This is a genomic window from Mycobacterium sp. NPDC003323 (assembly GCF_053589535.1).
This window is the reverse complement of sequence record NZ_JBSFSB010000008.1, coordinates 1-55984: the sequence shown is the minus strand read 5'-3', so window position 1 is coordinate 55984 and position 55984 is coordinate 1. Positions and strand designations below refer to the sequence as shown.

Here is a 55984-nt window from a genome sequence, read left to right as displayed (position 1 = left end):
CGGCAGATATTGCGTGATTTGGCGCGTTGTGGATAGCTGGCGATCACGATGCGCCCCCGCTCGTCGACGCCACCGGTGACCGGCGAACTCTGCAGCGAGCCGTCGGCGCGGAAGGTGGTCAGCACCATGGCATGACGTGGCCGGACGAACTCCAGGAGCTGGTCGAGGGACACCTGCTCGGCGGTGGCATAGTTGCGAGCCATCCCCAGATCCTAGTGGAGCTGCGCCGGTTCGGCCGTTGAGATTCATGGCAGTTCGCTTCGGTTACGGTGACAGCCATGGCGAATGCCCGGATCGCACCGCTGGAGTACGCGCTGGCGTATCTGGCGCAGCAGACGGCGCCGCTGATGTTCCGCTCGCCCGGCATCCCCGAACCGTCGCGCCCGGTGGCGGCTCCGAAGACGGTGCAGGTGCCGACCCGGCACGGTCCGGTCCGCTGCCTGGTGTACCGACCGCATCCCGACTGTGTGCCGGCCGGTGCGGCCCCGCCGCTGCACATCGACATCCACGGTGGCGGTTTCGTGTTGCGCAACACGAACGAGGACGACCACATCTGTCGATTCCTGGCCGCCGATGTCGGGTGTGTCGTGCTGGGCATCGACTACCACGCCGCCCCGCAGGTGACTTTTCCTGTGGCCGAACAGGAATGCATCGATGTGCTGCAGTGGGCAGCAGACGATGCCGAGCAGCAGGGCTGGGACCGCACCCGGATCAGTGTCGGTGGGGCGAGTGCCGGCGGGAAGCTCAGCATGAACCTCGCGCAGTACGCACATGATGCCGAGATCGCGTTGCGCGCCGCCGTACTGTCCTATGCCGTCGCCGACTGCACCCGCACGGGCCGCACCTCACCCAAGGCCAATCCGATCATCTCGCCCAGGCTGCAGAAGTACTCGGCCAGAATGTATTTCGTGGACCCGGCCAGTCACGGGGATCCGATCGCCTCGCCGTACTACGACGAGGATCTGCCGTCGAAGATGCCGCCGACGTTGATCCAGACCGGTGAGCTGGACACCCTGGGCCCCGAGATGATCGAGATCGCCGAGCGGTTCCGCGCCGGCGGGGTCGACGTCGTGCACACCGCGTACCCGACCGATCACGCCTTCAACACGCAGGGTGATCGCAGCATCATGGACACCTCGATCCGTGAGATTGCCGCGTTCCTGGCACAGCATCTGGCGTGATCCCGCGGCGGTGCTCGCCCGGCTAGTCCCCGGTGGCCACCATACGGTTGTCCGAACTCCATTGCGACCACGAGCCCGGGAAAAGGGCGGCGTCGACACCCGCGGCGGCCAGTGCGGCAACCAGGACCGCGGCGGTGACGCCCGACCCGCAGTACACCCCGACCTGCTCGCTGCCACCGAACGACCAACCAAGCGCCGCCAGTTCCTCCTCGGACAGCACGGTGCCGTCCCCGGTCAGGACCGCGGTGCTCGGCAGGTTGCGCGCCCCCGGAATATGCCCGGCGACCGGGTCCATCGGTTCCACCTCGCCGCGGAACCGCTCCGGGGCCCGGGCGTCGAGCAGGTTGGGATGGTCGGCGGCCTGCTCGGCGGTCAGCGTCGGCATGGCACCGGCGTACAGATCGTCCCGGGTCACGACGACATCACCGGGTGTGGCCACGACGGAGCCGCTTTCCAGCGGGTGGCCGGCGGCGGTCCAGGCCGCCAGCCCGCCATCGAGGATGCGCACGTCGTCGATGCCTGCGGCACGCAGGACCCACCAGGCCCGCGCCGATCCGGCCCGGTTCCAATCGTCGTAGGCCACCACCGGCACATCGCGGCGCACACCCCAGCGTCGGGCCGCGGCCTGCAGGTTCGCGCCCGACGGCAGTGGGTGCCTGCCGCGTCCGGTGATGCCGTGATCGCTGAGCTCGTCCTCCAGCGACACGTACACCGCGCCCGGGAGGTGTCCGGCGGCGTGCTCGACGCTGCCGTCGGGCGCGCTCAGTTGCCAGCGCACGTCGAGCAGGGTCACCGGCTGACCGGCATCCAGCAGTTCGGCCAGCGAATCGGCGGTGATGAAGACATCGGCCATGCATGCAGCGTCTCAGATGGTGAGCCGATCGTCGAAGCCGGAAACAAATCGGCGGGTTGTGGTGTTCTAGACGCCATGTCGAACACTCCTGAGCTGAGCCCCACCGACTGGGTCCGCGACCAGACCGAACGCATCCTCGAGCAGGGCACCACCGACGGGGTGGAGGTACTCGACCGCCCCGTCGTGCTGTTCACCACGACCGGCGCCAAATCCGGCAAGAAACGCTATGTGCCGTTGATGCGTGTCGAGGAGAACGGCAAGTACGCGATGGTCGCCTCCAAGGGTGGCGACCCGCAGCATCCCTCCTGGTACCACAACGTCAAGGCGCATCCGCAGATCACGGCCCAGGACGGCGAGAAGGTCGTGGAGCTCACCGCGCGCGAGGTCGACGGCGATGAGCGCGAGCACTGGTGGAAGCTGGCCGTCGCGGCCTACCCGCCCTACGCCGAGTACCAGACCAAGACCGACCGCCTGATCCCGGTCTTCGTCCTGGAGTAGTTCGACTTCGTCGGCGCGAGCGACCGTGCCGGTGCGCCGACACACCGTGCCGGGTGACGTCTCACGGTCGCTCGCGCGGCGCCGCCGGTCACATCCGGCTGACGTCGAGCACCGCGGCGGCAAACTGCGCCGGCGCTTCCTGAGGCACGTTGTGCCCGATACCGTCGAGCACCCGGTGCTCGTATGCGCCGGTGTACTGCGTGCGGTAGCCGGCCCCGTCGCGGGCCGCGCCGTCGAAATCGCTGCCGATGGTGATGGTGGGCACCGTGATCGGCGGCCGACCGGCCAGCCGTTGCTCGTCGGCGTCATAGCGGGCCTGGCCCTGCGCCAGACTCTGCCGCCACCGGTAGTTGTGGATGACGATGTCGACATGATCCGGGTTGTCGAAGGACGCCGCGCTCAGGTCATAGGTGCTGTCGGCGAACCGCCACAGCGGGGACGCGTTCTGCCAGATGAGCCGGTTGAAATCCTTGGTGTTGCGGCGGTAGCCGAGTTCGCCGCGCGGTGTGGCGAAGTAGTACTGGTACCACCAGCCGTATTCGGCCTGCGGGGGCAGCGGTTCGCGGTTGGCGGCGAGGTTGACGATGATGTAGCCGCTGACCGCCACCAGCCCGGCCACCCGCTGCGGCCACAGGGCGGCAACCACATTGGCGGTGCGGCCGCCCCAGTCGTAGCCGCCGAGGATGGCCTTGTTGATGCCGAGGGCGTCCATCAGATCGATGACGTCATGAGCCAGGGCGGCCTGTTGCCCGTTGCGGACGGTGTCCGCCGACAGGAACCGGGTGGAGCCGAAACCCCGGGCGAACGGCACGATGACCCGAAACCCCTGGCCGGCAAGCTCGGCCGTCACGTCGGCGTAGCTGTGGATGTCGTACGGCCAGCCGTGCAGCAGGATGACCACGGTGCCGTCGGCCGGGCCGGACTCGACATAGCCGACGTCGAGCAGGCCGGCCTTGATCTGCCGGACCGGGCCGAACCGGTGTGCCGGGGCGGGCGGGGCGCTCGGCACGTCGGCGTGCGCGTCGGTACCCGAAGCGCACCCGGCGGCCAGGGTGAGGGCGCCCGCCGCGGCGGTGAAGAGGCCGAAGTTCCGTCTGCTGAGATCCACGGACATATTGTCGACGCACTCAACTCATCGCGTCCAACGTTTACTTTTGATGTGACCTATCGCTGCTGTCGATAACATCGACGGATGGAACTGCGCCAGATCGAACACTTCTTGGCCGTCGCCACCGAACTCAGCTTCACCCGCGCGGCCGCACGCGCCCATGTCGTGCAGTCGGCGCTGTCGGCGTCGGTGGCCAAGCTCGAGCGCGAACTCGACGTGCAGTTGTTCGACCGGTCTCGCCAGCAGATCACCCTGACCGCCGCCGGTGAACGGTTCCGCACACATGCCCACGAGGTGCTGCAGACGGCCCGCACCGCGGCCGAGTCGGTACACGAGTTCCGTGGCACCCTCTCGGGGACAATCGAATTCGGATCGTTGATCTCTTTCGGACCGCTCGACGTCGCGGCGGCTCTCGGACAGTTCCACCGCGCCCACCCCTTCGTGCGCCTGCGGTTGCACCTGAGCCAGACCGGTGCCTCGTCCTATTTGTCCGCCCTGGTGGACGGTTCCCTGGATCTGGCGCTGGTATCGGTCCCCGACCGGTTCCCACCCACGCTGGACATGCGACTGTTGTTCGAGGAACCCATGGTTCATGTGCGCGGCCCGGACGGCCAGGCACCGGCCCACGTCGATCTCGCCGAGGTGGCCGACGACGATCTGATCGGATTTCCACCGCAGTTCGGCCTGCGCCGACTGATGGACGACGCGATCCTGAGCGTCGGGCTGCGCCCACGGGTGTCCTATGAGGTGCCCGCCGGATTCGGCGCCATCGCCGAGTTGGTCCGCAACGGGTTGGGCACCACGTTCATGCCGATCTCGGAGGCCCGCCGATTTCCGGACCTGCGCTCGATCCCGCTGACCACTCCCGTGATCTGGCAGGTGTATCTGGCATCCCCGGCGGCCGACCGATTGACACCGGCCACCGCCCGGTTGGCGCAGACGCTGTGGGAGTCGGCGGCGAAACGCTGAAGCAGTTGGTGCCGCCGATCCCGAGCACATACACCGTCTGGTGAAATGGGCGGGTGGTGAGCATCCGGGAAGTCGCCGCCGCCGCCGCGGTATCGGTCGGCACGGTGTCGAATGTGCTGAACTCACCGGAGAAGGTGTCCCCGGCCACGGTGGCCCGTGTGCAGGCCGCCATCGACGAACTCGGATTCGTTCGCAATGACGCCGCGCGTCAACTGCGGGCCGGGCGCTCTCGCAGCATCGGCCTGGTGGTCCTCGACGTCGGCAACCCGTTCTTCACCGATATCGCGCGCGGCGCCGGCACGCGTGCCGCGGAGGCCAACCTGACGTTGCTGCTGGGCACCTCCGATGACGACTCCCATCGCGAACGGTCCTATGTGGACGCCTTCGACGAGCAGCGGGTCTTCGGCCTGCTGGTCTCCCCCGTCGGGGACGATTTCGAGCGGCTCGAAGCGCTGCGCCAGCGGGGCACCCCGGTGGTACTGGTGGACCGTGACGGTCGTGGCACGCCATTCGACTCGGTGGCCGTCGACGATGTCGCGGGCGCGACGCTGGCCGTCGAGCATCTGTGCGCCATCGGCCGGCGCCGCATCGCATTCGTCGGCGGACCCGCCGAGTTGCGTCAGGTGCAAGACCGCCTGCGCGGCGCCCGGGGCGCACTTCACCAGGTGCCCGGGGCCGAGCTGGAGGTCATCCACACGCCGGCGCTGACCGTGTTGGCCGGCCGCGCCGTGGGCGAGCAGATCCGCGATCGCCCGGCCGCGCAACGGCCCGACGGCATCTTCTGCGTGAACGACCTGGTGGCCATCGGCGTGCTCCAGGCGCTGGCCCTGATGGGCGAGACGATGGTGCCCGAACAGATCGCGCTGGTGGGCTACGACGATATCGAGTTCGCCCGATCCGCCGTCGTCCCACTGACCTCGATCCGTCAGCCCAGTATCGAAATCGGCAGCACTGCAGTCGAATTACTCATCAAGGCCACCGAATCCCCGACCCGCGAACCGCGACACGTGCTCTTCCAGCCCGAGCTGGTCACCCGCTCGAGCACCCGCGCCTGACATCCCGTGAACTCCGCGCGACCCACCCCCGAACAAGGCTCTTGACGTCCTCACGCCACGGTCCTATTGTTGCCCCCATCACAAATTGAAACGTTTCAAAACGGGAGTGGCGAATGGACGACATCCAGCGGGTGTGCTTCGTGATGCACCTCAAGCCCGACCGCGTCGAGGACTACCTGCAGGCGCACACCGAGGTCTGGCCGGAGATGCTCGACGCGTTGCGCGCCGCGGGGTGGCAGAACTATTCGTTGTTCCTGCGCCCGGAGGACGGCATGGTGGTGGGCTATCTGGAGACCGACGATTTCGTGCGGGCGTCCGCCGAGATGAGCCGCACCGCCGTCAACGAGAAGTGGCAGGAACAGATGTCGCAGTACTTCCGCACCGATGCCCACCCCGACAGCGACCTCGAACTGCTCACCGAGTACTTCCACCTGGCCTGATCCCACTCACCTGAAAGAACGCCCATGAAAATCGGAGCGCGCTCCACCACCGGCTGGCGGGCCACCATCGCGGTCGCCATGTCCAACTACATCGAGGCCGGGTCGATCATCGCGATCGCCACCAGCCTCGGCTTCTGGCAGGCCGAGTTCGGCACCAGCAACTTCGCCGTCGGTCTGCTGGCTGCCCTCAGCGCCAATGCCTTCGGCGCCGCCATCGGTGCGGCCATCGGCGGGCCACTGTGTGATCGGTTCGGCCGCAAGGCGATCTACACCTATGACCTGCTGGTGTACATGGCCGGCGTGTTACTGGCCGCCTTCGCGATGAACTTCACCATGCTGCTCGCGGCGTTCATCATCACCGGTATCGCCGTCGGCGCCGGTGTGCCCGCATCCTGGACCTACATCGCCGAGCAGGCGCCCTCGGTAGAGCGCGCCAAGCATGTCGGCACCGCGCAGTTGGCCTGGTCGGTCGGGCCCTTCATCGGGTTCGCACTGGCCGCCGCGCTGGCGCCACTGGAACTGCTGGGGTCACGGATCATCTTCGTGCACCTGTTCGTGGTCGCCGCCATCGTCTGGTGGATCCGCCAGGGCCTGGCCGAGTCGGCGATCTGGAAAGAGGAAGCCGTCGACGAAACTCGTGAGCTGCAGTCCTCGGTCGGTGCCCGCGGTGTGCGCGGCCTGTTCTCCCGCAAGGTGAACATCACCGCCCTGCTGTTCCTCGGCGGCATTTACCTGTTCTGGAACACCGTGGCCGGGCAGGCCGGCATCTTCATGCCACGTGTGTATGAGACCGCCGGTCTGCACAGCCCGGTCCAGCAGAACCTGCTGCAGGTGCTGGTGTGGGGCTGCACGGTCGCGGCCACGTACTTCGGCTTCATGCGCTACGCCGACCGGGTGTCCCAGCGCGCGCTCTACGTCTTCGGTGCCGCACTGGGCATCGTCGGGTGGGTGGTGCTGGTCGCCTTCACCGACGGCGGCATCACCACCATGCTGATCTTCGCCGTGCTGTGGGGCATCTCGGCCGGTATCGGCTGCCAGGCCTTCTACAGCCTGTGGGCCAGCGAGCTTTTCGCCACGCCCTACCGTGCATCCGCGCAGGGCGTCATGTTCTTCGTGGTGCGCACCGCCACCGGTCTGCTGAGCTACTTCTTCCCCACCATGCTCGCGGCCACCGGGCTGACAATCGTCGGCATCCTGCTCGTCGGCCTGCTCACCGTCGCCCTCATCATCGGTGCCGTCTGGGCGCCCAAGACGCAGGGCAAGACACTGCAGCAGATCGAGTCCGAACGTTACGGCGCACCGGTGTCCGCCCCGGCTCCCGTCCCCACCACCGCCATCTGAGGAACTGATGAACACCCCGCTGGACAATCTCGCCATCGAACTACCCTCGTGGGCCTTCGGAAACTCCGGCACTCGGTTCAAGGTGTTCGGCACGCCCGGCACCCCGCGGACCATCGAGGAAAAGCTCGCCGACGCCGCCACCGTGCACCGGTTCACCGGGCTGGCACCCGCGGTGGCCCTGCACATCCCGTGGGACACCGTGCCGGACTACACCGCGCTGGCCCGCCACGCCGGTGACCTCGGCGTGCGGCTGGGCACCATCAACTCCAACACCTTCCAGGACGACGACTACAAGTTCGGCAGCCTCACCCACACCGACAAGGCGGTGCGGCAGAAGGCCATCGACCATCACCTGGCCTGTATCGAGGTGATGAACCAAACGGGATCCCGTGACCTGAAGATCTGGCTGGCCGACGGCACCAACTATCCCGGGCAGGGTGATATCCGCGGCCGCCAGGACCGACTGGCCGAGTCACTGTCGGCGATCTATCAGCACATCGGCGCGCAGCAGCGACTCGTGTTGGAGTACAAGTTCTTCGAACCCGCGATGTACGCCACCGACGTTCCGGACTGGGGTACCTCGTACGCCCACGTGAGCGCGCTCGGCGAGCGGGCCAAGGTGTGCCTGGACACCGGACATCACGCGCCCGGCACCAATATCGAGTTCATCGTCGCCCAGTTGTTGCGACTCGGAAAGCTCGGTTCCTTCGACTTCAACTCCCGGTTCTACGCCGATGATGACCTGATCGTCGGGGCGGCCGATCCGTTCCAGTTGTTCCGCATCATGTTCGAGGTGATCCGCGGCGGCGGCCTCGATGCCGGATCCGAGGTGGCGCTGATGCTCGATCAATGCCACAACGTCGAAGAGAAGATCCCGGGCCAGATCCGCTCGGTGCTCAACGTCGCGGAGATGACGGCCCGCGCCTCGTTGGTCGACATCGATGCGCTGACCGCCGCCCAGGAAGCCGGAGATGTGCTGGGCGCCAACGAGATCTTCATGAACGCCTTCTACACCGATGTGCGGCCGATGCTGGCCGAGCGGCGCGTCGCCCAAGGCCTGCCGGCCGACCCGATGGCCGCCTTCCGCGCCAGCGGCTACCAGGACACCATCAACGCCGAACGCGTCGGCGGAACTCAATCCTCGTGGGGAGCATAAGATGCCATCACTGCCTGAAAATCCTGTCGCAGCACTGATCGCGCGATCCAACGCGCTGGGCGCCGATCCGAAGAACACGAACTATGCCGGCGGCAATACCTCCGCCAAGGGCGTCGACACCGATCCGGTCACCGGTGACGACGTGGAACTGTTGTGGGTCAAGGGATCCGGTGGCGATCTGGGCACCTTGACCGAGAGCGGGCTGGCCGTGCTGCGCCTGGACCGGATGCGCGCACTGGTCGACGTCTACCCCGGTGTCGAGCGTGAGGACGAGATGGTCGCCGCGTTCGACTACTGCCTGCACGGCAAGGGAGGCGCGGCACCGTCGATCGACACCGCCATGCACGGCCTGGTGGACGCCGCGCACGTCGACCACCTGCACCCGGATTCCGGCATCGCGATCGCGACCGCCGCCGACGGTGAGGCGCTCACCCGCAAGATCTACGGGGACCGCGTCGTCTGGGTACCGTGGCGCCGTCCGGGATTTCAGCTCGGGCTGGACATCGCGGAGATCAAGAAGGCCAACCCGCAGGCAACGGGCTGCATCCTCGGCGGCCACGGCATCACCGCCTGGGGTGACACCTCCGATGAGGCGCAGGCCAACTCGCTGGAGATCATCCGACTGGCCGAGGAGTACCTGGCCGCCAACGGCAAGGACCAGCCGTTCGGGGCGCCACTGGACGGTTACGGCGCACTGCCCGCGGCGCAGCGCCGTGCCAAGGCCGCCGCGCTGGCACCGTTCATCCGCGGGCTGGCCTCGGCCGACCGCCCGCAGGTGGGACATTTCACCGATGTCGCACCGGTGCTGGACTTCCTGGCCGCCACAGAACATCCGCGCCTCGCGGCGCTGGGCACCAGCTGCCCCGATCACTTCCTGCGCACCAAGGTCAAGCCGCTGGTGCTCGACCTGCCCGCCGATGCCGGCATCGACGAGTGCAAGGCCCGGCTGACCGAACTGCACGAGTGCTACCGCGCCGATTACCGCGCCTACTACGAGCGGTACGCCACCGCCGACAGCCCGGCGATGCGCGGCGCCGACCCGGCCATCGTGCTGATCCCCGGAGTCGGCATGTTCAGCTACGGCAAGGACAAGCAGACCGCACGGGTGGCCGGTGAGTTCTACCTCAACGCCATCAACGTCATGCGCGGCGCCGAAGCGGTGTCCAGCTACGCCCCCATCGACGAGTCGGAGAAGTTCCGCATCGAGTACTGGGCGCTGGAGGAAGCCAAGCTGGCGCGGATGCCGAAGCCCAAACCGCTGGCCACCCGGATCGCGCTGGTGACCGGCGCGGCCTCGGGAATCGGCAAGGCCATCGCCACCCGGCTGGCCGCCGAAGGTGCCTGCGTCGTCATCGCCGATCTCGACGCCGACAAGGCGGCCGCCGCGGCCGCCGAGATCGGCAACGCCGACGTCGCCGTCGGGATCGCCGCCGACGTCACCGACGAGGCCGCCGTGCAGGACGCCGTCGACGCCACCGCCTTGGCCTTCGGCGGTATCGACATCGTGGTCAACAATGCCGGCCTGTCGCTGTCGAAGTCGCTGCTGGACACCACCGCCGCCGACTGGGACCTGCAGCACAACGTGATGGCGCGAGGCTCCTTCCTGGTCTCCAAGGCCGCCGCCCGCGCGCTCATCGACCAGAAGCTGGGCGGTGACATCATCTACATCTCGTCGAAGAACTCGGTGTTCGCCGGACCCAACAACATCGCCTACTCGGCCACCAAAGCCGATCAGGCGCATCAGGTTCGGTTGCTCGCGGCCGAACTCGGCGAGCACGGCATCAAGGTCAACGGCATCAACCCCGACGGTGTGGTCCGCGGCTCGGGCATCTTCGCCGGCGGTTGGGGCGCCAAGCGCGCCGCGGTGTACGGGGTTCCCGAGGAGGAGCTCGGCGCCTACTACGCCCAGCGCACCCTGCTCAAGCGCGAGGTGCTGCCCGAGAACATCGCCAATGCCGCATTCGCGCTGTGCACCAGCGACTTTTCCCACACCACGGGGCTGCACGTGCCGGTCGACGCGGGCGTGGCCGCTGCTTTCCTGCGATGAGCACCCAGGTCGCGGCCGTCGATCTGGGCGCCACCAGCGGCCGGGTGATGCTCGCCGATATCGGCCCGGGACGCCTGGAACTCGAGCAGATCGCCCGATTCGCCAATGACCCGGTGCAGCTGTGGAACGGTGATCGTGCTGCGCTGCACTGGGACATACCCGGGTTGTTCCGAGAGGCCTGCGCCGGGCTGACCGAGGCCGGTCGGCGATCGGATGACCTGATCACCATCGGTGTGGACTCCTGGGCCGTGGATTACGGGCTGATGCGCGGCGGGGCGCTGCTGTCACTGCCGCACCACTACCGCGATTCCCGGACCGGATCCGGGGTGTTCGCGGTGCACCGCAGGGTCGAGGCCGCCGAGTTGTATGCCCGCAACGGACTGCAGTTCCTGCCGTTCAACACGATCTACCAACTTGCCGCCGAGACACAGCTCGACATCGCCGAGTCCGCGCTGCTGGTCCCCGATCTGATCGGCTACTGGCTGACCGGACAGATGGGCACCGAGCGGACCAACGCCTCGACCACCGGCCTGTTGCACACCGACGGCCGCTGGGACGACGAGCTGGCCACCGCGGTCGGTCTGCCGACGGGTTTGTTCCCCGATCTGGTCGAGCCCGGCACCGAACTGGGCCCACTGCTGCGGGGCGTCGCCGACCAATTGGGGCTGTCAGCCGCGACTTCCGTCACGACCGTGGCCTCGCACGACACCGCGTCGGCCGTGGTCGCCGTCCCGATGGACTCCGCCCAGGCCGCATACATATCGTGTGGCACTTGGGGATTGGTCGGTGTGGAGCTCGCCGCACCGGTACTCACCGAAGCCGGCAGGCAGGCCAACTTCACCAACGAGGTCGGCGCCGACGGCAGGATCCGCTACCTGCACAACGTGATGGGGCTGTGGCTGCTGAGCGAGACCGTTCGCCAGTACCAACGCGAGGGGTACCGCGCCGAGCTGTCGGAGTTGCTGGCCCAGGCCGGCGAGGTGCGACCGGTGTTCGACGTCTTCGACACCGCCGACCCACGCTTCCTGGCCCCCGGTGACATGCCCGGGCGGATCCGCGCCTGGTACGACGAGCGCGGCCTGCAGGTGCCGATGACGCGGCCGGAGATGGTGCGGGCCATCGTCGAGAGCCTGGCGGCGGCGTTCGCCGACGGTGTCCGGCGCGCCGCCGACCTGTCCGGCACGCCGGTGCAGGCGGTGCACATCGTCGGCGGCGGCTCCCAGAACCGGTTGCTGTGCCAGCTCACCGCCGACCGGGCCGGGTTACCGGTGCTCGCAGGTCCCGTCGAGGCCACCGCGCTCGGTAATGTGTTGATCAGTGCCCGGGCTCACCGGCTGATCGACGGCGATCTCGAAGCGCTGCGGCATCTCGTCGCCACCAGGTTCCCCCCACAGCGTTACGTTCCCCGTACACACCGGACGCGCACCCCTCGCCCGGTCGGGGCAGGAAAGGCACTCTCATGAAACGCCGCATCCCCAAGGTCGCCGATCTGGCCCCGCTGATGCAGTTCAAGAAGCCCGAGTTCAACGCGCGCACGCGTCGGCTCGCCGCGGCACTGACCATCGAGGACCTGCGGACCATCGCCAAGCGGCGCACCCCCAAGGCCGCGTTCGACTACACCGACGGCTCGGCAGAAGCCGAGCTGTCGCTGGCGCGGGCCCGGCAGGCCTTCCAGGACATCGAGTTCCACCCCGCCATCCTGCGTGACGTGTCCAAGGTCGACACCAGCTGCACGATCCTGGGCGGTCGCTCCGAACTGCCGTTCGGCATCGCGCCCACCGGATTCACCCGGATGATGCAGACCGAGGGTGAACACGCCGGGGCGCGGGCCGCGGCGCGGGCCGGTATCCCCTTCTCCCTGTCCACCATGGGCACCGCATCCATCGAAGATGTCAAGGCGGCCAATCCGCACGGACGCAACTGGTTTCAGTTGTACATGTGGAAGGACCGGGACCGCTCGATGGCCCTGGTCGAACGCGCCGCGGCGGCCGGTTATGACACCTTGCTGGTGACCGTCGATGTGCCGGTGGCCGGCGCCCGGCTGCGCGACAAGCGCAACGGCATGTCGATCCCGCCTGCGCTGACGGCCAAGACGGTGCTCAACGCAATCCCGCGGCCGCAGTGGTGGATCGACTTCCTGACCACCGAGCCGTTGGCCTTCGCCTCGCTGGACCGGTGGTCGGGCACCGTCGCCGAGTTGCTGGACACCATGTTCGATCCCACGGTCACCTTCGATGATCTGGCGTGGATCAAGGCACAGTGGCCGGGCAAACTCGTGGTCAAGGGCATCCAGACGGTCGCCGACGCCGGTGCCGTCACCGAACTGGGCGTCGACGGCATCGTGTTGTCCAACCATGGTGGCCGCCAACTGGATCGAGCGCCGATCCCCTTCCACCTGCTGCCCGAAGTGGCGGCCGCCGTCGGAGCAGACACCGAGATCATCCTCGACACCGGCATCATGTCGGGCGCGGATATCGTCGCCTCGGTGGCGCTCGGCGCCCGGTTCACCCTCGTCGGGCGGGCCTATCTGTACGGCCTGATGGCCGGGGGCGAGGCCGGGGTGGACCGCATGATCGAGATCCTGTCCGAGCAGATCTCGCGCACCATGCGGTTGCTCGGCGTCGCCGGTCTGGACGAACTGACACCCGAACACGTGACCCAGTTGCAACGGTTGGTTCCCCGACCCGCTCCATGATGTGTGGCGGTGACGGCCCGTTGCGACAAAGATGGTCGAATGGAGCAGATCACCTTCATCCCGTCGCCCGAACAGTTCGCCTTCACCTTCGGTGGTGCCGAACCGGTCATGCGGATCAAGGGCCGGACGGCGCTGCGGCTGTGGACCGAGGATGCCTACGGCGGCCGGATCACCAGCGCCGACGACATCGCGAGCAGCGCGCTGGACACCGAGGACCTCAATCCGCAGACCGGGCCGTTCTGGATCGAGGGCGCCGAACCCGGCGACACACTGGCCGTACACCTGGTGGATCTCACCCCGGCGCGCAGTTGGGGCGCCTCGACGCTGATCCCGTTCTTCGGCGGGCTCACCAGCATCCCGGTCAGCCCCACGCTGCAGGAGCCACTGCCCGAGCGGACCTGGATCTACGAATACGATTCGGCAGCACACACTGTCGGCTTCTCGGCACACGGAAGCAACTTCGAGGTGGCGCTGCCGGCCAACCCGATGCTGGGCACCGTGGGCGTCGCGCCGGCCCGCCGCGAGGTGCGCACCTCGCTGGTGCCCGATGTATTCGGCGGCAACATGGACACCCCGGAGATGACCGCCGGTGCCACCTGCTATCTGCGGGTGAACGTGCCCGGCGCGCTGTTCTCGCTCGGTGACGGCCACTACCGGCAGGGCGAGGGCGAATCGTGCGGTACCGCGGTCGAGGGCGCCATGCACGTCACCGCGATCGTGGAGCTGATCAAGGGCGGCGGTCCGGCCTGGCCCCGCCTGGAGAACGACACCCATCTGATGTGTGTCGGCTCGGGCAGGCCGCTGGAGGAGGCGTGGCGGGCCGGACAGGTGGAGATGATCACCTGGCTCGGCGAACTGTACGGCCTGGATCGCTTCGATGCCTACCAGCTGCTGACCCAGATATCGCTGGCCCCGATCGCCAATGTGGTGGACACCAACTACAGCGCCGTGACCAAGATCGACAAGCGGCTGCTGCCGGACGCCCCGGCCTACGGTGGCGTGCACGCCGATCTGCGCTCGGCGGCAAAGTCTCTGGGCACCATCAACTACTGAGGAGAACTGGCATGGATCTCGGACTCAAGGGGAAGCGCTTCGCGGTCACCGGTGGCACCCGCGGTATCGGATGCGCCGTCGTGGAGGGACTGCTCGCCGAGGGGGCCAAGGTGGCGTTCTGCGCCCGCACCTCGGATGCGGTGGCGCAGGCGCAGAAGGATTTCGGTTCCAGTGCGCTCGGCACCGCCGTCGACGTGGGTGCCACAGCCGCGCTGGCGGCGTGGGTGGATGCCAGCGCCGAGGCGTTCGGCGGACTCGACGGTGTGGTCGCCAATGTCAGCGCGCTGGCGATTCCGGAGTCGGAGGACAACTGGCGCACCAGTTTCGAGGTCGATCTGATGGGCACGGTGGGTCTCGTGGATGCCGCACTCCCGCATCTGCAGGCTTCCGGCGCCGGGTCCATCGTGACGATCTCCAGTGTGTCGGGACGCGAGATCGACTTCGCCGCAGGCCCGTACGGCACCATGAAGGCCGCGATCATCCACTACACCCAGGGGTTGGCCTATCAGCTCGCCGGCAAAGGTGTGCGCGCCAACACCGTCAGCCCCGGCAACACCTACTTCCCCGGCGGGGTGTGGCCGTCGATCGAGCAGAACGATCCCGAACTGTTCGCCACCGCACTGGCTTTGAACCCGACCGGTCGGATGGCCACCGCCCAGGAGGTCGCCAACGCGGTGGTGTTCCTGTCCAGTTCGGCGGCCAGCTTCATCACCGGGACCAACCTGCTGGTCGACGGTGCGCTGACCCGCGGCGTGCAGTTCTGACCTGGATCCACCACCTGGGGGTCCGCCACCGTCACTGTCCCTGCTGCTCGGCGAGTTTCGCCTGCCGCGCCTCGTACCGGTCGACCAGTTCCCGGAAGCCCAGGCGGTCGTACTGAGGGATGGGCTGGATGCCCCAGATGTCGCGGGCGGTGTCCTTGCCCTCGGCACCCTCGGGTGGCCCCAGCGGTGGGTACGGATACTTGCACTCCAAGGTGTCGTCGGAGTACCGCACCTTGAGCAGCTCACTGCAGATCTGGGTGAGGCTCAGGGTCGGGTAGCCGTAGTAGACGGCCATGAACGGCAGCGTGAAGGCGCCTTCAAGGACCAGGGCGACCAGGCACACCAGCACAGCCCGTTTGATCCACTTGTGCATGCGCGCGTAGTACGGGGTCGTTCCCGGCGGAAGGTCCGCTACCGGTGCCGCTGTCTGTGTCACGGTATGTCTCCTTCAGTCCGTGAAGATTTCGCGGTTCACCGTGTGCAGGTACGGGATCGCGAGGAAAGGGGTGATGTAGAAGATGTCGTAGAGCCACCAGCCGATGACCGGGAAGACCGTGCCCGCGAAGCGGACGTCGGCGTACATCGTCATGTTGAACACATAGAGAATCCAGATCAGCACACCCATCCAACAGGTGACGATCATCCACTGGTGGCCCCACCGCTTCATCTGCAAGAAGCCGATCGCCGCGGCGCAGCGCATCGCGAAGACGGTGATGATCATGCCGAGCACCATGGCCTTCTCGCCCGGTCCGGCAGCACCGCCGACCCAGAGTTCGTTGTAGTGCCAGAAGTATCCGGCGTCGAACATGTGGCCCCAGCCGGTCATCAGCACCCGGTTGATCAGCGTGTGGTTTCCGATCAGGTCCAGCGCCCAGCCCAGGCTGTTGAGCATGCCGTCGATGAGCACCAGGTAGCCGATCAACGTGACGATCATCGGTCGCACGGACAGGCCGTCCCGTTGCGCCTGGCGCTGCAGCCACACACCGCGCATGAAGATGGGGAATCCGATGAGCCCGGGCACCCACATGCCCATCAGCGCGGCACCGACGATCAGCCATTTGTCGGCCCGGCGCTGAGCGAGGCGGGACTGCTCGTGGTGGTCTTGCAGTCGTATCGTCGATTCGACGGCCGTCACAGCTCCCACCAGCCCCGTTCGAAGGACATGTAGAGCTGGATGAGAAACATCGTGAGCAGGTAGCCGTAGATGGCGACCTGGAACACGATCAGGGCACGCTTACGCTTCTTCTCTTTCTGGTCGACCATGTGAAATCCTCTCTCAGACTGTGTCGGTGGGCTGTAGGCCGGCCGCGGCGACCTCGCGCAGGCCTTCGCTGATGGCGCCGTCGGTGCTCAGCGGGGCCAGGATGCACGCTTCGGCCGCGTCGAGCTCACCGGCACCGGCGGCGATCAGCTGGGCGGCGGTGACGATCACCCGGGTCGAGGGCGGCTCGAAGTGGAAGGCCTCGTCGGCGGTGCGGATGGCGATGGCGCAGTCGACCAGCCGTCGTGCGACCCGCGCGTCGATGCCGGTCTCCGAGACGACGGCCTGCACCTCGCGCTCGGGCGGCAGATAGTTCATCGCCAGCGTGGCGAAGCGTTGCCGGAACGACGGTTTGAGCTCCTTGAGTGAGCTGCGGTACGCCGGGTTGTATGAGCACACCAACATGAAATCCTGTGGTGCCCGGATGACTTCATCGGATCGATCCAGGTACAGGGTGCGCCGATGATCGGTCAGCGAATGCAGGAGGGCCAGGGAGTCGTGGCGCGCCTCGACCACCTCGTCCAGGTAGCAGATGGCCCCGGACTTGACCGCTCGGGTGAGCGGTCCGTCGGTCCAGATCACGTCCCCACCGGTGACCATGAAACGACCGACGAGGTCCGAACTCGTCAGGTCGTCGTGGCAGCTGATGGTGACCACGGGGCGGCCGAGCAACGATCCCATGTGCTCGACGAAGCGGGTCTTGCCGCAACCGGTCGGTCCGGTCAACATGACCGGGATCTGGCGGCGGAAGGCCTGCTCGAAGAGCCGGACTTCGTTGCCGTAGGCGTAGTAGGTATCGCTGCTCATCTGTCTTCCTCGTTGTCGCGGGTCATGTGCCGACCAACTCCCGATGCACATGGGCCAACACGCGGGGCAGATCCTCGACGCGTCGGATCCGTTGGGATCGTCTGGGGCCGAACACTTCCGGTAGCGGGTCGACGCGGGTGGGGCCGACCCCGACGTAATACACGGACACGCCGGCGTCATTGGCTTCTTCGACCGCGTGTGCGGCGTCCGACCAGGCGTAGCGGCCCTCGTAGCCCTCGTCGGAGATCATCCCGTCACCGATGATGATGAGCAGTCGACGTTCCGCCGGCTGGGCCAACAGCCGACTGGTCAGGTGCCGGATCGGGGCACCGAGGCGGGTGTAGCCGCCGGTCGACAAGCCCAGTCCGCTGGGCGGGACGAACCGGGCCTCCGGGAAATCCTTGAGACAGCGCACCTCGACGCGATGCCGGGTGTTCCCGGTGAACACGAAGATCCCGTGTCGCTCCCGGGCGTGGTTCATCGCCCGCGAAAGCGCGTCGGCACAGGCCAGTTCGAGCCGGAAGATCCGACCGCCGTGCACACCGAGCGACGAACTGCCGTCCAACAGCAACGCGGTGCCGACGTCGCGGTTGGTCGGCAGCAGTTCCCGGAACAATCGCGGCTCGGATGCCTGGCCGGTACCCATATCGACGTAATGGGCCACATAGGCGTCGATATCGAGATCCGAGCCGTCCTGTAGACGGTTGACCATGGCTCGATGGGTGTTCTGCTGGAACCACTTGCGCAGGTCGGCCGACGCCGGGGCCGCGGTGTCGACATGACGGTCGCGGGCCAGTTCCAGCACGGCGACATGGTCGGGCAGAAAACTCTCGGTCCAGGCATTCCACTCCGGGTAGGGAATACCTGGCCGGTGCTGCGGGGTCACGTCCACGTCATTGTCTTGCGGCCGGCTCGGCGGGGGCAGGTTCGGGTTGCGGACGCCGCCTTCTCCGCCGACCGGAACCGAATATGGCCGTGGCACGCGCTGCTGTGTTGTGGTCCAGGGCATCCGGCCGAATTGCCGACGGAGCTTGTCTGCCAGTCCGGTGGGGTTCGTGTAGACCGCGGGCAGATTGCCCAGCAGCGCGGGCACATCGATGGTCCCGGCGCTCCGGGCGTCGTCGATGGCTCGGGTGATCATGGTGTGGGCGTCCAAGCCCGGATCGGCGGGTCGTAGCCCCGGCAGCACTCGGGCGAACTCGGTCATCAATCCGGGCCACCGGGAGGCGATCCACCCGAGCGCGACGCCGGCCTCGACGAGGACGAGCGCGCGTAGTTCGCGCGCGGACAGTTCGTTCACCCGGTACTCGCCGACCCGATCCTTGGACCGGGAACATTGCAGGGCGATACCGCAGGTGAGCGTCCGCCGGGTCCAGGCCGTGCCGAGCGGCGGGTGGGGCACGTGGACGAAGGCCCGGGAGTGGCTGAGTCCGAAACTTCGGTGCGGCCCGGTGACCAACCGCGCGCCGTCACGATGTCCGCCGCTCAACGCGACGGCGGTCAGTGCGCAACTGCGCTCGAGGTCGAGCGCCGACGCATCCCCCGGGGACACGATCAGAAGGTCCCGATGTTGGAGAACATCCAATACCAGAACCAGATGACCAGGCCGGTACCGCCCCATGCGGCGACGTACCGCAGTATCTCCCAGACGTAGTCCACGCGCGGACCTCCCGTATCGCTGCTCGGCAGCACTGTGTCGAAACTTTCATATCATTGACTTGAGTCAATGAGAAGATGATCAGTCGGTGAAGATCTCCCGGTTGACCGTGTGCAGATAAGGGATGGCCAAAAACGGCGTGATGTAGAAGATGTCGTAGAGCCACCACCCCACGACGGGGAAGATCGTTCCCGCGAACCGGACATCGGCGTACATGGTCATGTTGAACACGTACAGAACCCAGATGACCACACCCATCCAGCAGGTGACGATCATCCACTGGTGACCCCACCGCTTCATCTGCAGGAAGCCGATCCCCGCGGCGATCCGCATGGTGAAGACGGTGAGGATCATCCCGACCTCCATGGCCTTCTCACCCGGGCCGGCGGTGCCGCCGACCCAGAGTTCGTTGAAATGCCAGAAGTATCCGGCGTCGAACATGTGCCCCCAGCCGTTGAGGAGCACGCGCGCCAGCAACGTGTGGCTGCCGATGAGATCGAGAGCCCAGCCCACGGTGTTGATCGCGGCATCGATGATGACGAGGTAGCCGAGCAGCGTCACCATCATCGGGCGCACGGAAAGGCCGTTGTGCTGGGCTCGCCGCAGCAACCAGACCCCGCGTAGGAACAGCGGTAATCCGAAAATGCCCAGCGCCGCCGTCCCGATGAGGATGCTGCCGCTGATCAACCACCTGTCGGCTTGGCGTTGCGCCCGCTGCGATTCCTCCATGTGTTCGTCGAACTGGAGCCCACTTGCTGCGGTCGAACCGGCCGGTCGGTGCATGCTGACTGACTTTAGTCAGAGAAAACGGATCGCGGCAATGCCCGATTTCGGCTCGTCGGGTCACACAGCGATGCTGCGCAGCGTGCGTGTCACCAGATCGTCGAGGAGATCGCGGCGCATCGGGTCTGTGGTGGTGATGGCCAACGCGTACAGGCCGAGCAGGAAGATCACCGCGCTGTTCATCGGCGTCACATCATCGGCGATATCGCCACACTCCTTGGCTTCGGCCAGCCGTTGGGCGAGCAGCAAGACCAGCGAGTGATCGCCCCCGTGTTCAGCGGGCGGGCGTGTCTGGGAGAAGTGAAGTGCCAGGAAGTCCTTGAACAGAAGTTCGCCGAGCCGGCGCTCCAGGCCGAGTACCAACCGAACAGCCTCGTGCAGTGCGGATTTCAGATCATTGTCCTTGTCGAGGTAGCGGCCGAACTGCTTGGCCATGCGATCCTCTTCACGCTTCTCCAACTCCAGCAGGACATGCTCTTTGGTCGGGAAGTGGAAGAAGAAGGTGCCGTGGGCGACGCCGGCGGCGGTGACGATCGCGGCGACATCTGCTTCGGCCATTCCGGTGCGTTTGAACTCCGCCACCGCGGCACCCATCAGACGTTCCCGGGTCTGCAGCCGTTTGGCCTCCCGAGCAGAAGGTCCGTTGACCACCGCCATGTCCGCTCCGTTCCCTACACCCCCGCCACGGACAACCCTATCGCGCGGCGCGATCCGGTCACCCGTCGTTGCCGGTCACGTTGACTGCGGTCAACCTGTTCGGCCGGTCGAGACCGGGCGCCCCGGCGCTTTGTTTGACCACACCGAGGCCGGGAACCCTTCGGTCATGAGCAATGCAACTGGCGCACTCGCCGACAAGAAGATCGCCATCCTGGCCACCGACGGAGTCGAACGCCGCGAGCTGGAGGGCCCACGCGACGCGATCGACAATTCCGGCGGTAAGTTCGAACTGTTATCACTGCACAACGGCATGATCGAGGCGCGCGACCATGACCTGGAGCCGGCCGGTACCTTCCGCGTCGACAAGCAGGTCGCCGACGCGAACACCGGTGACTATGACGCGTTGGTGGTGCCCGGCGGCACCGTGAACGCCGACAAGTTGCGCTCCGACGACGCGGCGGTGGCGTTCGTGCGCGACTTCGTCGAGTCGGGCCGGCCGGTCGCGGTGATCTGCCACGGCCCGTGGACGCTGATCGAGGCCGGTGTCGCGCAGGGCCGCACCGTCACGTCCTACCCGAGCCTGCACACCGATCTGCGCAACGCCGGCGCGAACGTCGTCGACCAGGAGGTCGTGGTCGACGGCAATCTGATCACCAGCCGGACCCCCGATGACCTACCGGCCTTCTGCGACGCGCTGCTCAACGCGGTGACGAAAGACGCTGCCACACAGAGCTAGCCGGGAGCGCGGCTCGGGGCGTCACGCCTCGTAGGCGGCGCTGAAGAACGCCGACTCCAGACGCATGGCCCGGCGGTACGCGTCGCGGACCGCCGGCGTGTCGGTGCCGTGTCGGTCGAGCAGCTGCTCCAAGAGCGTGGCGACCGCATCGAACTCCGGATCGGCATACGTGAGAACCCATTTGGCGTAGGCGCCGGCGGTGCTCGCATTCAGTGTGGACCCGATGTGGGCGTAGAGCCGCATGCAGGGCGTCATGGCCGCACAGATGACACCGAGGCCCCCGGTGGCGGCGGTGGCCAACAGGAATTCGGTGTAGGCCAGCGTCGCCGCGGACGGCCGCACACCGGCCATGTCGATGCCCCACTCGGCCGCGTAGGAGGCGTGCAGACCGAGTTCGGCACGGACACCGGCCAACAGGTCGGCGAAAGTCAACAACGTGGCCGTATCCGTACTGCGCACGAGTGCCAACGCGTAAGCGCGGGCGAAGGATTCGAGGAAGAAGGCGTCCTGGGCGACGTACCCGGCGAACAGCGCCTTGTCCAGTGACCCGTCTGCGATCCCACGCACGAACGGATTCTCCAGTACGTCGCCGACGATATCGGCGTTCTCCGACCACAGTTGGGCTGACAGGCTCACGAGGCGTCCTCCCATGCCATGTTCCAGAATTCGACCTCGAGCTTGAGCACCTCGTCGACCAACCCCTGATGCGCCTCGGGACGGGCCAGCGCGGTCAACCCGTCGACGTAGGAGGCGAATTCCGGGACCGTCCAATGGTCGATGAACTCGGCGAACGGTGAGGTCGGCGACTTCGCCGACGTCCAGCCGAGCAGATACACCCGCTCGATCACCCACAGCGCGGTGACGGCCGCCTCGAACGGTTCGTCGTCGAGACGGCGCAGCAGGTCGCGGTAGGCCAGTGTCGTCGGCAGCGGGTCGACGTCGGCATCGAGACCACGCCGGGTGGCGTGCTCGTCGAACCAGTCCAGCTCGGCCACCAGGGCCGCGCACCCACCGGCCAGCACCTCCTGGGCGGGGCGCGGCGCGCGCGCCAGCAGCCGGGCCTGGAAGGTCAGCAGGTCGGCGACGAACAGCGCATCCTGGCTCAACCACCTATCGAACGAGGCGGCGGCCAGGGTCCCGTCGCGTGCGGCGTCCAGGAACGGATGACGGGTGGCGGCGGTCCAGAGAGCGTCTGACACCCGACCGACACTAGTTCACGCGTGCTGCGGCCCATACCCGTAGATCGCCACGAACGTCTCGGTCGAGGCCGCCGCCGTGTCGAACGCGGAGCCCAGCCACCGGGTGGCGTTACCCCTCGGCGGGGGCACCCTGTCCGGGCCAGCACGGTCCGACCCGACGGTAGAGTATCGGCATCTGCATCCGACGGCCCGAGGAGCGCGGCATGTCCGTGGATTCCACATCGCTGCGCCGGCGAACACACCGGTGGGCTGATCGGCGAGCGATGGGAGACACTGTGCAGGTGTCGAAACCGGTGATGCCGGGTTTACGGGAACGCAAGAAGCTCAAGACCCGTCTCGCCATCCGTCGTGCCGCGTTCCAACTCTTCGCCGAACGCGGATATGAGGACACCACCATCGAGCAGATCGCCGCTGCCGCCGACATCTCCCCGCGCACGTTCTACCGCTATTTCGCGGGCAAAGAAGCGGTGCTGATCAACGACGAGCAGATCGAGCCGATCGTACGGGCGTTCGCCCGGGCGCCGCGGAAGTTGTCCACCGTCGCCGCCTACCGGCATGCAGTGGCCGAGGTGTTCGGCGCGCTGTCGGACGAGGAGCGCGAAGCCGCCACGACCGCACAACGTTTGATGTACGACGTCCCCGAGGCCCGCAGCCTGCTCTATTCCGACTATGCCCGGTTGATCGACATGATCGCCGAGGCGATGGAGGGGCGTCACGACGCTCCCGCAGACCCGCTGGCCCGCCGGGTGATCGCCGGCGCGATCGTCGGGGTGCTGATCTGCGCATCGCATGACACGCCCATGCCCGAGGACTCCCTGATGGCTGCACTGACGATACTGGACGACCGCCTGTCCGGCGGCTGACTTATCTGCGCTGCAGCGAAATTCGTTTATCCCGGCAGGGCGTCGATCAATGCCTCGGTGACCCCGGCCGTCGCGGCGGTGCCACCGAGATCGGCTGTGCGGGTGGCCGGATCGGCCAGTGTGGCGGCCATCGCCGTCAGCACATCGGCCGACGCCGCCCCGTGGCCCAGGTGATCGAGCATGAGTGCCGCCGACCACACCGCACCCACGGGATTGGCGGTGCCCTGCCCGGCGATATCGGGCGCCGATCCGTGTACCGGCTCGAACATCGACGGGTGCGCCTTGGTGGGGTCGAGGTTGGCCGAGGGCGCGATTCCGATGGAGCCCGCGACGGCGGCGGCGAGATCGGACAGGATGTCGCCGAACAGGTTTGACGCCACCACCACGTCGAACCGCTGTGGTTGCAGGACGAATTTCGCGGCCAGCGCGTCGATGTGTTCGCTGTCGCAGCGGACCTCGGGGTAGTGTGCGGCGCGTTCGGCGACGACCTCATCCCAGAACGGCAGGGTGTGCACGATGCCGTTCGACTTGGTGGCCGACGTGACGTACCTGCCGCGTGACATCGCGAGTTCGAACGCGTAATCGGCGATCCGGCTGACACCCACGCGGGTGAACACCGACTCCTGGACGGCCATCTCGTCGGGAAAACCCCGGTTCAGTCGACCGCCGATCTCGCTGTATTCGCCCTCCACGTTCTCGCGCACCACCACGAAGTCGACATCGGTGGCGCCCGTCAGGGGACTGCGTACACCGTCGAAAACTCTGATGGGCCGCAGGTTCACGTACTGCCGGAAGGCACGCCGGATGGGGATGAGCAGCCCCCACAACGACACGTGGTCCGGCACACCGGGCCAGCCGACGGCTCCGAGGAAGATGGCGTCGAACTGGCCGAGCGTCTCGAGACCGTCGTCGGGCATCATCGCGCCGTGGCGTTCGAACCGCCGACACGACCAGTCGAATTCCTGGTAATCGAGGTCGATCCCGTGTCTGGCCGACACGGCGTCGAGCACGGCGCGGGCCGCCTCGACGACCTCGGAGCCGATGCCGTCGCCCGGGATGACCGCGATGCGTTGTGCGCTCACGCGCCCAATCCCAGCACCGCGATCATCAGCGGAAGGAACACCACGATCAGGATCGCGCCGGCGATGTCGAAGGTGACCCCGGACCGGATCATCGTCGTGATGGGCACCGCACCGGATCCGTAGACGATGGCGTTCTGCGGCGTGGAGACCGGCAACATGAACCCGAACGAGGCGGCGAACGTGGCCGCCAATGCCGGGACGAAGGGGTTCACACCGGCGGCGACCGCGATCGGGATGATGATCGGGACCACCACGGCGGCCGAGGCGGTGTTGCTCGTCGTCTCGGACACGACGACGGCGAGCAGGACGGCGAAGATCGTGATGGCGACGACGCTGGTGAGCCCGAGGCCGTCGGCCACCGAGTTTCCGATCGTCTCGGCCAGGCCGGTGTCGGCGAGCAGCGAACCGAAGATGATGCCGGTGCCGAACAGGACGATGGTGCCCCAGTCGATGGCCGCGGCGTCCTTCCACCGCAGGGTGAATTCGCGTTGCGCCCAGTCGGTGGGCAGTAGGAACAACAGCGCGGCGCCGAAGACCGCGACGGTGCCCTCGTCCAACCGGTCGCTCACGGCCGTATAGATGTCGGAATCGTTGCCGAAGATCAGTGCCAGGATGCCCGGAAAGATCCACAGCGACACCGTGATACCGAAGGCGATCAGCGTGTTCTTCTCGGCCCGTGTCAGGTTTCCCATCTCGGCACGCTGCTTGGCGACGTACTCGCTGACGCCCTCGATGCGTTTGAGTTCCGGTTTGTTTAGCTTGATCAACACGAAGGCCAGCACCAGGAACATCAGCAGACAGATCGGCGCCGCGAGCACCATCCACTGGCCGAAGCTGATCGTCTCCCCGGTGGCCTCCTCGATGAGTCCGCGGCCGATGAGGTTGGGTGGGCTACCCACCGGGGTCAACAGTCCGCCGACGCTTGCCGAGTAGGCAAGCATCAGCATGATGGCCGCGCCCACCTTGAGGCGCAGCGGATCGAAGTCGTCGGAGACCTTGCCCTGCACCTGCAGGATCTTGGCGACGACGCCGATGATGCCCATCGCGGTCGGCAGCAGCATGGCGACGGTGGCGGTGTTGGACACGAATGCCGACAGCAGGCAGGTGATGGCACCGAAGGCGAGGATCACGCCCGTGGTCGACTGGCCGACGCGGGGTAGCGCGAGGATGCGGAAGGCGAACCGCCGGGCCAGACCGTGTTTGAGCATCGCCTGGGCCAGGATGAAGGCCCCGATGAAGGTGAACACCGTCGACGAGCCGAACGGTCCGAGCACGTCATCGACCGGTGCGACGCCGAGGAAGACGATGACGGCGACGCCGAGCAGACCGCCGATCGGGATGGGCACGGGTTCGGTGACCCATAGCACGATGACGCCCAGCAGCACCCCGGCCAGCGTCTGCTGCTGCGGCGGGATGTCCAAGGGAAGGAGAAGGAAGACGACGGCCACCACCGGAGCGAGGAACAGTCCGACGGTGCGGCGACCCTTCTCGAAGCGCTCCTCCTGTGGGGTGAGCCGCTGCTCACCCAGACTGCGGTAGGTGGAACCGCCCATCAGGGCGGCGTCGACGTCGGTCTTCCTGACAGGCTGCTCGGTGGTCACGGCTCCTCCTGCACGTCACGCCGTTGTGGCGCAGGTCACTACACGACCCAACAGAAGTGCCCACTCTGGTCCCCGGGTAATCCTGTCCGGGTTTACAACGGCGCGCAGGTTTCCTCACGCGAGGCCGGATGGATCAGCGGCTCGCGCCGGGGTGCGGCGATGACGCGTCGCAACGAGTAACGCGGTGCCGGCATCGCCGACACCAGCACCACACGAGTGCGGCGGGCCTCGCGCTGCTGAGCCACGACCGAGATGACCCCGATCAGCGCCCAGACGAGATTCGACGCCGCACTCGGCCAGGCGCCGTACATGCCGGCGGCCACTCCCGCCATGGTGCCGCCCGCAATGTTCAGCGCGGCATAACGACGCGATTTGCCGCACAGCCAACCACGACTCACGGCGAGGTACGCGAACAACGTACCCACCGCGCCCACCCAACCCAGGGTCGCCGCAACCATCGCAAACCGCCTTCACGCCAACTGAACCCAGCAGAAGTATCGGACCGCAGTGCGTTAAACACAATTGAATAAATCTGCACTGGCAGTGTAGTTTTTGTGAATGGACATCGATCCCCGTCGGCTTCGATATCTGCTCGCGGTCGCGCGTGAGGGCGGCGTGCTGGCCGCGGCGGACGATCTGCAGATGACGCCGTCGGCGGTGTCGCAGCAGATTGCCCGCCTGGAGCGCGAGACCGACCGAGTACTGATGACGCGCACGACGAACGGCTCGGTGCTCACCCATGAGGGCCAGGTCCTGGCCGAGGCCGCCCAGCAGATCGAGCGCGTGCTCGCCGAGGCACAGCTCGAGCTGGAACGCGGCGAGACCGAAATCCACGGGACCATGCGCCTCGGCGGGTTCCAGAGTTTCCTGTCCGTCGTCATCGCGCCGATGCTGCCGCAGTGGCGTCACCAACTGCCCGGTATCCGGTTCGAGATCGTCGAGGCGGATCACGAGCCGCTGATGCGCGGACTCAAGGACGGCGAATTGGACGCTGCCATAGTCGAATTGGATGCAGCCGACTCACCACAGCGACCGCCGGCGGGCATCGTCGAGGTGCCGTTGCTCGACGAACCGTGGAAGCTGGCGGTGCCGGCAGGCACCCTGGCCTCCGATGTCACCGAACTGGGCCGACTTCCGCTGCCCTGGGTGGGGGTTGAGCCCTCGTCGGCCACCGCACGGGCGGCGGCGCGGCTGAGCCGCGCCAGCGGACTGAACCAGCCGATCGTGCACCGTTACTTCGGCACCCAGACCGCCTTGGCACTGGTGGCCGCCGGCGAGGGCATGACGCTCATCCCGATGCTCGCGCTGCGCGGCCAACCGCACGACGGGGTGGAGACGCTCGATGTCCCCGGCCTGGGCACCCGCCGAGTGGTCCTGCGCAGTTATTCGCGGGGCAAGCACGCCGGCATAGTTCTCGACGCCGTGCTCACGCTGCTCCATGAGGCAGTGCTCAGCATCACAGCCGACGAGGCCGCCAGCGCCGTCTGATCCGCCCGCATTAGAAATATTGATCCCACGTAAAAAGCGTTAGCTGTACTTGAGTACAACGCGCGCCTACGTTCGCATCATGGCATCACCGCTGTTCATCGGCTTCCTCACGACCATGGCGCTCATCGCTGCCATCGGCGCGCAGAATGCGTTCGTGCTGCGCCAGGGCATCCGCGGTGAGCACGTGGTGCCGGTGATTGCGCTGTGCACGGTGTCGGATCTGATCCTGATCGCTGCAGGTATCGCAGGTGTCGGCGCAATCATCACCGCTCACCCGACCGCGGTCACCATCGTCAAGCTCGGCGGTGCGGCGTTCCTCATCGGGTACGGCGTGCTCGCGGCGCGTCGCGCATTTCGACCCGGCGCACTGACCCCGACCGAGGAGACGCCGGCCCGACTGCTCGAGGTCCTGCTCACCGCGGCCGCGCTGACGTGGCTGAACCCCCACGTGTACCTGGACACGGTGGTGCTGCTCGGCTCGCTGGCCAACGAACACGATGATCAACGCTGGTTGTTCGGTGCCGGCGCCGTCACCGCAAGCGCACTGTGGTTCACCGGCCTCGGCCTGGGTGCGCGAAAGCTGGCCGGGCTGTTCGCCAATCCCGCGACCTGGCGGGTGCTCGACGTGATCATCGCCGTCGTGATGATGGCGCTGGGTGTGTGGATGGCATTCTCTTGATGCCATCCAGCCCCAGGGCCCACTGTTCAGTTTTCAAGGTGCACTGAGGCTTTGGGTTATGCGGCGGCCGGTAGGTCGGTCATGGTGCGGCGGGCGTGGGAGCGCAGGTGGTGGTTCGGGTCCGGTTGGGTCGTGTGGTGGGATGAACCAGGGGTGGCGGTCGGGGCCGAGGTAGACCTGCCAGCCACCGTGATGGATCTGGGTGTGGTGGTAGCGGCACAGCCTCGGCGGAGTACACCCCAAGCTACCCACGAAAAGGTGAGGAATCGCACTTGTGTTCGAGTCAACGCCGAGTGTCAGCCCCGTGCAAGGGATTCCGCCACCAAAATCGGTGACATTTCTGCATCAGGACATCGGCGACACCTCCCGAGGGCCTCAGTGGCGCCGCATCGGCACGAAGTTCGGTCCATTTGCCGGCTGGCATGTGATGCATCAGGGCGGCGTTGGTAAAACTCCACGGGTCTTGGTGTCGCCGCTTCCGCAAAGATCAGCGTGTCGGCTGTGATGCGGCGTCAACATCGATGACCCCGACGCAGATCCCTTACCCCACAGGTAATTGCTCCACCCCGATGAACCTCGGATGATTACTGCATGAGCACATCCGGCCAACCACCAATCCTGTTGCTACACGGCGTTTTCGGTCGACCACACCTGATGCAGCCGTGGGCCCGGTTCCTGCGCGAGGCGGGCTATGAGGTGCACGTACCGGCCTTCCCCGGCCGCGAACCGTCCGACGACCGCGTACTGGGACGCACCGGCGTCGCCGAGTGCATCGAGGTGGCGCTGCGGGCTTATGACGAGATCGGCCGCCCGGCCATCGTGATGGGGCACAGCTTCGGCGGCCTCGTCGCGCAGAAGGTCGCAGCCGCCCGCGACTGCGTCGCGCTGGTCCTGCTCGCCTCGGTCCCGCCCGGGGTGCTGTGGCCGCAACTCAGGTCACTGCCACACCTGTTCCCGGTGCTGCCGGCTGTCTTGGCAGGGCGGGCCTTCCGTCCTTCAGCAGCGACCATGCGCGCGGTCCCGCTCAATACGCTGCCGGGCGAGGAACAGGACGCGCTTATCCCCGAGCTCGTGCGCGACTCCGGTCGGGTGTTCCGCTCCATGTCGCTGGGCACTCCGATCATGCACGTCAAGGCCGACGACGTGACCTGCCCGGTCCTGGTGGCGGTCGCCGGTTCGGACCGCAACGTCGCGCCTTGGATGTCGCGCCGGCTCGCCGCCCGTTACGGCGCCGAACGCCACGACTATCCCGGGCTGCCGCACTGGATCATCGCCGAATCGGCTTTACCCGAGGTGGGGCCGCCCACGGTGGCGTGGTTGGAGCGGGTGGGGCAGGGTTGATCCACGGAGCTTCGGTGATGGGCGTCGCAGAGTAGCGATGCCCATCAGTGGGTACTCCTGAGGTCCGACAACCCGCATCTCGTCATCGACGCCGAACTGCGCGACCTGTCCGCTAGAGAAGGAAGCCCATGCCGGAAACCAGCACCTCGTCTCCGTCCGTCCCGATCCAGGAGGTGTGGCCGGGTAAGGCCTATCCCCTCGGTGCGACCTACGACGGATCCGGCACCAACTTCGCCCTCTTCAGCGAGGTGGCCGAGAAGGTCGAATTGTGCCTGTTCGACGCCGACGGCACCGAGACCCGATATCGCCTGCCCGAGGTGGACGGATTCATCTGGCACGGCTTCCTGCCGGCCATCGAACCCGGCCAACGCTACGGGTACCGGGTGCACGGACCGTACGACCCGGCCTCGGGTCACCGCTGCAACCCCAACAAGCTGCTGCTCGACCCGTACGCCAAGGCCATCGACGGAAACTTCCAGTGGGAGCAGTCGCTGTTCGGGTACAACTTCGGTGAACCCGACAGCCGCAACGACGAGGACTCCGCGGCAAGCATGCCGAAGTCCGTGGTCATCAATCCCTACTTCGACTGGGGCGTCGACCGTCCCCCGCAACGCGAGTACGCCGAGAGCTTCATCTACGAGGCACACGTCAAGGGACTCACCCAGACGCACCCCGACATCCCCGACGCGATGCGCGGCACCTACGCGGCCATCGCCCATCCGGCGATCATCGACCACCTGCAATCCCTGGGGGTGACCGCCATCGAGCTGATGCCGGTGCACCACTTCGCCAACGATTCGACGCTGATCGACAAGGGGCTGTCCAACTACTGGGGCTACAACACCATCGGGTTCTTCGCCCCGGACTCCAAGTACTCCAGCAGCACCACGCCGGGCGGGCAGGTCCAGGAGTTCAAGGCGATGGTGCGCACGCTGCACGAGGCGGGCATCGAGGTGATCCTCGACGTGGTCTACAACCACACCGCCGAGGGCAACCACATGGGGCCGACGATATCGATGCGAGGGATCGACAACGCCGCGTACTACCGGCTGGTCGACGACGACAAGCGCTACTACATGGACTACACCGGGACCGGCAACAGCCTCAACGTCGGGCATCCGCACTCGCTGCAGCTGATCATGGATTCACTGCGCTACTGGGTGACCGAGATGCACGTCGACGGGTTCCGCTTCGACCTGGCCTCCACGCTGGCCCGCGAGTTCTACGACGTGGACAAACTGTCGACGTTCTTCGAACTCGTACAACAGGATCCGACGGTCAGCCAGGTCAAGCTGATCGCCGAGCCCTGGGACGTCGGCCCCGGCGGATACCAGGTGGGCAACTTCCCGCCGCAGTGGACCGAATGGAACGGTAAGTACCGCGACACGGTCCGCGATTTCTGGCGTGGTGAGGACGCCAGCCTCGGTGAGTTCGCGTCCCGGCTCACCGGCTCGGCCGACCTGTACGAACACACCGCGCGGCGTCCGGTCGCGTCCATCAACTTCGTGATTGCCCACGACGGCTTCACACTGCGGGACCTGGTGTCCTACAACGACAAACACAACGAGGCCAACGGCGAGGACAACAACGACGGCGAGAGTCACAACCGGTCCTGGAATTGCGGTGTCGAGGGACCGACCGATGACCCGGAGGTCCTGGCGCTGCGTGCCCAGCAGGAACGCAATTTCCTGACCACGCTGCTGCTGTCGCAGGGCGTGCCGATGATCTGTCACGGCGATGAGCTCGGACGCACCCAGGGTGGCAACAACAACGGTTACTGCCAGGACAACGAGATCACCTGGATCGACTGGGCCAACGCCGACCAGGATCTGCTGGACTTCACCGCGCGATTGGCGACGTTACGCGCCGAACATCCGGTGTTCCGTCGGCGCCGATTCTTCAACGGCCGACCGGTGCGGCAGCGTGGTGCGGCCGGGGTTCCGGACATCTCGTGGTTCCGGCCCGATGGTTCGGAGATGAACGACGAGGATTGGGACACCGGGTTCGGCAAGTCGGTGGCGATCTACCTCAACGGTCACGGCATCCCCGACCTGGACCCGCGCGGACAACGAGTCACCGACGACTCGTTCGTGGTGTGCTTCAACGGCCACCACGAGCCCATCGAGTTCACGCTTCCGCCGTCCGAGTTCGGCGAGGCGTGGATGCCGGTGATCGATACCGCGGCCACCCCGGATGTCACCGAGGAGGGCGTCCCCGCCGGCGCGGCCCGCAAGGTCGCCGCACGGTCGGTGACCGTCTTCCAACAGGTCACCGACTGAATCCGGGCGCGCGCCCTATGCTGAGCGATCATGGGCGCGCGCGTCAGGAACAACGTCAACGAACTCGGCGTGCGGGGGGCGCCGGTGCTGTTGCTGGCGCACGGGTTCGGCTGTGACCAGAACCTGTGGCGACCGGTGGCCGAGCGGTTGAAAGACCGGTTCCGGATCATATTGATGGACCATGTCGGAGCGGGCTCCTCGGATCCGGCGGCGTGGGACATCGAGAAGTACTCAGCATTGGACGGCTATGCCGACGATGTCATCGACGTGGTCCGCGAGCTCGACCTGCACGAGGTGATCTTCGTCGGGCACTCGGTGGCGGCCATGATCGGCGCCCTGGCGGTCGCCGCCGATCCGTTGCGCTTCGCCAAGTTGGTCATGTTGACGCCGTCGCCGCGCTATATCGACGACGGCGATTACCGGGGCGGCTTCTCGCGCGGCGATATCGACGAGCTGCTGGAATCGATGGACGCGAACTACCTGGGGTGGTCGCAGGCCATGGCGCCAGTCATCATGGGCAATCCCGACCGACCCGACCTGCACACGGAGTTGGAGGCCGCCTTCTGCCGCACCGACCCCGAGCGTGCACGTGTGTTCGCCCGCGCGACATTTCTGTCGGACAACCGCACCGATCTGCCCAAGGTCTCGGTACCGACACTGGTGATCGAGTGTGCGCAGGACGCGATCGCCCCGCGCGAGGTCGGTGCCTACGTGCACCGGCACCTCCCCGACAGCCGCCTGGTCACCCTCGACGCAATTGGTCACTGTCCGCACGTCAGCGATCCCGATGCCACCGCATCTGCGATCGCTGTGTTCGCCAGATGATCACTCCGCCAGTGGATCACGCCGATTTCTGGGACAACTCTCCGGCGGGGCATCTGATCCTCACCTCCGACGGTCGGATCATCACGACCAACGACACCTTCGCCGGCTGGCTCGGATACTCGCACGAGTCCCTGCAGGAGAAGTCCATCGCGGATTTGCTCACGGTGGGCGGACGCATCCACTACGAGACCCATTTCGTGCCGATGCTCCGGATGACGGGCACCCTCACCGGGGTGACGGTCGACATGGTGGCCGCCGACGGCACCCGGCTGCCGATGTTCCTGACCGCCAACGTGAGACCGGCGTCCGCCGACGCACCGGAGATGTGGCGCGTCACCGCGGTCGACGCCACCGACCGCCGTGTCTATGAGGGTGAGCTCCTGGAGCAGCGCCGGCGCGCCGAGCAGGAACGCGAGCGGGTCCGCTCCTTCGCCGACACGCTGCGCCGATCGCTGCGGCCGCCGATGTTGTCTCCGCCGCCGGGTCTGGAGGCGGCCGACCATTACCACGCGGCCTCACCCGAGGACGTCGGCGGCGACTTCTATGATCTGTTCCCGTTGTCCGCCGACACCTGGGGATTCTTCTTGGGTGATGTGTCCGGCAAGGGTGTCGACGCGGCCCTTGTCACCACCCTGACCCGTCATGTGCTGCGCTCGGCCGCGGTCTTCGACGATGAGCCGGTGCAGGTGCTGCACAACCTGAACACCGTCCTGCATAAGCAGTTCGGCATCGCGGCCAATCGCATGTGCACCGTCGTCTACGGCAACCTCATCCGCCACGGCGACGGTTTCGACGTCGACCTGGCCAGCGCCGGGCACCCTCCCCCGCTGTTACTGGCCGGCGACGGTAGCGCCTACTTCGCCGACACCTTCGGCGGTCAGGCCGTCGGGATGATCGACGACCCGCACTTCTTCAGTGCCACCATGCATCTCGGTGCCGGGGACACTCTGGTGCTCTACACCGACGGCCTGCCCGAGGCACGGGTCGGGCCGGGACCGGAACGCTATGACGACGACGGCAAGACGCTGCTGCGTTTCGCCCGTGCCCATGCGCCCGCCGGGCCGTCGGCGATCATCGACGCCGTCCGCGGGTTGTTGACCGAACTCGGATCCGGCGTCGACGACGATGTCGCGGTCCTGGCGTTCGGCGTGCCGGCCCAACCGCGGTGACGCGTCAGGCCGCGATCTTGCGCAGTCGGGTGGCCAGCAGCCCGTGGTTCGGGCCGAACAGGTAGGCCAGCGTGAAGGCGACGCCGTTGGCCAGCACCACCATCGGTCCGGACGCCGTGTCCAGGTAATAGCTGATGTACAACCCGATCAGCGCGCTGGCCGATGCGATGACGGGCGCGATGATCAGCATCCTGGCGAACCGGTCGGTCAACAGGTAGGCGGTGGCGCCCGGGGTGATCAGCAGGGCGACGACGAGCACCACCCCGACGGCCTGCAGCGCCACGACGGCGGTCAGCGCGAGCAGGCCGAGCAGGGCCGCGCTGAGTATTCGCGGGTTGATACCGATGGCATGGGCGTGGCTGGGATCGAAGGCATAAAGGGTGAAATCGCGCCGCTTGATGATCAGCACGGCCAGCACGATCACACCCAGCACCGCAACCTGGACCAGATCCGACTCGGAGACACCGAGCAGGTTGCCGAAGATGATGTGGTTCAGATCCACCTGACTGGGCGTGACGGATATCAGCACCAGCCCCAGCGCGAACAGGGTCGTGAAGACCACGCCGATGGCGGCGTCCTCCTTGGTGCGACTGGTATCGCGCACCACACCGATGAGTCCCACTGCGGCGAACCCGAACACGATGGCGCCCAAGGCAAACGGTGCACCGACGATATAGGCCAGCACCACGCCGGGCAGGACCGCATGGGACACCGCGTCACCCATCAGCGACCAACCGATCAGCACCAGCCAGCAGGACAGGACGGCGCAGACGACCGAGGCGATCAGCGTGGTCACCGTCGCGCGCACCATGAACTCCAGGCGCATGGGCTCGAGCAGGAATTCGACGAGATTCATCGCTCACCCGTGTCGAGGACGTCGAGACCGAAGGCGCGGGCCAGGTTCTGTGGTTGCAGCACCACGTCGGGGCGGTCGTGCATCAGCACGGTGCGCATCAGCAGGACGGCCTCGTCGGCGAGGTCGGGCAGCGCCCGCAAATCGTGGGTTGAGACCAGGATGGTGGCGCCGGCGCCGGCGAACTCACGCAGCAAGGTGCTGATGGTGGCTTCGCTGCGGGTATCCACACCCGCGAAAGGTTCGTCGAGCAACAACAATTGGGCCTCCTGAGCGATGCAGCGGGCCAGGAAGGCGCGCTTGCGCTGGCCGCCGGACAGTTGCCCGATCTGCCGGTGCCGGTAGTCGGTGAGGTCGACCCGCTCCAACGCCTGTTCGACCGCCTGCTTGTCGGCGCTTCGGGCCCGCCGCATCGGACCCATGTGCCCATAGCGGCCGGTGAGCACGACATCGTGCACCGACAGCGGGAACGCCCAGTCGATGGCTTCGCTCTGCGGCATATAGCCCACCGCGCCGCTCTTGCGGGCCCGCGCCGGATCCGTTCCCTGGATGCGCACCGTTCCGCTGTCGGGGCGTACCAGACCCATGATTGCCTTGAACAGCGTCGACTTGCCGGAACCGTTCATCCCGACCAGACCGCAGACCCGGCCGGGCTGGATCGTCACGTCGGCGTCCTGTAGCGCCGACACCGATCCGTAGCGCACGGTGACCGAATCCACTTGCAGCGCAGGTGTTGTCACGGCACCCGTTCGGCGGTCAGCGCGGTGGCGATGGTGTCGGCGTCGTGGCGGATCAGCTCCAGGTAGGTGGGTACCGGCCCATCGGACTCCGACAGTGAGTCCACGTAGAGCACGCCGCCGAACTCCGCGCCGGTGGCCTCGACCACCCGTTGCATCGGCGCGTCGGAGACGGTGGATTCGCAGAACACCGCCGGCACCCTGTTGGTCCTGACGAAGTCGATGGTCGAGGCGATCTGCTGCGGGGTGGCCTGCTGTTCGGCGTTGACCGCCCAGATGTACTTCTCGGTCAGGCCGGCGTCGCGTGCCAGGTAGGAGAACGCACCCTCGCAGGTGACCAGAGCCCGCTGATCGGGCGGCAGCGCCTGCAGTCGAGCGACCAGGTCATCGTGGACCTGTTGCAGTCGGCCGCGGTAGTTCGCGGCGTTGGCCCGGTAGTCCTCGGCGTGTTCGGGATCGAGTTCGGCGAAGGCCTGCGCCATGTTGTCGGCGTAGATCTGGACGTTGAGCGGTGACATCCAGGCGTGCGGGTTGGGCATGCCCGCGTAGGCGTCGTCGGTGATGTCCACCGGTTGCACGCCGTCGCTGACCATCACGTGTGGCACGTCGACACCGTCGACGAACTGGGCGAACCACGCCTCCAGGTTCAGTCCGTTGTCCAGTATCAGGTCGGCGCCGGCGGCCCTCTTCAGGTCGCCGGGTGTCGGTTCGTAACCGTGGACCTCGGCGCCCGGCTTGGTGAGCGATTCGACCGTCAGATGCTCGCCGGCGATGTTGGTGGCGATGTCGGCAAGCACCGTGAAGGTCGTGAGCACGGTCGGCTTGTCCGAGGACTGCACGCCGGTACCGGACGTGCATGCCGCCGTCAGGGTGGCGACGGCGGCCGCCGCCAGACACCGCGACAACCACGCCCGCCCCGTCACCACATGCCCCGTTTCGCCGAGTCGACTCCAAGATTTCGGTAACCCGAAACCTTAGTGTGGCGTCCTCACATCGGCAAGAAGCGGGTCAACTCCTGGCCGCCGCCACGATGCCGCGCGGCAGGGTGAGCGGCAGGTCCGCATAGGTGACGATGCCGGGTTCGGCGTCGACGACCGCTGCGATGGCGTGGATCGGCGGCATGGCCGTCATGATGTGCCCGAGGACGAAGAAGTCGTCCAGCGTCTTGGCCGAGGCGATCAGATCCGGCGGGGGCAGGAACCCGACCTGCATGTTGACCGTCGGCCGGCCGTCGATGGTGATCTTCCAGCCGTCGCCGTCGATCTGCCAGTCTGGTTTCAGCGTCTGGCCCTTCTTCCACCGGACGTTGACGTCGATCACGACCTGCTCGCCGATCATGCCCCGCCAGCTGGCGGCCACACCGGCGACGTGGCCGGCCGGAATGGTCCAGGACGCCATCGGTAGATCCTCGGTCGTCTCGGCATACTCCGGGACGCAGACGATGTCGTCGAGTTCGACGCCGACCGCGTCGGCCAACAACTGCACGGCCTCGGCGAACACGGCCGTGCCCGTGGCGGCCATCGGTTCCAGGTTCGGGTCGTCGATGGCCACCCCGAAGCCCACCGGACGTTCGGTATCGGGTGAGTCGTACAGCGTGGTGTCCGCGGTCTCGGTGATGGTGATCTTGTCGATGCGGTCGCAGGCCGATGCCGCGACGATGGCCAGCAGCTCGGCGAAGCCCGGACTCACCCCGGAGCCGAAGAGCGTCGATCCGCCCCTGCGGCAGGCCTCTTCGAGACGCGCGCGGCCCTCGCCGAGATTGTGTCCGGTGATGAACGAGGCCGAGGCCACCACGTTGACCCCCGCCGAGAGGATCCGGTCCAGCTCGTCGATGTTGTTCCACATCGGGTTGTAGACGACACAGTCGGGTTTGAGCGCCAGCAGCGCGTCGATGTCATTGGTCGCGGCGACACCGATCGGGTCGATGCCGGCGAGCTCACCGGCATCGCGGCCGACCTTGTCCGGCGACCACGCGTACAGACCGACGAGTTCATAGTTCGGATTCGCGTGCAGCGCCTGCACCGAACTCTTACCGACATTGCCCGTCGTCCACTGGACGACGCGATACGGAGTGTTTGGCATTCGCTCAGCATAGAAAGAGCGGAGCGGACGCGGAGCATTTTCTACCGACCGGCGAAAAACAGCCGCTACGGTGGGTCCATGGACGGTCCCCCCACCACGGATGTGCCGCGCCGTCCGCGGGGTCGGCCACCCAAGATCAGCCGCGAACAGATCGTCGCGGCGACCCGGCGTATCCCTGCCCGGGACCTGTCCATGCAGGCAGTGGCCGATGCCCTCAGCGTCAGCCGCAAGGCGCTGCACTATTACGTGGGCGACCGGCAGGGTCTGTTGTCACTCGTGGTCACCGACCGCTTCGAGGCCGAACTCACCGATGTCGAACTGCCCAGGCATACCGACTGGCAAGCCGTCATCCGCAGTTACGCCCGCGCGTTCCGAGCCGGCCTCGTCCAGATCGGTGTGACCATCGAACACACCCCACTGCAGGGCGCGGGGGCAGCGGCCGCGCTCGGCTTGGCCGAACGCGTCATCGCGGCACTGTTGGACGCCGGATTCGGCGCTGCCGACGCCCGACGGGCGCTGACGGCCGTCGCCGGTATCGCGCAACAGGGCGCACACACCGCACTGATCGCCTCGGCAGGTCAGCACGACTACGGCGCCGAGACCGTCGACGCCCTCGACAGCGTTGCGGCCGAACACTATCCGGCTCTGCGGTCGGTGGTTTCGGGTCCGGCTCCGACGCCGCTGGAGCAGTTCGAGTTCGAACTCGACATCGTCATCGCCGGGATGGCGGTGCTCCTACAACCCGACACGGTCCGCAACCGGTGCCCGATGGATTCCTGAGAGGTTTGGAGCCCGGCCGCAGCGGCTACCGTCCGAAGATGGCTGAATCAGAGACCACCGGGGTCATCGACGAGGTGGCACCCGGGGACATCGTGACGCTCCCGAACCGCGACGGTGCGCACAAGGTGGTGCACAAGGAGCAGGTCGAGAATGGATACCTCGTCACCTTCGAGGTCGACGACGGCGAGACGTTCCAGCTCGAGTTGGCGGCCGGAACGCCGGCCACGCGGACCTTGGAGTCCAAATGGGAATCCGCCCAGAGCCCGACCCCGCATTCGTGAGCGGACCCGTGGACACCGTCGAATACACCGCCGGACGTTTCGCCGATCTCTACGGAGGATCCTCGGCGACGACCGCGTTGCTGTGGCACGGCACGCAGACCGACTCCCGCGCCGCGGTGCGCAACCTGGCCGAGCGGATCGCCGAACGCGGTGTCTCGGTCATCGTGCCGGACTGGGACTCCCATGCGCCCGACGGTGGGCGGTCCGACCTGCTGGCCTCGGCGGCATTCGCCCGTGACCGCGCCGCCGACGGGCGGCTCGTCGTCATCGGCTGGTCACTGGGCGGCGTCGCGGCGGCGGGCCTGACGCTGCGCGCTGCGGAGCTGAACATCCCTGTGACACACACTGTTTGCCTGGGTGGCGCATTCTGGGCCGATGACCCGATCTCGGGCGGGCCGGTACAGTCCGGCGCCCCCTCCGGTGCCGTCCCGACGCCCTTCACGCTGCTGACCGGCGATGCCGACGATGTGGTGCCGGCCTCGGCATCCATCGAGTTCGCCGCGGAACTCCGGGTGATCGGATGGTCGGCCGAGGTGATGGAACTGCGTGCCGACCACGGTTCCATCGCCGGTGCGCGTTACGACGCCGCGGCCGACCGCTACGAGGCGGCCGACGATCCGCAGACCCATGCAGTGGCCGATGCCGTGGCCGAGATGATCGTCGCCAGGACCGAAACCGCCTGACGTCGAAGCGTGCACGTTTAGTCGCAGCGGGTAGCGGGAAAACCGTGCGGGCCCGGCTGTCGAAGGGATCACCGTGTCGGCACCCGAACTCGACCCATCGATGACGAACAACCAGGAAACCCCCTGGCGTACCGACGGATACACCGACCTGCGCAGCTACGCCCCGATCGGCGACGGACGCACGGTGGCCCTGGTGGCCCGCGACGGCGGTATCGACTGGTTCCCACTGCCGCACCTCGATTCGCTTCCGCTATTCGCCGGCATTCTCGACCGGCCCAACGGGGGCAGACTGGAGCTGTGCCCGGTCGAGGAGTTCCGCACCGAACGTAGGTATCTGCCCGGCACCAATGTCCTGGAGACGACGCACATCACCGCGGCCGGGCGGGTACGCGTCACCGACGCACTGAACGTCGGCGCCGATGGGCGATTGCCCTGGACGGAACTGGTGCGCCGAGTCGAAGGACTCGACGGAACGGTGGACATGCGATGGCTGGTCGCCCCGGGTACCTGCTTCAACACTGCATCGCCCTGGACGCGAAAAACACCGCACGGCAGTGTGCTTCGGATCCGAGACCTCACCATCGGCGTCGCGGTCTCCGACGATATGGATCCGGATACGAATGACCAGGCCGTCTGCGGTCGGTTCACCATCGGCGCCGGAGAACGACGTGTGCTGGCGGTGCAGGGCACCCGCGGTGAACCGCTGATGCTGTCACGGGCCGCCGAGATCGACGCCGGACTCGATCGCACCATCGGGGTGTGGCGCAATTGGTCGGAGCAGTTCGCCTGCTCGGAACCATGGCACGAGGCAGTGTGGCGCAGCGTTCTGATGCTGAAGTTGTTGATCTTCAACCCCACCGGGTCGATCGCCGCTGCGGCCACCACATCCCTTCCGGAATCACTTGCGGGAGGCAAGAACTGGGACTACCGCTACGGATGGATCAGGGATGCGGCCTACACGATGTCGGCGCTGCGACGGTTCGGGATCCGCGAGGAGACACATGCCGCGGTCAGCTGGTTGGTGCGAACCGCCCGCAGACACGGCCCGACGATGGGCGTGTTCTTCCGGCTGGACGGCTCGGCACCCGAGCCGGTACGCGAGTACGAGGTTCCGGGCTGGCGCGGGGTGGGGCCGGTGGTCACCGGCAACCGCGCACATGACCAGTTGCAGTTGAGCGTGTTCGCCGACCTGTTCGACACTGTGCGGCTGTACGCGGACAGCGGCCACGTACTCGATACCGAAACCGCGCATCTGCTGACCGAATTCGCCGATCAGGCCTGTGACAGTTGGCGCAGCCGAGACGCCGGTATGTGGGAACTGCCGCACACGCAGCACTACACCAGCTCCAAGATCGGGTGCTGGTACGCGTTGCGGTGCGCGGTGCACCTGGCCGAACTCGGGCAGATGCCCGGTGATCCGCAACGGTGGGCCCGCGAGGCCGAACGCATCCAGGATTGGGTCCACCAGAACTGCTGGTCCGAGGAGCTGGCCGCCTATGAGTGGTATCCCGGCAGCGGCCGGCTCGACGCATCGGTGTTGTTGCACGCGGGAAGCGGATTCGACCGCGGCACGCGGATGTCGGCGACCGTGGACGCGATACGGCGCGACCTCGGTTGCGGAGACTGGTTGTACCGCTTCAGCGGTGCCCGCGAGGACGGCGAGGGAGCCTTTGTGGCGTGCGCCTTCTGGGCGGTGTCGGCATTGCACCATGTCGGCCGCAGCGCCGAGGCCCGCGACCTGATGGATCGGCTGGTCCGGCAGACCAACGACGTGGGTGTGCTGGCCGAGATGGTGGATCCGACCGACGGCTCATTCCTGGGCAATCTGCCGCAGGGGCTGAGCCATCTGGCGCTGATCGGTGCGGCCATGGATCTCGCCGACTGAGACCACTCTCAGCGTCGCGAATTCGCCCTGAGCAGAAGTACGGGATATCCCGTTGCGAACGGTCGAGCCCGTGCGCCAATGTTCTTCGCATGCCTTCTGCCGTCCAGCTGATCCGATCGTCCACCTTGTCCGATGTAGCCGAATACGCCTACGCCGCAACCGCACCCAAGGATGCCCGGTTGATCTTCCTGGCCGGGGCGTGCCCGCTCGATGACGAGGGCGCGACCGTCGCGCCGGGCGATTACGCAACGCAGGCGGCCGCCTGTATCACGACGATGACACGAGCGCTGGGCGAAGCCGGAGCGACCATCGAGGACGTCATCAGCACGCGCGTTCTGGTGGCATCGTCTCGGCAGGAGGACCTGGTGTCCGCATGGGAAGTCGTCCGCGACGCATTCGGCGAGCACGATGTACCCAGCACCTTGTTCGGCGTGACGGTCCTGGGCTACGACGATCAGCTCGTCGAGATCGAAGCCATCGCCGCGGTTGCCGACTGACCAAGGGCTCAGTGCACCGGTGTTCCACCGGCAGGGCTGGGCTGTGATGCGGTGAAGAAGGCCGCGACGACGGCCACCGCACCGATGGCGGCCGCCACCACGAAGGCCGCGTGCACGCCGGGCATGTCCGGCGCGCCGCCCGACTGGGACGCCTTGGCCATCACCGTCACGAACAACGCGGTGCCCGCCGCGCCGGCCACCTGCTGCAGGGTCGTCATGATGGCGCTGCCGTGCGAGTACAGCCGGTCGGGCAACGCACCGAGCGCATCGGTCATCAACGGGGTGAACATCATCGACAGCCCGACCATCATGACCGTCTGCACGACGATCAGTTCCCAGACCGGCGTGGTCGCCGACAGCATCGCGAAACCGCACAGCGCCAGGAACAACAGGATCGATCCGGGGACGACGAGCACCCGCGCACCGTGGCGGTCATACACCCGCCCCACCAGCGGACCCGCCATGCCCATCAGCAGGCCGCCCGGCAGGCTGGTCAGGCCGGCCACCAACGCGCTCTGGCCCAAGACGTCCTGGACATAGAGCGGCACCATGATGATCGCGCCGAACAGGCCCATGAAGCCGATCACGACCAGTCCCACCGACACCGAGAACCGCCGATAGGTGAACGGCCGCAGATCCAAGAACGCCCGGTCCACACGCTGTAAACGCAACTGACGCATGCCGAACAGGACCATCGCCACGGCACCGGCCGCCAGCGGAATCCAGGCCGGGATGCCCTGACCGCCGTGGCCGCCGAGTTCGGAGAGCCCGAACACCAGTCCGGCGAAGGCGACCGCCGACAGCGGTACCGAGACGGGATCGATCGGGTTGGGCCGTTCGTTGTCGTCGGCCACCCGCAACCAGAGCGTCCCGGCCACGAGGCCCACCACGGCGATGGGCAGCACGATCCAGAACATCCACCGCCAGTTCAGCGAGCCGAGGATGAAGCCGGACAGCGTCGGCCCGACCGCCGGCGCCACGGCGATGACGATCGAGATGGTGCCCATCGTCTGGCCGCGGCGTTCGGCGGGGATCAGTTTCATGACCGTCGTCATCAGCAGCGGGACCATGACGGCGGTACCGCACGCCTGCACGATCCGCCCCCCGAGCAGGACCGCGAATCCGGGTGCCAGCGCCGAGATCAACGTGCCCGCACAGAACATCGACATCGCGGCGGTGAAGATGGCCCGAACCGAAAACCGTTGTAGCAGCGAGCCGGACATCGGGATGACCACGGCCATGGTCAACAGGAAACCGCTGGTCAGCCACTGCGCGGTGCGCGCGGCGATGTCCAGGTCGATGATCAGCACGGGCAACGCCACACTCATGATCGTCTCGTTGAGGATCATGACGAATGCCGAGAAGACGAGCAGCGCGATGATGACACCGGCACTCGGCGCTGCCTTCGTCACCGCCCTCGTGCGGGTGGTCGGCCCGGTACTCATGCACACTCCCTGGATCACCGCACTTTGTTAGTGCGGCTACCCAGGGTAGGCGCGTGCGCGGTGGTCGGGAAATCCAATTTCCGACGTCGGTGGATGAGCTTGGTCACCTGATGGTGGCGTGATACCGATGGCGGGCGGCGATGGCCAACTCCATCTCGGTGAGCAACGGGTCCAGGAACTCCCTGCGGTACTCGCCGTCGCCAACGGCGCGCACGCTGACGTACATGAAGGTCAGCGCCGTCAGGAAGGCCGTCATATGCAGATGGGCGACCGACACCGGCAGCGTCATGTCGAACCAGACGCTCTGCACCGGGGCGCCACCGGTCAGCTTGTCGGAAACCGCCGGATTCAACACGATGAGACCCAACGTGAAGAACACCGCGCCCGTCACGCAGGCCAGCACCACCATCTGCGTCACCTGTGACATGGTGACCACCAACACCAGGTTCACCCGCTCACCGAAGCGCAGTGGCCCGCCCTCGGCCCGTTCGGACATCTCGGCGAACGGGGTCTCCGCGAGGTCGACCTCGTCCGGGTCGGTCGGGGCACCGGCGGTGGCCGGCCCGAGCGCGTCGACGACGCCGGAGACGATGAACGCGGTCGCGATGAGCGCAAGAAATCCGACCAGCAGACCCATGCGCAGCGCGTCGAGATCGGCAGCGATGCTCCACACGTTGCCGTTGAAGAACACCAGCACGGTCAACAGCACCACCGGCAGCGCCCGCACCATCAACCGGCCCGCAGACCGCAACTGCCCCAGCGTCACCCGCGCCGACCATCCCAGGATGGATCCGATCCCGGTACCGGTCGCCAGCACGATGAGCGCGACGATGACGAGGTCGGTGACGGTGTCGGTCAGTGCCGCGGCCGTGTCGTCGCCGTACCAGTCCGAGGCGACACCCACGGCCACCGCGATCACCGCGGCGGCCCATCGCCCGCGAGGGCCGAACAGCCGTGCCACACCGTAGCCCGCGAGCACCATCGCGGCGGGAATCGCTGCCAGGACAAGCAAAGCCAGCCATTGGGCCGGTGACGGATCCGCATCGGGAGCGACGTCCCTACCGCCCGAGGCGACCGTGGCCACCAGGCTCAGCACCATCAGGACCGCCCAGGCGACCAGTGCCGGCGCCGACCTCGGCACGACGCGCCGCCACCGGGCGCTCGTGGTGAGCGCCGACGGCAGACCGCGCCGCAGGAACCAGCGATCGGCGTCCCGCATCATGTCGGCGTTCGGGGGCATGCGTCCAAAACTATCCGGCACGGACCGTCGGCGCGGTGGTTACTGTGGAGCATCCACCGACGCCGGTGCGGGGAAAGGGATGGTCGCCGATGCCCAGCTGGTATACGCGCGTTCTCACGGGTGGGACGTCACTGCTCGTCGGCATGTCGGCGGCCGGATGCAGCGATTCCGCGCCGCAGGCGCTCGCCGGTGAGCAACTGATCATGGTGTCGGCGCCGCAAGCGGATTCGGCCGTCGGCACGCTGACCGCCTATGAGCGCAGCAGCGGCGCCGAGTGGCGGACCGTGCTCGGTCCCACCCCTGCCGATCTCGGCGAGTTGGGGGTCGGCGAACCGCAGGATGACGTCTTCCGCACGCCGGTCGGCACCTTCCCCTTGGGCCCGGCGTTCGGGCGCGAACCGAATCCCGGCACCGCGTTGCCCTACACCCGCGTGGACGGCAACGACTGGTGGGATGAGGACGTCGATTCCGCGACCTACAACACCATGGTGCGCTCGGCGACCAAGCCGTCCGATGACGCCGAGAACCTGGGGCGCTCGGGTGTCATCTACGACTATGCCGTGTTGGTCGACCACAACCCGCAGCGGATTCCGGGGCATTCGGCGGGCATCTTCGTCCACGTCACCGATGGCGAGCCGACCTGGGGCTGTATCGCGATCGATCGGGATGACATGCGCACACTGGTCGAATGGCTGGACCCGGCCGCCGCACCACGCATCACCATCGGTGTGGGCCCGCAGCGGCCGCCCACCTGAGGCCTCCGATCAGAACGCGTACCGGATCCGGCAGCTCGGCAGCTTCTCGCCGATCAGGTCGGTGAGCTGGGCCACCCACCGCCCCTTCCACGCGGTCTTGTAGCGCACATTCCACTGACCGCTCTGGCTGCGTTTGGACTGCTGCAGATCGGGACGCCACAGCAGCTCTTCGGCTTTCGGATGCCAGCCCATGTTGACCTGGTGCAGCGCCTCGTTGTGCGTCAGGAAGATCACCTCGGCGGCGAGCTGGGACTTGGTCCGCTCATTGGTGCCGTCGGCGATCTGCTCCAGCAACTCGGCCCAGTCCGCGAGCCAGTTCTCGTGCACGACGACCGGACTGAAGTTCAGGTGCACCTCATACCCGGCATCGACGAAATCGTCGATGGCGGCTATCCTCTCGGCGATCTTGGAGGTGCGCACGTCGACCAGTTTTGATGTCGCCGCCGGCATCACACTGAACCGCACCCGGGTGCCGCCGCGGGGCTCGTACTCGAGCAGCCGGCGGTTCACCAGTTTGGTGGCGAAGCTGGCCTTGGCGTTGGGCAGGCGGGCGAACAGTTCCACCAGATCCCGCACGTTGTCGGACACCAGATCGTCGACGGAACAGTCACTGTTCTCACCGACGTCGTAGACCCAGTCGACCGGATCGCATTGATTGGGCACGGTTTTGGGCCCCTGCCGTGCCGCGTGCCGCTCCAGGTATCCCAAGATCTTCTCGATGTTGGCGAAGACGGTGATGGGGTTGGCGTAGCCCTTGCGCCGCGGCACATAGCAATACGAGCACGCCATGGCGCAACCGTTGGCGGTCGACGGTGCTATCCAGTCGCTGGAGCGTTCGTTGCGGCGCGCGGACAGGCTCTTCTTCTCCCCCAGCACCAGCACTTCCTGCTTGATCCGCACCCAGTCCTCGACGTTGCCGGCGTTGCCGTAGAGTCCAGGGATCCCCTGATGCGACGGCACCTCGATGCGCTCGGCATCGGAGAAGCGGTCCAAAACCTCACGGGCACGCGAAAATCGCTCGATATCGGGTTCCAGGTAGATCCGTTTGACATCGAGGAGGCGGTCGGCAAGGTCCGCGGGCATGGCGCTAGCGCAGCTGCGGCAGCACGTCGCGTTGCCAAGCCGCGAAGAACCCGTCCATGTCCGGGCCCATCTGCGAGACGTACACCTCGTCGATATCGGCGTCGAGGTACTGCCGGACCTGGGCCACATGCTTGTCCACATCCGGTCCGCAGGCCACCGAGTCGGCGATGTCCTGCTTGGGCACCAGCTGCTGCAGCGCGGCGAAATCCTTCGGCCGCGGCAGGATCTGGGCGGTCTGGCCGGGCAGGCCCTGATTGCCCCAGATCCGGTGCGCGGTGTCGACCGCGGCATCGGCGTCGGCATCCCAGCACACCTTGGTGCCGGCCTGCACCGGCTTGTCGCCGCCGCCGGACTCGCGGAACTTCTTGACCAACTCGGCCTCGGGGGTGACCAGCACATAGCCATCACCGATCCGGCCGGCGAGTTCGGCGCCCTGCGGGCCGAAGCCGGAGACATAGATCGGCAGCGGCTGTTCCGGACGGGTGTAGATACGCGCCTCCTGCACTTCGTAGTGCAGCCCGTGATGGCTCACCTCGTCACCGCGCAGCAGCAGACGGATGACGTCGACAGACTCCTCGAGCATCTCCTGACGGACACCGACCGACGGCCACGGGTCACCGAGGACATGCTCGTTGAGCGCCTCGCCGCTGCCGACGCCCAGGATGAACTTGCCCTCCAGCTGGACCGCGGCGGTCGCAGCCGCCTGGGCGATGATCGCGGGATGTATCCGGATGGTCGGGCAGGTCACCGCGGTCGACACCGGCAGCGAGGTGGCCTCCGACAGGGCGCCGATGATGCCCCAAACGAACGGACTCTGCCCCTGTTCGTCGTTCCATGGATGGAAGTGGTCTGAGATCCAGAGTGCGTCGAAACCCGCATCCTCAGCCCGTTTGGCCTGGTCAACGAGCTCTTTGGGGGTGAACTGTTCACACGAGAGGAAGTATCCGATCTTTGCCATGGCGCAGGACTACCCAGCCGCGGCGCGTTTACTCCCGACCCGGCACCGGGTAACCGGTGCGTCAACCGAAGGAGGTCAAGGACATGCGAACCGGAAAGCACGCGCGGCGTACGCCGTACAGCACGACGATCAGCCTGACGATCTCCTTCGCCGTGGCGTTCGCTGCCGTGGTGACCGCGCTCGTGATGAACTTGGTCGGCTCGCAAGAGTCGGCCCGTCCACATGAACCCGCCCCGAGCCCCGTGGTGAACGCGGTGCAACCGGTGATGCAGGAGGGTCGGTTGATCGCGGTCTCACCCACGTCGCTGACCGCGATGGGCGCCGACGGCGTGGCCCGTACATTTCTCATCGACGGTCAGACGCACGGCATCACCGCGGCCGGAAGCCAGATCGGCGGTACGTCCACTGCCTTCTCGGTGAACGACGAGGTGTCGATCATCGGCGTGGCCCGCGGTGGGGACAAGGTGGCCACGACCGTCGTGCACCGGGAGGCGACGAACCTGAACGGCCCGCCGATGGACTACGCCCTGCCCTGACGGTCAGGAGGGGCGAAACGAGTCGTGCGCGGCGCGCGGTGCGTGTTTGACCATGATGTGTCGTGCCACTGTGTATTCGGCGACTGCCGTCTGACTCATGTCCTTGCCGAACCCGCTGGCCTTGACGCCGCCGTGCGGTGCCTCCGAGGCGATCGGCAGATGGTCGTTGACCCAGGTGACACCGGCATCGATGGCATGCGCGACGCGCAGTGCACGGGCCACATCGGTGGTCCACACCGAGGACGCCAGGCCGTAGCGGCAATCGTTGGCCAGACCGATGGCCTCGGACTCATCGCCGAACGGCAGCGCCACCAGCACCGGCCCGAACACCTCGTCCTGCACGATCTCGCTCGCCTGCGCGGCACCGGTGATCAAGGTGGGCGGATAGTACGCGCCGTCACCGGTCGGCAGCATCCCGCCGCAGCGCACTGCCGCACCCGCGGCGACGGCCCGCTCGACGAAACCGTGCACCGCGGCGCGGTGCTCGACGCTGATCAGCGGTCCGATATCGGTGGCCGAATCGTGTGGGTCACCGACGCGAATCCGCTTGAAGGCCACCGTGATCCGCTCGACCAGCTGGTCGTACACCGATTCGTGGGCGTATACCCGAGTGGCGGCCGTGCAGTCCTGTCCTGAGTTGTACGTCGCCCCCATCGCGATACCGTGTGCAGTGGCGTCGAGATCGGCGTCGGCGAACACCAGGCACGGTGCCTTGCCGCCCAGTTCGAGGTGCACCCGAGCCCCCCGAACTGCGGCCGCCGACATCACCTGACGCCCGGCGCGCGTCGATCCGGTGATCGAGATCAATTGCACCCGTTCGTCGGACACCAGCGCTTGCCCGATTTCGTCACCACCGGTGACGACCTCCAGGACTCCGGGCGGGATGCCGGCCTCGACGGCGAGTTCGGCGATGCGCAGCGTACTGGTCGGTGTGCCGGGGGCCGGCTTGATCACCATGGTGTTGCCGGCGGCCAGCGCCGGCCCGATCTTCCACAGCCCCATGATCATCGGGAAGTTCCACGGCGCGATGCCCACCACCGGGCCCACCGCTCGGCGCACGATCATGGACGTATAACCCTGACTGAGCACACCGGCGCCGGTCTCGTCGAGTGAACGTCCCGCGCCGGCGAAGAAGCGCAGATTGTCGGTGCCGAAGGGTAATTCGCCATCCCGGAAGACCGGCACCGGCTTGCCCGTCTCGGCGACCTCGATGGCGGTGAGTTCGTCGGCATGGTCGTCGATGAGGTCTGCCCACCGCAGCAGTACACGGGCGCGTTCACCGGCGGTGTGCCCCGACCATGCCGCGAATGCCTCGGCCGCCGCACCGACGGCCTGTGTCGCCTCGGCGACGGACGCCTCGGTGACGGTGGCGCTCGGCTGTCCGTTGGACGGGTCCACCAGCATCCGCTCGCCACCGGAGCCCGGGACGCGCCGGCCCCGGTGGAATCGTCCTGCGGTCATGACTGTCTCCTCAGCTGTTGAAGCCCACACCGAATCGGTCCATGGCGCGCAAGAGCAGTCCCCTGCGGCCGGTTTCGTCCTCGCGTGCCAGCGCCGCGCGGGTCAGTTCCACCGCCGGCCAGCGCAGTGGCTCGGGCGGGAAGGGCACGGCGGCACCGGTGGCTGCCTTCAACCTGGTCCGCTCGGTGACCCGTCCGGCCAGCAGGTCGAGGGCGACGCGGGCACCGAATCGGGTCGAGGCGACACCCAATCCGGTGAATCCCACCGCGTAGGACAGCCGTCCGCCGAATGCGGTGCCGAAGATCGGGGTGAAGCGGGTGGTGGTGTCGATGACCCCGCCCCAGCGATGGGTGAACGGCACATCGGCCAGTTGCGGGAAGGTCTCCCGGAAGTGTTGTGCCAGCCGGCGATGCGAGGCGTTCCGCAGTTCCAGCTTCGCGTCGACGGCGTTGCCGAAGTGGTAGATGGCGTCGTAGCCGCCCCAGAGGATCCGGTCGTCGCGGGTTCTGCGGAAATAGTGGAACTGGTTGCCGGCGTCGGTGAGACCCTGGTTCTGCGCCCAACCGATGGACTCCCGTTGCGCGGCGGTCAACGGTGCGGTGGCCAGCACATAGTCGTAGACCGGCAGGATCCAGGCGCGTAACCGGCGCAGCAGCGGCCGGTAGGCATTGGACGCGAGGAGTACCCGGGCGGTCTCGACCTCGCCGTGCGGACTGCGCACGACCAGGGCAGTACCGCACCGTGCGATCCCGGTCGCCGGCGATCCCTCGAAGATGTTGGCACCCAGCTGTTCTGCGACGCGGCGCAGTCCGAGCGTGAGCGCCATCGGATCGATCAGGCCGCCGCGCATGATGCGTAGTCCGCCGAGGAAGGCCGGCGAGTGGATGTCGGCGCGGATCTCGTCGCGGCCCAGAAACGACACCTCTTCCCCGCGGCGTTCATAGGTTTGTACGGCCCTGCGCAGCGACTCGTAGTCGTGCGGGGTCCTGGCCAAGGTGGTCTTGCCGACCAGTCGCAGATCGGCGTCGATACCGTGGCGGTGCACGAATTCGGCGATCTGCGCGACGTTCTCCCGGCCCAGGCGTTGCAGTTCGTCGAGTTCGTCGGACCACATCGCCTCACCGTGCGCGACACCGCGGGTCAGCGATTCGGAGACGAAACCACCGTTGCGTCCCGAGGCGCCCGAGCCCACCCAGTCCTGCTCGAGCACCACGACACGGCGGTCAGGGTCCTCGGTGAGCGCTTCGATGGCCGCCCACAGTCCGGTGTAGCCGGCGCCGACGATGACCAGATCGGCGCGGGCGCGTCCGGTCAGCGGCTCGGTGCGCGGCCCCGTCGCCGCCCCGTCCCACCAGACCGGCCGCGGCTCGGCATCGCGTAGTTCATCGGCGGGTCTCATGGGGTGCTCCGGTGTCGGTGACGGCTGATGGGCAATAGTTGCATGTAGTTTCAACTATCGCGCCTCATATAAGCGCATGTAGCGGCGATTGTCGATGTAAAACCTGAGTAACTGTTCAAGTTTTTCAACCAGATGGTCGCACGATCTGGCACAGTGAGGCACGACATGACGGAAGGAGGATGCCCGGTGCCCGTCAGCCGCACGGAACGGCGCGCAAACCTGCTGAACGCCGCTCAGCGCGCGGTGATGAAGCATGGCGCCGATGTGCAACTCAACCAGGTGGCCGCCGAGGCGGGCCTGACCTCCGGCGCGGTCCTCTACCACTTCCCCGATGTGCAGACGCTGCTGGTCGAGGCCAATCGCGCCGGGATGGAACGCTTCTACGACGATCGGTTGCGCGCCATCGAGGGCATCTCCGAACCCGACCGCCGACTTGTCGTCACCATCGAATCCGGGCTCCCGGTGGATTCCGACGATCCGGCGGTGAAGCTGTTGTGCGAACTGGGTGGTGCCGCGGGCCGCTATCCGACCTACGGCGTGCTGCTGACCGCACTGTTCGACCGGCAGGTGGCCATGTATCAGGTGATCCTGGAATCCGGTGCCGCACAGGGCGTCTTCACCTTGGCATCGCCGTCGCTGAGCATCGCCCGCAATATCGTCGCGCTCGAAGATGCCTACGGGTATCGCATGGTGGCACGCCACCCCAGCCTCGATGCCGACGCATCGACCGAACTGATCCTCGACTACGCACGGGTGGCGACCGGTCACCGGTTGCCACGCACGGAGCATGGTGAAAGGAAGAAACGATGAGTGAAGCCCTGACGATCATGTTCTGGCCGGAGTCGGCCTACGGTCCGACCAATCAGTGCATCGGCGTCGCCGCCAAGCTGCGTGAACGTGGTCACCGCATCGTGTTCGCCGCCGAATCCTCCTGGGCCGGAAAGATCGCCCGATACGGGTTCATCGAGGAACTGGTCGATCTCGCCGAACCCGGCGCCGATGACGCCGACGCCGACGCCGGGCAGTTCTGGACCGATTTCATTTCCGAGACCGCACCCGAGTTCGCCAAGCCGACCATCGAGCAGCTCGAGACGTTCATCGCGCCGACCTTCCAGGCACTCATCGACGGCGCCAAGTACTGCGAGCCGCGACTGCGTCAGATCATCGCCGAACATCAACCGGACGTCATCGTCGAGGACAATGTCATCCTGTTCCCCGCATTGACCACCGCGGGCAAACCGTTCGTGCGCTTCATCTCCTGCAGTCCGCTGGAGGTACCGGGACCCGATGTGCCACCGCCGTTTTCGGGTCTGCCCAGTGACGACCGGTCCGGCTGGGACGGGTACCGAGCCGAGTTCGACCGCGTGCTCCGCCCGATGTGGGAGGACTTCGACGGATGGGTCCGGGCGCAGGGCGCACCGGCGCTGCCCGAGCTGGAGTTCATGCCGCGTGACAATGCCGCCACCATCTACATCTACCCCGCCGAGGCCGATTACACCGACCGCCGCACCCTCGACGATTCCTGGACGCGCGTCGACTCCAGCATCCGGGAGACCGACGAGGAGTACGAACTTCCCGCCGCGATGGCCGATCGTCCGGCCGGCAGCGCCCTGGTCTACCTGTCGCTCGGGTCGCTGGGTGCCGCCGATGTCGCGCTGATGCAACGACTCGTCGATGTGCTCGGCCGCACACCGCACCGCTTCATCGTCAGCAAGGGGCCCCAGGCCGACCGGATCACGTTGGCCGAGAACATGGTCGGCGCGCAGATGCTGCCGCAGACCAGGATCATCCCGCTGGTCGACGCCGTCATCTCCCACGGCGGCAACAACACCACCACCGAGTCACTGCACTTCGGGAAGCCACTGATCGTGCTGCCGTTGTTCTGGGACCAGTACGAGAACGCCCAGCGCATCGACGAACTCGGCCTCGGCGTGCGACTGGACACCTATCACTTCGCCGACGCCGAGCTGACCGGCGCGCTGGACCGCATTCTCGCCGATGACGACATGCGGCAACGGGTCGCCGAGATCGGCGCGAAGATCCGGGAGCGGGACGGTCTGAAACTCGCCGCCGATGTCATCGAACGCGTCGGCCGCGCGCACCGCGCCTGAGCCGTGGAATCCGATACGACCGATCCGCTCGCGCACCCGGTGGATCTGCTGGTGCTCGGGGATCGGCACGCGCTTGCCATCGTCGACCGGGACGGAACGCTTTCGGCGGTCCCGGCCATCACCGACGGGGACAGATGGTGGCGGGCAACGGCCGGCGACGGCGCCGCCGAGGCGCTGCTCGGGTTGATCGTCGGCACGCCCGGCCGGGCGACCCAGGGACGGTTCGAGGTGGTCTCCTGGGCCACCGGCCGCACACCCGACGGCGAGCGGCCGGTGACCGTCGATCAGACCAACGAATCGGTGATCGTCGGAGATACCGCGGTGGTGAAGTGGTCGACGCATCTGGACAGCGGTCCGCATCCGGCGCCGCGTCGACTGACCGTGCTGACCGCGGCCGGTTTCACCGCGATGCCCACCCCGTGGGGCATCGTCACCTGGACCCCCGACGGCGGGACCGAGACGCTGGTGGCGACCGTCACCGGCTACCTGCCCGGCGCCGTCGACGGGTGGACCTGGGCGGTGGATCTGTTCAAGACCGCCGCCCGCACCGGTGACCGCACACCGATCGCACGCATCTGCGCGACGCTGGGCGAGGTGGTCGCGGATCTGCATGCCGCGCTGGCCGCCACGACCGGCACGGCGACGGTCACCGACGCGGAACGCTGGCGCGACAACGCGTTCGCGACGCTGACCGCGGCGCGCGAACTGGCCGCTCCCGTGACCGCCGACCTGCTGACCGACCGTGCCGAGACCATCACCGCGACGCTGCGCACACTGGGCGATCTGGCCGGCACCCCGGTCATCGAGGCGCACGGCGATCTGCACGTCGGGCAGCTGCTGCGGTCCGGGGAAACGCTGGTGATCACCGATTTCGACGGCAACCCCGTGCTGCCACCGACCGAGCGGATGCTGCCGGTGCCGGCCGCGGTGGATCTCGCCGGCATCCTGCAGTCACTGTCGCATGTCGCCATCGTCGCCGCCCACCGCAGCGAACTCGGACCGGAGACTCTCCGCCCGGTCGAGACGGTCGCCCGCGACGCGCTGTACGAGGCATACCTGTGCCGGCTGACCGAGACCGGGCATGCCGATCTGCATGTCGCCCAAGGTCTGACCGCGCTGCGCCTGCAGCAGGTGCTCCGCGAGATCGTCTATGCCGGACGTCACCTGCCGCGCTGGATGTACGTACCCGATGCGGCGTTACCCGCCCTCCTGGATGAGATGAGCCGATGAACCCCGACGCCTTCGCCGCCGACCTGGCCCGCAAACCCGACGTGCTCGCCACGCTGGCCGGGTCCCTGGCCCGGCACAACCCGTGGTCGACGGTGGTGCCGGACACGCCGGCGCGCATCGTCTTTCTGGGCATGGGCTCCTCGGCCTACGCCGGCGGTGTGGCCGCGGCACGCCTGCGTGCGCGGGGCGTCTGCGCGGTGTCCGAGATCGCATCCTCGGAGTTGCTACCCGTGTGGGGACCCGACACCCTGGTGGTGGCGACCTCGGCATCGGGCGGATCGGTCGAGACGCTGGACGCGCTGGATCGTCTGGACCCCGCGGCAAGCACGGTGGCCCTCACCAACACCGTCGACTCCGCGATCACCGCACGCTGCGATGCCACCGTCGATCTGGCCGCCGAGCCCGAGGCAGGCGGCGTGGCCTGCCGCAGCTATCAGCACACCCTGGCGCTGCTACTGGCGCTGGAATGCCAGGTGACCGGCGCGCCCGCCACGGATCTCGTGGCGTCCATCGACGCTGCGGCGCGCGCCACCGACACGCTGCTGTCCACCGAGGACGACTGGCGCCCCGAGATCTCCGAGCACCTGCTCGGTCCGGACGAGACACATCTGTGCGCCCCGGCGCACCGGCTGTCCTCGGCCCAGCAGGGCGCCCTGATGTTGCGGGAGGGTCCACGCCGGTCGGCCATCGGTTGCGAGAGCGGCGACTGGAGCCACGTCGACGTCTATCGCACCAAGAACACCGATCTGCGGATGTTGGTCTTCGCCGGCTCGAAATGGGAGGCGCAGATGGCCGAGTGGACCGGTCCGCGCCACACGCGTGTCGTCGGCGTCGGCGGTGCAGTGCCCACCGCCGTCACCTCGGTGCGTTATCCCGGCGACGATGTCGACGACGTCCGATTGCTCACCGAAACCCTGGTGCCCGAGCTGGTGGCGGCCCGGGAGTGGCAGCGCGTCAGCCGGCTGGGCTGAACACCTCGACACGATCTCCGCCGGCCCACTTGGCTGCGTACAAGGCCTTGTCCGCGTCGGCCAGCAGCCGATCCGTCAGGGCGATCGCATCGACGGAGGCTCCCGGCGTCACACCGGCGGCGATACTGAAACTGGCGGTGAACTCCGTGCGGGCGGAGACGAACTCGGCCCTGAGCCGCTGGGCGATGCGTTCGGCATCCGTGACGTCGCAGAGCGTCACCATGGCGAACTCCTCGCCACCGATGCGCGCGATCACCGCATCGTCCGGGCATACCCGGCGCAGGGTCTGAGCCAGGGTGATCAGCACATGATCGCCGGTGGCGTGGCCGCGCGTGTCGTTGATGGTCTTGAAGTCGTCGATGTCGAGCATCGTCAGGCAGAAGGACGTCCGTCCCTCGGAGTTGTTGGCGAGCTGTCGGACGGCGCGGACCAGACCGCGCCGATTGGCCAGACCCGTCAGTGGATCGATATCGGATTCGACGGCCGCGTCGCCGAGCAGCTGGACCAGTATGCGAATCGACATCGGCACGACGATGACCGATGCCAGCCGCAGCATCCCGTCGGCCAGGCCGTCGGCGCCGTCCCCGGTCAGCCCCGCCGTCACCATGCGCAGGCCGATCGGGATGATCGCCAGGATCAGCACCACCGTCAAATGGGGCAGGGTGTGCACACACGCCACATAACTGGCGGTCAGCGCGAACGCCAATGTGATGGTGGCGGGCTTGTTTTCGAGCACGTACAGCACGCTGTTCACCGCGATGCTGGCGTTGAGGATCACCACGATGATCTTCGATTGCCGGTGGGTCGGCCAGGCGATCAGCCACCAACAACCCAGGACGAGTGCGATCGCGCCGCAGACGGCGGTCACGATCTGGGTGGCGAATCCGGTGACCCCCTGCCCGCCGACGATCATCAGGATCGGCCACGCGCCGATCGCCATGCACGCTGCCGCGACCCCCAGCCGGGTGAGCCGTCCGTACCCGCTGGACTCGACCAGTTGGACCACGAAGTCATACCGATCCGGCTGACGCCACCAGCTCGCCATGCCGGCGGGCAGACCGGTACGCCGCACGAACCCTCCCTCTCACCGCCTGTCCCCAGCAGCGGTCCCGCCATTGCACCATGATGCAGGCACCGTCTTCACGGTATCCAGGAATGGTTTCGAAGCAGGAAATTGCGATCCGTCGATCAGCGGCCGGCGGCCACGCACGCAGCTATGCGCCGGCGGCGGCTCTGACCCGTGCGGCCTCGGCGTACAGCTTGCCGGCGCGGTAGGAGGAACGCACCAACGGTCCGGCCAGTACCCCGAGGAAGTCGATGCTGGTGGCGTACTCGGAATGCTCGACGAACTCCTCGGGGCGCACCCAGCGCTCGACGGGATGATGGCGCGGGGAGGGCCGCAGGTACTGG

Annotated in this window: 57 protein-coding genes and 1 pseudogene (1 of these 58 cut by a window edge); 31 read left to right on the top strand and 27 right to left on the bottom strand. The window is 67.0% G+C overall.

The features are described from left to right. Positions 1–203: the beginning of a PPOX class F420-dependent oxidoreductase gene (locus ACWDUN_RS18815; protein WP_449931269.1), read on the bottom strand. 256 nt of this gene lie to the left of the window's left edge; 203 of the gene's 459 nt are visible here — the first part of the coding sequence; it begins with the start codon at positions 201–203; its stop codon lies beyond the left edge, outside the window. A gap of 75 nt (positions 204–278) precedes the next feature. Between ACWDUN_RS18815 and ACWDUN_RS18810 the strand changes: the two genes are divergently transcribed. Then, positions 279–1181, top strand: coding sequence for an alpha/beta hydrolase (locus tag ACWDUN_RS18810; protein ID WP_449931267.1), 903 nt, complete (start codon positions 279–281; stop codon positions 1179–1181). 22 nt (positions 1182–1203) lie between these two features. On the opposite strand, the gene ACWDUN_RS18805 is transcribed toward ACWDUN_RS18810, so the two are convergent. Then, on the bottom strand, positions 1204–2034 hold the full coding sequence (locus ACWDUN_RS18805; protein ID WP_449931265.1) for a sulfurtransferase: 831 nt from the start codon (positions 2032–2034) through the stop codon (positions 1204–1206). A gap of 75 nt (positions 2035–2109) precedes the next feature. Here ACWDUN_RS18805 and ACWDUN_RS18800 point away from each other — a divergent pair, with 75 nt between their 5' ends. After that, the gene (locus tag ACWDUN_RS18800; RefSeq protein ID WP_449931264.1) at positions 2110–2532 is read left to right on the top strand and encodes a nitroreductase family deazaflavin-dependent oxidoreductase; all 423 of its coding nucleotides are present in this window, start codon (positions 2110–2112) and stop codon (positions 2530–2532) included. Between the two features lie 88 nt (positions 2533–2620). Here the strand turns inward: ACWDUN_RS18800 and ACWDUN_RS18795 are convergent, their stop codons facing one another. Further along, the gene (locus ACWDUN_RS18795; RefSeq protein ID WP_449931262.1) at positions 2621–3646 is read right to left on the bottom strand and encodes an alpha/beta fold hydrolase; all 1026 of its coding nucleotides are present in this window, start codon (positions 3644–3646) and stop codon (positions 2621–2623) included. Between the two features lie 78 nt (positions 3647–3724). Here ACWDUN_RS18795 and ACWDUN_RS18790 point away from each other — a divergent pair, with 78 nt between their 5' ends. The 10 genes from ACWDUN_RS18790 to ACWDUN_RS18745 all read left to right on the top strand — a co-directional run bounded on the left by ACWDUN_RS18790 (position 3725) and on the right by ACWDUN_RS18745 (position 15160). After that, positions 3725–4609 carry a LysR family transcriptional regulator gene (locus ACWDUN_RS18790; RefSeq protein ID WP_449931261.1) on the top strand — a complete coding sequence of 295 codons (885 nt, stop codon included), beginning with the start codon at positions 3725–3727 and terminating at the stop codon, positions 4607–4609. 53 nt (positions 4610–4662) lie between these two features. Beyond that, positions 4663–5664 (top strand): LacI family DNA-binding transcriptional regulator, encoded by a 1002-nt coding sequence (locus tag ACWDUN_RS18785; protein ID WP_449931259.1) that lies wholly within the window; start codon positions 4663–4665, stop codon positions 5662–5664. A gap of 113 nt (positions 5665–5777) precedes the next feature. Further along, a complete protein-coding gene (locus ACWDUN_RS18780) occupies positions 5778–6104 on the top strand; it encodes an L-rhamnose mutarotase (protein ID WP_449931257.1) in 327 nt (108 codons plus the stop codon). A gap of 24 nt (positions 6105–6128) precedes the next feature. Then, positions 6129–7445, top strand: coding sequence for an MFS transporter (locus ACWDUN_RS18775; protein WP_449931255.1), 1317 nt, complete (start codon positions 6129–6131; stop codon positions 7443–7445). 7 nt (positions 7446–7452) lie between these two features. Further along, a complete protein-coding gene (gene rhaI, locus ACWDUN_RS18770) occupies positions 7453–8601 on the top strand; it encodes an L-rhamnose isomerase (RefSeq protein WP_449931253.1) in 1149 nt (382 codons plus the stop codon). Between the two features lies 1 nt (position 8602). Further along, on the top strand, positions 8603–10648 hold the full coding sequence (locus ACWDUN_RS18765) for a bifunctional aldolase/short-chain dehydrogenase (protein WP_449931251.1): 2046 nt from the start codon (positions 8603–8605) through the stop codon (positions 10646–10648). Further along, a complete protein-coding gene (locus ACWDUN_RS18760) occupies positions 10645–12111 on the top strand; it encodes a rhamnulokinase (RefSeq protein ID WP_449931249.1) in 1467 nt (488 codons plus the stop codon). Before ACWDUN_RS18765 ends, ACWDUN_RS18760 begins: the two co-directional genes overlap by 4 nt. Beyond that, positions 12108–13343, top strand: coding sequence for an alpha-hydroxy acid oxidase (locus ACWDUN_RS18755; RefSeq protein ID WP_449931247.1), 1236 nt, complete (start codon positions 12108–12110; stop codon positions 13341–13343). The genes ACWDUN_RS18760 and ACWDUN_RS18755 overlap by 4 nt, the downstream gene beginning before the upstream one ends. 39 nt (positions 13344–13382) lie before the next feature. Next, entirely contained in the window at positions 13383–14396 is a 1014-nt protein-coding gene (locus ACWDUN_RS18750; protein WP_449931245.1) for an acetamidase/formamidase family protein, read from the top strand. A gap of 11 nt (positions 14397–14407) precedes the next feature. Next, positions 14408–15160, top strand: a complete 753-nt coding sequence (locus ACWDUN_RS18745; RefSeq protein ID WP_449931243.1) for an SDR family NAD(P)-dependent oxidoreductase — start codon at positions 14408–14410, stop codon at positions 15158–15160. Between the two features lie 31 nt (positions 15161–15191). On the opposite strand, the gene ACWDUN_RS18740 is transcribed toward ACWDUN_RS18745, so the two are convergent. From ACWDUN_RS18740 to ACWDUN_RS18710, 7 genes are all read right to left on the bottom strand, one after another. Next, positions 15192–15533, bottom strand: a complete 342-nt coding sequence (locus ACWDUN_RS18740; RefSeq protein ID WP_449931564.1) for a hypothetical protein — start codon at positions 15531–15533, stop codon at positions 15192–15194. A gap of 75 nt (positions 15534–15608) precedes the next feature. Next, complete coding sequence (locus tag ACWDUN_RS18735; protein WP_449931241.1) at positions 15609–16295, bottom strand: hypothetical protein; 687 nt, start codon at positions 16293–16295, stop codon at positions 15609–15611. Beyond that, positions 16292–16423 carry a hypothetical protein gene (locus tag ACWDUN_RS18730; protein ID WP_449931239.1) on the bottom strand — a complete coding sequence of 44 codons (132 nt, stop codon included), beginning with the start codon at positions 16421–16423 and terminating at the stop codon, positions 16292–16294. The genes ACWDUN_RS18735 and ACWDUN_RS18730 overlap by 4 nt, the downstream gene beginning before the upstream one ends. A 13-nt stretch (positions 16424–16436) precedes the next feature. Then, positions 16437–17228 carry an AAA family ATPase gene (locus tag ACWDUN_RS18725; RefSeq protein WP_449931237.1) on the bottom strand — a complete coding sequence of 264 codons (792 nt, stop codon included), beginning with the start codon at positions 17226–17228 and terminating at the stop codon, positions 16437–16439. A gap of 22 nt (positions 17229–17250) precedes the next feature. Continuing rightward, a complete protein-coding gene (locus ACWDUN_RS18720) occupies positions 17251–18783 on the bottom strand; it encodes a MorD protein (RefSeq protein WP_449931562.1) in 1533 nt (510 codons plus the stop codon). Between the two features lie 183 nt (positions 18784–18966). Continuing rightward, entirely contained in the window at positions 18967–19668 is a 702-nt protein-coding gene (locus tag ACWDUN_RS18715; RefSeq protein WP_449931235.1) for a hypothetical protein, read from the bottom strand. 60 nt (positions 19669–19728) lie between these two features. Further along, positions 19729–20325, bottom strand: a complete 597-nt coding sequence (locus ACWDUN_RS18710; protein ID WP_449931233.1) for a TetR/AcrR family transcriptional regulator — start codon at positions 20323–20325, stop codon at positions 19729–19731. 166 nt (positions 20326–20491) lie between these two features. On the opposite strand from ACWDUN_RS18710, the gene ACWDUN_RS18705 reads away from it, so the two are divergent. After that, on the top strand, positions 20492–21061 hold the full coding sequence (locus ACWDUN_RS18705) for a type 1 glutamine amidotransferase domain-containing protein (RefSeq protein WP_449931231.1): 570 nt from the start codon (positions 20492–20494) through the stop codon (positions 21059–21061). 21 nt (positions 21062–21082) lie between these two features. Here ACWDUN_RS18705 and ACWDUN_RS18700 read toward each other — a convergent pair whose 3' ends face one another. Together ACWDUN_RS18700 and ACWDUN_RS18695 are read right to left on the bottom strand one after the other, a co-directional pair. Then, positions 21083–21697 (bottom strand): TenA family protein, encoded by a 615-nt coding sequence (locus tag ACWDUN_RS18700; protein WP_449931229.1) that lies wholly within the window; start codon positions 21695–21697, stop codon positions 21083–21085. Next, complete coding sequence (locus ACWDUN_RS18695; protein ID WP_449931227.1) at positions 21694–22260, bottom strand: thiaminase II/PqqC family protein; 567 nt, start codon at positions 22258–22260, stop codon at positions 21694–21696. The genes ACWDUN_RS18700 and ACWDUN_RS18695 overlap by 4 nt, the downstream gene beginning before the upstream one ends. Positions 22261–22556: 296 nt before the next feature. Here ACWDUN_RS18695 and ACWDUN_RS18690 point away from each other — a divergent pair, with 296 nt between their 5' ends. Next, positions 22557–23123 carry a TetR family transcriptional regulator gene (locus ACWDUN_RS18690; RefSeq protein WP_449931561.1) on the top strand — a complete coding sequence of 189 codons (567 nt, stop codon included), beginning with the start codon at positions 22557–22559 and terminating at the stop codon, positions 23121–23123. Positions 23124–23149: 26 nt separating this feature from the next. Here the strand turns inward: ACWDUN_RS18690 and ACWDUN_RS18685 are convergent, their stop codons facing one another. The 3 genes from ACWDUN_RS18685 to ACWDUN_RS18675 all read right to left on the bottom strand — a co-directional run bounded on the left by ACWDUN_RS18685 (position 23150) and on the right by ACWDUN_RS18675 (position 26264). Then, positions 23150–24205 (bottom strand): tartrate dehydrogenase, encoded by a 1056-nt coding sequence (locus tag ACWDUN_RS18685; protein WP_449931225.1) that lies wholly within the window; start codon positions 24203–24205, stop codon positions 23150–23152. Continuing rightward, positions 24202–25758, bottom strand: a complete 1557-nt coding sequence (locus tag ACWDUN_RS18680) for an SLC13 family permease (protein WP_449931559.1) — start codon at positions 25756–25758, stop codon at positions 24202–24204. Before ACWDUN_RS18680 ends, ACWDUN_RS18685 begins: the two co-directional genes overlap by 4 nt. A gap of 140 nt (positions 25759–25898) precedes the next feature. Continuing rightward, positions 25899–26264 (bottom strand): CBU_0592 family membrane protein, encoded by a 366-nt coding sequence (locus tag ACWDUN_RS18675; protein ID WP_449931223.1) that lies wholly within the window; start codon positions 26262–26264, stop codon positions 25899–25901. Positions 26265–26364: 100 nt separating this feature from the next. On the opposite strand from ACWDUN_RS18675, the gene ACWDUN_RS18670 reads away from it, so the two are divergent. From ACWDUN_RS18670 to ACWDUN_RS18645, 6 genes are all read left to right on the top strand, one after another. After that, a complete protein-coding gene (locus tag ACWDUN_RS18670; protein WP_449931221.1) occupies positions 26365–27294 on the top strand; it encodes a LysR family transcriptional regulator in 930 nt (309 codons plus the stop codon). Positions 27295–27373: 79 nt separating this feature from the next. Continuing rightward, on the top strand, positions 27374–27973 hold the full coding sequence (gene lysE / locus ACWDUN_RS18665; RefSeq protein ID WP_449931219.1) for an L-lysine exporter: 600 nt from the start codon (positions 27374–27376) through the stop codon (positions 27971–27973). Positions 27974–28564: 591 nt separating this feature from the next. Further along, a complete protein-coding gene (locus tag ACWDUN_RS18660; protein ID WP_449931217.1) occupies positions 28565–29314 on the top strand; it encodes an alpha/beta hydrolase in 750 nt (249 codons plus the stop codon). A gap of 128 nt (positions 29315–29442) precedes the next feature. After that, positions 29443–31593 (top strand): glycogen debranching protein GlgX, encoded by a 2151-nt coding sequence (gene glgX, locus ACWDUN_RS18655; protein WP_449931216.1) that lies wholly within the window; start codon positions 29443–29445, stop codon positions 31591–31593. Positions 31594–31623: 30 nt separating this feature from the next. Beyond that, positions 31624–32418 (top strand): alpha/beta fold hydrolase, encoded by a 795-nt coding sequence (locus ACWDUN_RS18650; RefSeq protein ID WP_449931214.1) that lies wholly within the window; start codon positions 31624–31626, stop codon positions 32416–32418. Beyond that, the gene (locus ACWDUN_RS18645; RefSeq protein WP_449931212.1) at positions 32415–33587 is read left to right on the top strand and encodes a SpoIIE family protein phosphatase; all 1173 of its coding nucleotides are present in this window, start codon (positions 32415–32417) and stop codon (positions 33585–33587) included. The genes ACWDUN_RS18650 and ACWDUN_RS18645 overlap by 4 nt, the downstream gene beginning before the upstream one ends. Before the next feature lie 4 nt (positions 33588–33591). Here ACWDUN_RS18645 and ACWDUN_RS18640 read toward each other — a convergent pair whose 3' ends face one another. The 4 genes from ACWDUN_RS18640 to ACWDUN_RS18625 form a co-directional block, all read right to left on the bottom strand. Beyond that, positions 33592–34443, bottom strand: a complete 852-nt coding sequence (locus ACWDUN_RS18640) for a metal ABC transporter permease (protein WP_449931210.1) — start codon at positions 34441–34443, stop codon at positions 33592–33594. After that, entirely contained in the window at positions 34440–35180 is a 741-nt protein-coding gene (locus ACWDUN_RS18635; protein WP_449931208.1) for a metal ABC transporter ATP-binding protein, read from the bottom strand. The genes ACWDUN_RS18640 and ACWDUN_RS18635 overlap by 4 nt, the downstream gene beginning before the upstream one ends. After that, positions 35177–36100 carry a metal ABC transporter substrate-binding protein gene (locus ACWDUN_RS18630; protein ID WP_449931206.1) on the bottom strand — a complete coding sequence of 308 codons (924 nt, stop codon included), beginning with the start codon at positions 36098–36100 and terminating at the stop codon, positions 35177–35179. The genes ACWDUN_RS18635 and ACWDUN_RS18630 overlap by 4 nt, the downstream gene beginning before the upstream one ends. 85 nt (positions 36101–36185) lie before the next feature. Beyond that, positions 36186–37259 (bottom strand): NAD(P)H-dependent amine dehydrogenase family protein, encoded by a 1074-nt coding sequence (locus ACWDUN_RS18625; protein ID WP_449931204.1) that lies wholly within the window; start codon positions 37257–37259, stop codon positions 36186–36188. Positions 37260–37337: 78 nt separating this feature from the next. On the opposite strand from ACWDUN_RS18625, the gene ACWDUN_RS18620 reads away from it, so the two are divergent. From ACWDUN_RS18620 to ACWDUN_RS18600, 5 genes are all read left to right on the top strand, one after another. Then, positions 37338–38039 (top strand): TetR/AcrR family transcriptional regulator C-terminal domain-containing protein, encoded by a 702-nt coding sequence (locus tag ACWDUN_RS18620; RefSeq protein WP_449931202.1) that lies wholly within the window; start codon positions 37338–37340, stop codon positions 38037–38039. A 38-nt stretch (positions 38040–38077) separates the two neighbouring features. After that, positions 38078–38320, top strand: a complete 243-nt coding sequence (locus tag ACWDUN_RS18615) for a hypothetical protein (protein ID WP_449931201.1) — start codon at positions 38078–38080, stop codon at positions 38318–38320. An 8-nt stretch (positions 38321–38328) separates the two neighbouring features. After that, positions 38329–39003 (top strand): alpha/beta fold hydrolase, encoded by a 675-nt coding sequence (locus tag ACWDUN_RS18610; protein WP_449931558.1) that lies wholly within the window; start codon positions 38329–38331, stop codon positions 39001–39003. 73 nt (positions 39004–39076) lie between these two features. Further along, entirely contained in the window at positions 39077–40888 is a 1812-nt protein-coding gene (locus ACWDUN_RS18605) for a glycoside hydrolase family 15 protein (protein ID WP_449931199.1), read from the top strand. Positions 40889–40977: 89 nt separating this feature from the next. After that, on the top strand, positions 40978–41385 hold the full coding sequence (locus ACWDUN_RS18600) for a RidA family protein (protein ID WP_449931197.1): 408 nt from the start codon (positions 40978–40980) through the stop codon (positions 41383–41385). A gap of 8 nt (positions 41386–41393) precedes the next feature. Here the strand turns inward: ACWDUN_RS18600 and ACWDUN_RS18595 are convergent, their stop codons facing one another. Next, positions 41394–42830: a DHA2 family efflux MFS transporter permease subunit gene (locus tag ACWDUN_RS18595; protein WP_449931195.1), complete on the bottom strand. Its 1437-nt coding sequence runs from the start codon at positions 42828–42830 to the stop codon at positions 41394–41396. A 103-nt stretch (positions 42831–42933) separates the two neighbouring features. Beyond that, positions 42934–44070, bottom strand: a complete 1137-nt coding sequence (locus ACWDUN_RS18590) for a hypothetical protein (protein WP_449931193.1) — start codon at positions 44068–44070, stop codon at positions 42934–42936. Positions 44071–44159: 89 nt separating this feature from the next. On the opposite strand from ACWDUN_RS18590, the gene ACWDUN_RS18585 reads away from it, so the two are divergent. After that, positions 44160–44825: a L,D-transpeptidase family protein gene (locus ACWDUN_RS18585; protein WP_449931191.1), complete on the top strand. Its 666-nt coding sequence runs from the start codon at positions 44160–44162 to the stop codon at positions 44823–44825. A 9-nt stretch (positions 44826–44834) separates the two neighbouring features. Here the strand turns inward: ACWDUN_RS18585 and ACWDUN_RS18580 are convergent, their stop codons facing one another. After that, complete coding sequence (locus ACWDUN_RS18580; RefSeq protein WP_449931189.1) at positions 44835–45908, bottom strand: spore photoproduct lyase family protein; 1074 nt, start codon at positions 45906–45908, stop codon at positions 44835–44837. 4 nt (positions 45909–45912) lie between these two features. Next, a complete protein-coding gene (locus ACWDUN_RS18575) occupies positions 45913–46866 on the bottom strand; it encodes a TIGR03557 family F420-dependent LLM class oxidoreductase (protein WP_449931187.1) in 954 nt (317 codons plus the stop codon). A gap of 83 nt (positions 46867–46949) precedes the next feature. Between ACWDUN_RS18575 and ACWDUN_RS18570 the strand changes: the two genes are divergently transcribed. Continuing rightward, positions 46950–47402 (top strand): hypothetical protein, encoded by a 453-nt coding sequence (locus tag ACWDUN_RS18570; RefSeq protein ID WP_449931185.1) that lies wholly within the window; start codon positions 46950–46952, stop codon positions 47400–47402. A 3-nt stretch (positions 47403–47405) separates the two neighbouring features. On the opposite strand, the gene ACWDUN_RS18565 is transcribed toward ACWDUN_RS18570, so the two are convergent. Then, positions 47406–48863: an aldehyde dehydrogenase family protein gene (locus tag ACWDUN_RS18565; RefSeq protein WP_449931184.1), complete on the bottom strand. Its 1458-nt coding sequence runs from the start codon at positions 48861–48863 to the stop codon at positions 47406–47408. Between the two features lie 10 nt (positions 48864–48873). Beyond that, on the bottom strand, positions 48874–50262 hold the full coding sequence (locus ACWDUN_RS18560) for an NAD(P)/FAD-dependent oxidoreductase (protein ID WP_449931182.1): 1389 nt from the start codon (positions 50260–50262) through the stop codon (positions 48874–48876). 186 nt (positions 50263–50448) lie between these two features. Here ACWDUN_RS18560 and ACWDUN_RS18555 point away from each other — a divergent pair, with 186 nt between their 5' ends. Genes ACWDUN_RS18555 through ACWDUN_RS18540 form a run of 4 tightly spaced genes read left to right on the top strand, consistent with a single transcriptional unit; the run spans position 50449 to position 54574 of the window. Then, positions 50449–51072: a TetR/AcrR family transcriptional regulator gene (locus ACWDUN_RS18555; RefSeq protein WP_449931180.1), complete on the top strand. Its 624-nt coding sequence runs from the start codon at positions 50449–50451 to the stop codon at positions 51070–51072. Continuing rightward, on the top strand, positions 51069–52373 hold the full coding sequence (locus ACWDUN_RS18550) for a glycosyltransferase (RefSeq protein WP_449931178.1): 1305 nt from the start codon (positions 51069–51071) through the stop codon (positions 52371–52373). Before ACWDUN_RS18555 ends, ACWDUN_RS18550 begins: the two co-directional genes overlap by 4 nt. A 3-nt stretch (positions 52374–52376) precedes the next feature. Next, positions 52377–53603 (top strand): glucosamine kinase, encoded by a 1227-nt coding sequence (locus ACWDUN_RS18545; protein WP_449931176.1) that lies wholly within the window; start codon positions 52377–52379, stop codon positions 53601–53603. After that, the gene (locus ACWDUN_RS18540; protein WP_449931174.1) at positions 53600–54574 is read left to right on the top strand and encodes an SIS domain-containing protein; all 975 of its coding nucleotides are present in this window, start codon (positions 53600–53602) and stop codon (positions 54572–54574) included. The genes ACWDUN_RS18545 and ACWDUN_RS18540 overlap by 4 nt, the downstream gene beginning before the upstream one ends. Here ACWDUN_RS18540 and ACWDUN_RS18535 read toward each other — a convergent pair. Together ACWDUN_RS18535 and ACWDUN_RS18530 are read right to left on the bottom strand one after the other, a co-directional pair. Continuing rightward, the gene (locus ACWDUN_RS18535) at positions 54558–55646 is read right to left on the bottom strand and encodes a GGDEF domain-containing protein (protein ID WP_449931172.1); all 1089 of its coding nucleotides are present in this window, start codon (positions 55644–55646) and stop codon (positions 54558–54560) included. The two genes, ACWDUN_RS18540 and ACWDUN_RS18535, sit on opposite strands and share 17 nt — an antisense overlap. 142 nt (positions 55647–55788) lie before the next feature. After that, positions 55789–55984, bottom strand: a pseudogene (locus ACWDUN_RS18530) (lipoyl synthase); the annotation flags it as partial.

Excerpts from the sequence above, each read along its gene's own strand:
- ACWDUN_RS18810 (WP_449931267.1), top strand. The coding sequence starts at position 279 with ATGGCGAATGCCCGGATCGCACCGCTGGAGTACGCGCTGGCGTATCTG.
- ACWDUN_RS18805 (WP_449931265.1), bottom strand. The coding sequence starts at position 2,034 with ATGGCCGATGTCTTCATCACCGCCGATTCGCTGGCCGAACTGCTGGAT.
- ACWDUN_RS18800 (WP_449931264.1), top strand. The coding sequence starts at position 2,110 with ATGTCGAACACTCCTGAGCTGAGCCCCACCGACTGGGTCCGCGACCAG.
- ACWDUN_RS18795 (WP_449931262.1), bottom strand. The coding sequence starts at position 3,646 with ATGTCCGTGGATCTCAGCAGACGGAACTTCGGCCTCTTCACCGCCGCG.
- ACWDUN_RS18790 (WP_449931261.1), top strand. The coding sequence starts at position 3,725 with ATGGAACTGCGCCAGATCGAACACTTCTTGGCCGTCGCCACCGAACTC.
- ACWDUN_RS18780 (WP_449931257.1), top strand. The coding sequence starts at position 5,778 with ATGGACGACATCCAGCGGGTGTGCTTCGTGATGCACCTCAAGCCCGAC.
- ACWDUN_RS18775 (WP_449931255.1), top strand. The coding sequence starts at position 6,129 with ATGAAAATCGGAGCGCGCTCCACCACCGGCTGGCGGGCCACCATCGCG.
- rhaI (WP_449931253.1), top strand. The coding sequence starts at position 7,453 with ATGAACACCCCGCTGGACAATCTCGCCATCGAACTACCCTCGTGGGCC.
- ACWDUN_RS18765 (WP_449931251.1), top strand. The coding sequence starts at position 8,603 with ATGCCATCACTGCCTGAAAATCCTGTCGCAGCACTGATCGCGCGATCC.
- ACWDUN_RS18760 (WP_449931249.1), top strand. The coding sequence starts at position 10,645 with ATGAGCACCCAGGTCGCGGCCGTCGATCTGGGCGCCACCAGCGGCCGG.
- ACWDUN_RS18755 (WP_449931247.1), top strand. The coding sequence starts at position 12,108 with ATGAAACGCCGCATCCCCAAGGTCGCCGATCTGGCCCCGCTGATGCAG.
- ACWDUN_RS18750 (WP_449931245.1), top strand. The coding sequence starts at position 13,383 with ATGGAGCAGATCACCTTCATCCCGTCGCCCGAACAGTTCGCCTTCACC.
- ACWDUN_RS18745 (WP_449931243.1), top strand. The coding sequence starts at position 14,408 with ATGGATCTCGGACTCAAGGGGAAGCGCTTCGCGGTCACCGGTGGCACC.
- ACWDUN_RS18740 (WP_449931564.1), bottom strand. The coding sequence starts at position 15,533 with ATGCACAAGTGGATCAAACGGGCTGTGCTGGTGTGCCTGGTCGCCCTG.
- ACWDUN_RS18730 (WP_449931239.1), bottom strand. The coding sequence starts at position 16,423 with ATGGTCGACCAGAAAGAGAAGAAGCGTAAGCGTGCCCTGATCGTGTTC.
- ACWDUN_RS18725 (WP_449931237.1), bottom strand. The coding sequence starts at position 17,228 with ATGAGCAGCGATACCTACTACGCCTACGGCAACGAAGTCCGGCTCTTC.
- ACWDUN_RS18715 (WP_449931235.1), bottom strand. The coding sequence starts at position 19,668 with ATGCACCGACCGGCCGGTTCGACCGCAGCAAGTGGGCTCCAGTTCGAC.
- ACWDUN_RS18710 (WP_449931233.1), bottom strand. The coding sequence starts at position 20,325 with ATGGCGGTGGTCAACGGACCTTCTGCTCGGGAGGCCAAACGGCTGCAG.
- ACWDUN_RS18705 (WP_449931231.1), top strand. The coding sequence starts at position 20,492 with ATGAGCAATGCAACTGGCGCACTCGCCGACAAGAAGATCGCCATCCTG.
- ACWDUN_RS18690 (WP_449931561.1), top strand. The coding sequence starts at position 22,557 with ATGCCGGGTTTACGGGAACGCAAGAAGCTCAAGACCCGTCTCGCCATC.
- ACWDUN_RS18680 (WP_449931559.1), bottom strand. The coding sequence starts at position 25,758 with ATGGGCGGTTCCACCTACCGCAGTCTGGGTGAGCAGCGGCTCACCCCA.
- ACWDUN_RS18675 (WP_449931223.1), bottom strand. The coding sequence starts at position 26,264 with ATGGTTGCGGCGACCCTGGGTTGGGTGGGCGCGGTGGGTACGTTGTTC.
- ACWDUN_RS18670 (WP_449931221.1), top strand. The coding sequence starts at position 26,365 with ATGGACATCGATCCCCGTCGGCTTCGATATCTGCTCGCGGTCGCGCGT.
- lysE (WP_449931219.1), top strand. The coding sequence starts at position 27,374 with ATGGCATCACCGCTGTTCATCGGCTTCCTCACGACCATGGCGCTCATC.
- ACWDUN_RS18660 (WP_449931217.1), top strand. The coding sequence starts at position 28,565 with ATGAGCACATCCGGCCAACCACCAATCCTGTTGCTACACGGCGTTTTC.
- glgX (WP_449931216.1), top strand. The coding sequence starts at position 29,443 with ATGCCGGAAACCAGCACCTCGTCTCCGTCCGTCCCGATCCAGGAGGTG.
- ACWDUN_RS18650 (WP_449931214.1), top strand. The coding sequence starts at position 31,624 with ATGGGCGCGCGCGTCAGGAACAACGTCAACGAACTCGGCGTGCGGGGG.
- ACWDUN_RS18645 (WP_449931212.1), top strand. The coding sequence starts at position 32,415 with ATGATCACTCCGCCAGTGGATCACGCCGATTTCTGGGACAACTCTCCG.
- ACWDUN_RS18640 (WP_449931210.1), bottom strand. The coding sequence starts at position 34,443 with ATGAATCTCGTCGAATTCCTGCTCGAGCCCATGCGCCTGGAGTTCATG.
- ACWDUN_RS18625 (WP_449931204.1), bottom strand. The coding sequence starts at position 37,259 with ATGCCAAACACTCCGTATCGCGTCGTCCAGTGGACGACGGGCAATGTC.
- ACWDUN_RS18620 (WP_449931202.1), top strand. The coding sequence starts at position 37,338 with ATGGACGGTCCCCCCACCACGGATGTGCCGCGCCGTCCGCGGGGTCGG.
- ACWDUN_RS18615 (WP_449931201.1), top strand. The coding sequence starts at position 38,078 with ATGGCTGAATCAGAGACCACCGGGGTCATCGACGAGGTGGCACCCGGG.
- ACWDUN_RS18600 (WP_449931197.1), top strand. The coding sequence starts at position 40,978 with ATGCCTTCTGCCGTCCAGCTGATCCGATCGTCCACCTTGTCCGATGTA.
- ACWDUN_RS18595 (WP_449931195.1), bottom strand. The coding sequence starts at position 42,830 with ATGAGTACCGGGCCGACCACCCGCACGAGGGCGGTGACGAAGGCAGCG.
- ACWDUN_RS18590 (WP_449931193.1), bottom strand. The coding sequence starts at position 44,070 with ATGCCCCCGAACGCCGACATGATGCGGGACGCCGATCGCTGGTTCCTG.
- ACWDUN_RS18585 (WP_449931191.1), top strand. The coding sequence starts at position 44,160 with ATGCCCAGCTGGTATACGCGCGTTCTCACGGGTGGGACGTCACTGCTC.
- ACWDUN_RS18580 (WP_449931189.1), bottom strand. The coding sequence starts at position 45,908 with ATGCCCGCGGACCTTGCCGACCGCCTCCTCGATGTCAAACGGATCTAC.
- ACWDUN_RS18575 (WP_449931187.1), bottom strand. The coding sequence starts at position 46,866 with ATGGCAAAGATCGGATACTTCCTCTCGTGTGAACAGTTCACCCCCAAA.
- ACWDUN_RS18570 (WP_449931185.1), top strand. The coding sequence starts at position 46,950 with ATGCGAACCGGAAAGCACGCGCGGCGTACGCCGTACAGCACGACGATC.
- ACWDUN_RS18565 (WP_449931184.1), bottom strand. The coding sequence starts at position 48,863 with ATGACCGCAGGACGATTCCACCGGGGCCGGCGCGTCCCGGGCTCCGGT.
- ACWDUN_RS18560 (WP_449931182.1), bottom strand. The coding sequence starts at position 50,262 with ATGAGACCCGCCGATGAACTACGCGATGCCGAGCCGCGGCCGGTCTGG.
- ACWDUN_RS18550 (WP_449931178.1), top strand. The coding sequence starts at position 51,069 with ATGAGTGAAGCCCTGACGATCATGTTCTGGCCGGAGTCGGCCTACGGT.
- ACWDUN_RS18540 (WP_449931174.1), top strand. The coding sequence starts at position 53,600 with ATGAACCCCGACGCCTTCGCCGCCGACCTGGCCCGCAAACCCGACGTG.